The organism is Sporichthya brevicatena, from assembly GCF_039525035.1.
Classification (GTDB): Bacteria; Actinomycetota; Actinomycetes; order Sporichthyales; family Sporichthyaceae; genus Sporichthya; species Sporichthya brevicatena.
Genome location: NZ_BAAAHE010000010.1, coordinates 1 through 52,360, shown reverse-complemented (window position 1 = coordinate 52,360; position 52,360 = coordinate 1). Strand labels below are relative to the sequence as shown.

Sequence of the window (52,360 nt, the reverse complement as noted above, 5' to 3'; positions counted from 1 at the left end):
ACCGGCCGTTCTCACTTCTGCGATCTGTGCGCTGCGCCCGCCGGGCGCCGCAGATCAGTTGCCGTAGCCGCCGAAGTCGTAGTCCTCGAGGCGAACGGCGTCGCCGGAGCCGGTTCCGAAGGTGGCGTACTCCGGCTCCTCGTACCCGGCCATCGAGTACATCGCAGCCTTCGCCTCCTCGGTCGGCTCCACCCGGATGTTGCGGTAACGCGGCATGCCGGTACCGGCCGGGATGAGCTTGCCGATGATGACGTTCTCCTTGAGGCCCAGCAGCGGGTCGCTCTTGGCGTGGATCGCCGCGTCGGTGAGGACGCGGGTCGTCTCCTGGAACGACGCCGCCGACAGCCACGACTCGGTGGCGAGCGAGGCCTTGGTGATACCCATCAGCACCGGGCGACCGGAGGCGGGGGTGCCGCCCTCGGCGACGACGCGACGGTTCTCCTCCTCGAAGCGCGAACGCTCGACGAGCTCACCGGGAAGCAGTTCCGCGTCGCCGGACTCGATGACCGTCACGCGGCGCAGCATCTGCCGCACGATGATCTCGATGTGCTTGTCGTGGATCGACACGCCCTGCGAGCGGTAGACCTCCTGCACCTCCTCGACCAGGTGCTCCTGGACGGCCCGCTGGCCGAGGATGCGGAGCACCTCGTGCGGGTTGGCGGCGCCCATGACGAGCTTCTGGCCGACGTCGACGTGGTCGCCCTCCTCCACCAGGAGGCGGGACCGCTTCGAGACCGGGTACGCCCGCTCCTCGCTGCCGTCGTCGGGGACGACGACGACCTTGCGGGCCTTGTCGGAGTCCTCGATGCGGACGCGACCGGCGACCTCCGAGAGCGGAGCCAGACCCTTGGGCTGACGCGCCTCGAAGAGCTCGACGACACGCGGCAGACCGTGGGTGATGTCCTCACCCGCGACACCACCGGTGTGGAAGGTACGCATCGTCAGCTGGGTACCGGGCTCACCGATCGACTGGGCGGCGATGATGCCGACCGCCTCACCGATGTCGACGAGCTTGCCGGCAGCCAGCGACCGGCCGTAGCACATCGCGCAGGTGCCGACCTTGGACTGGCAGGTCAGGACTGAACGCACGCGCACGGTGTCGACCCCGGCCGCGATCAGGTCGTCGAGCAGGATGTTGGTGACGTCCGTGCCCGCCGGCACGGTGACGCCACCGTTGCCGGTGACCTCCTCGGCCAGGTTGCGCGAGACCACGTTCGTGTCGACGTGGTCGAGCTTGCGGAGCACACCGTCAGCACCCGGCGCCGCGATCTTGCAGAGCAGACCGCGCTCGGTGCCGCAGTCCTCCTCGCGGATGATGACGTCCTGCGAGACGTCGACCAGACGCCGCGTCAGGTAGCCGGAGTCCGCGGTCCGCAGAGCGGTGTCGGCCAGACCCTTACGGGCACCGTGCGTGGAGATGAAGAACTCCAGCACGGACAGGCCCTCGCGGAAGTTCGACTTGATCGGCCGCGGGATGATCTCGCCCTTCGGGTTGGCGACGAGACCACGCATACCGGCGATCTGCCGGACCTGCATCATGTTTCCGCGGGCGCCCGAGTCGATCATCATCGCGATCGGGTTGGTGCGGGAGAAGTTCTTCTCCATCGCGGACGCGACGACGTTGGTCGCCTGCGTCCAGACCTCGATGAGCTCCTGACGACGCTCGTCGTCGGTGATCAGACCCTTCTCGAACTGCTTCTGGATCTTCTCCGCGCGCGACTCGTAGTCCTCGAGGATCTGCTGCTTGTCCGGCGGGGTGATGACGTCGCCGATGGAGACGGTCACACCGGAGCGGGTCGCCCAGTGGAAGCCGGCTGCCTTGAGCGCGTCCAGCGTCGCCGCGACCTGAACCTTCGGGTACCGCTCGGCCAGGTCGTTGATGATGATCGACAGCTGCTTCTTGCCGACCTCGGCGTCGACGAACGGGTAGTCCGCCGGGAGAGCCTCGTTGAACAGGGCGCGGCCGAGCGAGGTCTCCAGGACCACCGGCTCGCCGGGCTGCCAGCCCTCGGGGGCCGTCCAGCCGCGCGGCGGGACGATGCCCTTGAGGCGCAGCTTGATCTTCGCCTGCAGCGCCAGCTCGCCGGTGTCGTAGGCCATGATCGCCTCGGCCACCGAGCCGAACACCCGGCCGTGACCGGGCAGCTCGCCACGGTCACCGGTCAGGAAGAACAGACCGATGATCATGTCCTGCGTCGGCATGGTGACCGGCTTGCCGTCGGACGGCTTGAGGATGTTGTTCGAGGACAGCATCAGGATGCGGGCCTCGGCCTGCGCCTCCGCGGACAGCGGCAGGTGCACGGCCATCTGGTCACCGTCGAAGTCGGCGTTGAAGGCCGAGCAGACGAGCGGGTGGATCTGGATGGCCTTGCCCTCGATCAGCTGCGGCTCGAAGGCCTGGATGCCGAGGCGGTGCAGCGTCGGCGCACGGTTCAGGAGAACCGGGTGCTCGGCGATGACCTCTTCGAGGACGTCCCACACCACGGGGCGGGCACGCTCGACCATGCGCTTGGCGCTCTTGATGTTCTGCGCGTGGTTGAGGTCGACGAGACGCTTCATGACGAACGGCTTGAACAGCTCGAGCGCCATGGCCTTCGGCAGACCGCACTGGTGCAGCTTGAGCTGCGGGCCGACGACGATGACCGAACGGCCGGAGTAGTCGACGCGCTTGCCGAGCAGGTTCTGCCGGAAGCGACCCTGCTTGCCCTTGAGCATGTCGGAGAGCGACTTCAGCGGACGGTTGCCCGGACCGGTGACCGGACGACCGCGGCGGCCGTTGTCGAACAGCGCGTCGACGGCCTCCTGAAGCATGCGCTTCTCGTTGTTGACGATGATCTCCGGCGCCCCGAGGTCGAGCAGACGCTTGAGGCGGTTGTTCCGGTTGATCACGCGGCGGTACAGGTCGTTCAGGTCCGAGGTGGCGAAGCGGCCACCGTCGAGCTGGACCATCGGACGCAGGTCCGGCGGGATGACCGGGATGCAGTCCAGGACCATGCCCATCGGCGAGTTCCGGGTCGACAGGAACGCCGAGACGACCTTGAGGCGCTTGAGCGCACGGGTCTTCTTCTGGCCCTTGCCGGTGCGGATGATCTCGCGGAGCTTCTCGGCCTCGGCCTCGAGGTCGAAGGACTCCAGACGCTTCTGGATCGCCGCCGCGCCCATGCCGCCGTCGAAGTACATCGCGAAGCGGTCCCGCATCTCGCGGTAGAGCATCTCGTCGCCCTCGAGGTCCTGGACCTTGAGGTTCTTGAAGCGGTTCCAGACGTCGTCCAGGCGGTCGATCTCGCGCTGGGCGCGGTCCCGGATCTGCTTGAGCTCGCGCTCCGCGCCTTCCTTGACCTTGCGCTTGGCGTCGGACTTGGCGCCCTGCTCCTCGAGCTCGGCCAGGTCGGCCTCGAGCTTGGCGGCGCGGGCCTCCAGGTCGGAGTCGCGGCGCTGCTCGATCTGACCCCGCTCGACCGAGATCTGCGCCTCGAGCGAGGTGAGGTCGCGGTGCCGCGCCTCCTCGTCGACCCACGTGATCATGTAGGCCGCGAAGTAGATGACCTTCTCCAGGTCCTTCGGCGCCAGGTCGAGCAGGTAGCCGAGCCGGCTCGGGACACCCTTGAAGTACCAGATGTGGGTGACCGGAGCGGCCAGCTCGATGTGGCCCATCCGCTCACGACGCACCTTGGCGCGGGTGACCTCGACGCCACAGCGCTCGCAGATGATGCCCTTGAAGCGGACGCGCTTGTACTTGCCGCAGTAGCACTCCCAGTCCCGGGTCGGACCGAAGATCTTCTCGCAGAAGAGCCCGTCCTTCTCCGGCTTGAGCGTGCGGTAGTTGATGGTCTCGGGCTTCTTGACCTCGCCGTGCGACCACTGGCGGATGTCGTCCGCGGTCGCCAGGCCGATGCGGAGCTCGTCGAAGAAGTTGACGTCGAGCACGTTGTCCCCAGTTCTCGAACTAAAGAGTGATCAGGTCGGCGGTGGGGGCGGGGGCACCGGAGCGGTGACCCCGCCGACCGCTAGACCTCCTCGACGCTGGACGGCTCACGCCGTGACAGGTCGATCCCGAGTTCCTCTGCCGCACGGAACACGTCCTCGTCGGTCTCCCGCATCTCGATGGACATGCCGTCGGAAGAGAGCACCTCGACGTTCAGGCACAGCGACTGCATTTCCTTGATGAGGACCTTGAAGGACTCCGGAATGCCGGGCTCCGGGATGTTCTCGCCCTTGACGATGGCCTCGTAGACCTTCACGCGGCCGAGGACGTCGTCGGACTTGATCGTCAGGAGCTCCTGCAGGGCGTAGGAGGCGCCGTAGGCCTCGAGGGCCCACACCTCCATCTCGCCGAACCGCTGGCCACCGAACTGCGCCTTACCACCCAGCGGCTGCTGCGTGATCATCGAGTACGGGCCGGTCGACCGGGCGTGGATCTTGTCGTCGACCAGGTGGAGCAGCTTCAGGATGTAGATGTAGCCGACCGAGATCGGGCTCTTGAACGGCTCGCCGGAGCGGCCGTCGAAGAGCTGCGCCTTGCCGTCCTCCCCGATCAGCCGCACGCCGTCGCGGGTCTTGAGCGTCGACCCGAGGAGACCGGTGATCTCCTCCTCGCGCGCGCCGTCGAAGACGGGGGTGGCCACGTTGGTGCCGGGCTCGCCCACGTCCGCACCGATGCCGCGCAGACGGTCCTTCCACTCCTCGTCGTCACCCTCGACCTGCCAGCCGGTCTTGGCCACCCACCCGAGGTGGGTCTCCAGGATCTGGCCGATGTTCATGCGCGAGGGCACACCGAGCGGGTTGAGCACGATGTCGACCGGGGTGCCGTCCGAGAGGAACGGCATGTCCTCGACGGGCAGGATCTTGGCGATGACGCCCTTGTTGCCGTGGCGGCCGGCGAGCTTGTCACCGTCGGTGATCTTGCGCTTCTGCGCGACGTAGACGCGGACCAGCTGGTTCACGCCCGGGGGCAGCTCGTCCCCCTCCTCGCGGTCGAAGACGCGGACGCCGATGACCTTGCCGGACTCACCGTGCGGCACCTTCAGCGAGGTGTCGCGGACCTCGCGCGCCTTCTCACCGAAGATCGCGCGGAGCAGGCGCTCCTCGGGGGTCAGCTCGGTCTCACCCTTGGGCGTGACCTTGCCGACGAGGATGTCGCCGGTCGTGACCTCGGCGCCGATGCGGATGATGCCGCGGTCGTCGAGGTCCGCGAGGACCTCCTCGGAGACGTTCGGGATGTCCCGGGTGATCTCCTCGGGGCCGAGCTTGGTGTCGCGGGCGTCGACCTCGTGCTCCTCGATGTGGATCGAGGAGAGGACGTCGTCCTGCACCAGACGCTGGGACAGGATGATCGCGTCCTCGTAGTTGTGGCCCTCCCACGGCATGAAGGCGACCAGCAGGTTCTTGCCGAGCGCCATCTCGCCGTTCTGGGTGCACGGACCGTCGGCGATGACCTCGCCGGCCACGATGCGGTCGCCCTCGTGAACGATCGGCTTCTGGTTGATGCAGGTGCCCTGGTTCGAGCGGCGGAACTTGGCCAGGCGGTAGGTCGTGTAGGTGCCCTCGTCCTCCATCACCTGGATGTAGTCCGCGGAGACCTCCTGCACGACGCCGGCCTTGGTGGCCACGACGACGTCGCCGGCGTCCTTGGCCGCGCGGTACTCCTGGCCGGTGCCGACGAGCGGCGCCTCGGCGCGGAGCAGCGGGACCGACTGACGCTGCATGTTCGAGCCCATCAGGGCGCGGTTCGCGTCGTCGTGCTCGAGGAACGGGATCATCGCCGTCGCGACCGACACCATCTGGCGCGGCGAGACGTCCATGTAGTCGACCTCGGCGGCCGGGATGAACTCGACCTCGCCACCCTTACGACGGACCAGGACGCGAGCCTCCGCGAACGTGTTGTCCGGGTTCAGCGGCGCGTTGGCCTGCGCGATGACGTGCAGGTCCTCCTCGTCGGCGGTCAGGTAGTCGATGTCGTCCGTGACCTGGCCGTTGACGACCTTGCGGTACGGCGTCTCGACGAAACCGAACGGGTTGATCCGCCCGTAGGTCGCGAGCGAGCCGATCAGACCGATGTTCGGGCCTTCCGGCGTCTCGATCGGGCACATGCGGCCGTAGTGCGACGGGTGGACGTCACGGACCTCGAAGCCCGCGCGCTCCCGGGACAGACCACCGGGACCCAGCGCCGACAGGCGGCGCTTGTGGGTCAGACCCGCGAGCGGGTTGGTCTGGTCCATGAACTGCGACAGCTGGCTGGTGCCGAAGAACTCCTTGATGGAGGCGACGACCGGCCGGATGTTGATCAGGGTCTGCGGCGTGATCGCCTCGACGTCCTGGGTGGTCATGCGCTCACGCACGACGCGCTCCATCCGGGCCAGGCCCGTACGGACCTGGTTCTGGATGAGCTCGCCGACGGTGCGCAGACGCCGGTTGCCGAAGTGGTCGATGTCGTCGACCTCGACGCGGGCGTTGCCGCGGGCGCTCGGCATCTCCGTCTCGCCGGCGTGCAGCGCAACCAGGTACTTGATGGTCGCGACGATGTCCTGCTCGGTGAGCACGCCGTTCGCCAGCGGCTGGTTCAGCGCCAGCTTCTTGTTGACCTTGTAGCGGCCGACCTTCGCGAGGTCGTAGCGCTTCGGGTTGAAGTAGAGGTTGTCCAGCAGGGTCTGGGCCGCCTCACGCGTCGGGGGCTCGCCCGGACGCAGCTTGCGGTAGATGTCGAGCAGCGCCTCGTCCTGGGTGGACGTGTGGTCCTTCTCCAGGGTGGCCATCATCGACTCGTACTGCCCGAACTCCTCGCGGATGCGGGCGTCGTCCCAGCCGAGGGCCTTGAGCAGCACGGTGACCGACTGCTTGCGCTTGCGGTCGATGCGCACGCCGACCGCGTCCCGCTTGTCGATCTCGAGCTCGAGCCAGGCACCCCGGGAGGGGATGACCTTGGCCGAGAAGATGTCCTTGTCGGACGTCTTGTCGATCGCCTTGTCGAAGTAGACGCCCGGGGAGCGGACGAGCTGCGAGACGACGACACGCTCGGTGCCGTTGATGATGAAGGTGCCCTTGTCCGTCATCAGGGGGAAGTCACCCATGAAGACGGTCTGGCTCTTGATCTCGCCGGTCTCGTTGTTCGTGAACTCGGCGGTGACGAAGAGCGGGGCGGAGTAGGTGAAGTCCCGCTCCTTGCACTCGTCGATCGAGTTCTTGGGCGGCTCGAACCGGTGGTCCCGGAACGTGAGCGACATGGAGCCGGAGAAGTCCTCGATCGGGGAGATCTCCTCGAAGATCTCCTCGAGGCCCGACTGGGTCGGGACGTCGTCGCGGCCGGCCGCGACAGCCGCGTCGACGCGCGCCTGCCAACGGTCGTTGCCCAGCAGCCAGTCGAACGAGTCGACCTGCAGGGCGAGGAGGTTCGGGACTTCCAGGGGCTCGCGAATCTTCGCGAAGCTGATGCGCCGAGGGGCGTTGGTGGCCGAGGGGGTGAGCGAGGCGGTGCGCGAGGCGGCCAAGAGTGGTCCTTCCGATGGCTCGCGGTCGGTTCAGCGCATGCACAACCACCTGTGTCAAGAACACAGGTGATCACGGCAGACAGCGCAAGGGGGCAGTTTAGCCTCAAGGCAAACCGCTGTCCAGAGCCGCAGGTCAAGCCTGCGGGCCCCTCGCGCGAGCGCGAGAACTCGCGAACGCACCGAAAGGATGAGGGCGCAGCGCGCCCCAGTCAAGAGATCAGGCCAACAGTGTGGACGCGTCGCGGCCGGGCAGTTGGACGGATTCGGACAATACCGGACGTGATCACCGGACGCGTCCTTGCAGGTCAGAGCGCTGCGGCGGGATCGGCCCCGACGTCGGACCCGCCGAAGGACCCCGCCGGCGGGACGATCCCGTTCTCCGCGCACCACTGCCCGGGTGGCCGCTGCCGGGACCGCGGAACGCCGTCGCTCGGCATCATCTGGAGCGGGATCGGGGGCAGCGGAGGGAGTTCGGTATCACGTTCGGCGGCCAGTTCGTCGGCGTCCTTCTCCTCCGACATGCCGATCGGACCCACCCGCTGAGCGTTCAGGAACTGCCGGACGACCGACTCCTCGGAGGACAGCAGCATCTCCCGCGGACCGAACATCGCCAGGTGGCGGTGGTAGAGCAGGCCGATGTTGTCCGGGACGGTCCGGGCGGTGTTGATGTCGTGGGTGACGATGAGGATCGTCGCGCCGATCCGCTGGTTCAGGTCGACGATGAGCTGGTTGAGGAACGCCGTGCGGACCGGGTCGAGGCCGGAGTCCGGCTCGTCGAACAGAATGATCTTCGGGTCCAGCACCAACGCCCGGGCCAGGCCGGCACGCTTGCGCATGCCGCCGGACAGCTCCCCCGGCAGCTTGTCCTCGGCCCCCACCAGTCCGACCAGGTCCATCTTCTCCCGCACGACGGCGCGGATCTCGGACTCGGACTTGCGGGTGTGCTCCCGCAGCGGGAACGCGACGTTGTCGTAGAGGTTCATCGAGCCGAACAGCGCGCCGTCCTGGAACAGCACCCCGAAGAGCTTGCGGACCTCGTAGAGGTCGCGCTCCTTGAGCCGGCAGATGTCCTGGCCCTCGATCACGATCGAGCCGGCGTCCGGCCGCAGCAGCCCGACCAGGGTCTTGAGCAGCACCGACTTACCGGTCCCGGACGGGCCGAGCAGGACGGAGATCTCCCCCGCCGGCAGCGTGAGCGTCACGTCACGCCAGATCACCTGCCGCCCGAAGCTCTTGGTGAGCCCCCGGATGTCGATCTCGACGCCCATGCCGGGGAGTGTAGGGCCCGGCGAGCGCCGGCCCGGGAACGCCGACGGGCGGCCGCCGAGATCGGCGACCGCCCGCGCGGTGGAACTGGTGGTGCGGGAGAACTACGTGCGGAAACTACTTCAGCGAGATGGTGGCGCCGGCGCCCTCGAGGGCAGCCTTGGCCTTCTCCGCGGTCTCCTTGTTGACCTTCTCCAGGACCTTGGAGGGGGTGCCGTCGACGAGGTCCTTGGCCTCCTTGAGACCGAGGTTCGTGAGCGCGCGCACCTCCTTGATGACCTGGATCTTCTTGTCGCCGGCGGACTCGAGGACGACGTCGAACTCGTCCTGCTCCTCCGCGGCAGCGTCGCCGCCGCCGCCACCGGCCGGCGCCGCGGCGGCCACGGCCACCGGAGCGGCGGCGGTGACGCCGAAGGTCTCCTCGAACTGCTTCACGAACTCGGAGAGCTCGATCAGCGTCATCTCCTTGAACGCGTCGAGCAGTTCGTCGGTGCTGAGCTTCGCCATGATCGGCGGTCCTTCCATTCGGTCGAACGTGGGTCTGAAGGGGGTTTAGCTCTCGGCGGATGCCTCGGGCTCGGGGGTCTCTGCGACGGGGTCTTCCGTCGCGACCGGGCTCTCGGCAACGGCCTCGGCCGACGCCTCGACAGCGGGTTCTTCGGTGGCCGGGGCGGCGGCGGCAGGGCCACCGGTCGCCTCGACCTGCGCACGCAGGGCCTCGACGGTCCGCGCGGTCTTCGACAGCGGCGCCTGGAACAGGGCCGCGGCCTGGGACAGCGAGGCGGTCATGGCCCCGGCGAGCTTGGCGAGCAGGACCTCGCGGGACTCCAGGTCCGCGAGCTTGGTGACGTCCGCGGCGGACAGCGGCTTGCCGTCCAGGACGCCGCCCTTGATCACGAGGAGCGGGTTCGCCTTGGCGAAGTCCCGCAGCCCCTTCGCGACCTCGACCGCGTCGCCGGAGACGAACGCGATCGCGGACGGACCGGCGAGGAGGGACTCGAACGCCTCGACCCCGGCCTCCTTGGCCGCGATCTTCGTCAAGGTGTTCTTGACGACGTGGTACTCGGCGTTGCCGGAGAGGCTGCGCCGCAGAGCCTTGAGCTGTGCCACGGTGAGACCGCGGTACTCGGTCAGCACCGCCGCGTTGGAGTTGCGGAACGCGTCCGTCAGCTCCGCCACCGCGGATGCCTTGTCGGGCCGGGCCATGGCCCTCCTTCCTTCGGGAGCGACCGCAGGTCCGTTCCGGGTCCGGACACACGAAACGCCCCGGCGCAGGCCGGGGCGCGGAAGTCCCACGGGCAGAAGGACGAACCCCCTTACCCATCCAGGTGGAATCACCTGGCGTCACCTGCGCGGGCCGCCCGGAGTACGGGGCCTTCGGTCACCGAAATGACAACCTGCGGTCTTTGGCTGCCGCCAGCGTACGGACCGAACGGGCCGCGGGTCAAAACGACCCCGCGGCCCCGGTCCTGCTCAGCGTGCGAGAAGCGTGTTGTGAGCGTGCGTCGAGCGTGCGACGAGCGGGTGATCAGTGCGTTCGTGGGTGTGTGATCAGCTGGCGCGGCCGCCGCCGGAGCTCATCTGTTCCATCTGCTCGCGGAGCCGCTCGGCGAACTGCTCGGACAGGTCCGAGGAGAAGTTCTCGCCCAGCGAGCGCTCCAGCTGCTCCGAGATCTGCTTGTCGAAGTCCTCCCCGAACTGCTTCGCGAGGTCCCCGCCGAAGGCGTCCTCCAGCTTGCCGCCGAGCGCGTCGGACAGCAGGGCCCCGACGTCGAACTTCTTCGCGTCCGCCGGGACGTCGACCTTCACGTCCGAGCCGAAGTCGGTGAACTTCATCGTCATCTTGAACTCGCCGGCCATCGGCAGCGTCACTGCGAGCTTGCGGGCGCGGTAGTCGCCGTCGACCCAGGCGTCCACGGTGACGGGCTCGGACAGGCCCATCGAGTCCTTGATGCTCTTCTCGAGCTGCTCCTCCAGCTGGCGGCTGAGCTCGTTCGAGTGCGTCGAGGACTTCTTCTCGGTCACCGTGCCGGTGCCCTCGGGGTTGATCTTCGCCCGGTAGTGCGTGGTCTTGACGCCGTCGATCGTCTCGGTGCCGACCTTGCTGACGTCCTGGGTGTCGAGCATCTTCTGCAGTTGCTCCACCGGGTTCGCCATCGTCGGGTCGATCCCGGCGATGTCGGCGCCCTCGGACTTCGCGTCGTCCAGCGGCAGGGAGAGCCAGCCGCCGTCCGTGCCGAGGCCCGGGATCAGACCACCCTTGGTGATCTTCAGGTACATCACGTCGTCGACCAGGCGGAACTCGGTGCCGGCCGGGACCGAGATGCCCATCATCTTCATCGAGTCGAAGACCATCCGCGCGGCGGGCCGGTCGCCGCCGCGGTACGCGCCGGAGCCCTTCACCGAGACCCCGGAACCGGTGACCTCGAAGGTGTAGGCGGCGCTGTCCTTGGCCGCGGCGTCCGCGACCTTCTGGATCGCGGCCACCGGCGTCATCGACTCGAGCTCGGCAGCGGCTCGGTCGGTGGCGCTGTCCGAGCCGTTGCAGCCGGCCAGGCCGGCGAAGGCGAGGACGGCCGCCGTGGACACGGCGGCGGCGCGGAAGCGGTGGGTACGGCGCGCACTCACGTTTCGGTCATCTCCCAGGTCGGACGCAGGCCCAGTCTGCCTGCCTCTCCTGAGACGACAAGGCCCGGTGCGGCGTTCCGCACCGGGCCAAATCGTGATCGTGCTTCGGAATCCAGGGAGCAAAGTCCCTGGTCAACCGCAGGTCAGACGGTCTCCTCGACCGTCTCCTCCGTGAGGTTGCGGACCTTGTTCGGGTCCACCGGGATGGCCGGACCCATCGTGGTGGAGAAGACGGCCTTGCGCAGGTAGCGGCCCTTGGCGGCGGACGGCTTGAGCCGGAGCACCTCGTCCAGGGCGGCGGCGTAGTTCTCGACCAGCGCAATGTCGGAGAACGAGGTCTTGCCGATGATGAAGTGCAGGTTCGCGTGCTTGTCGACGCGGAACTCGATCTTGCCGCCCTTGATGTCGTTGACGGCCTTGGCGACGTCCATCGTGACCGTGCCGGTCTTCGGGTTCGGCATCAGGCCACGCGGGCCGAGCACGCGACCGAGGCGGCCGACCTTGCCCATCAGGTCCGGGGTGGCGACGACGGCGTCGAAGTCCAGCCAGCCCTTGCTGATCTGCTCGATCATGTCGTCCGAGCCGACGTAGTCGGCGCCGGCGGCGGTGGCCTCGGCGGCCTTGTCACCGTTGGCGAGGACCAGGACGCGGGCGGTCTTGCCGGTGCCGTGCGGCAGGTTCACGGTGCCGCGGACCATCTGGTCGGCCTTGCGGGGGTCGACCCCGAGGCGGAACGCGACCTCGACGGTCGAGTCGAACTTGGTGGTGGAGGTCTCCTTCGCCAGCCGCGCGGCGTCCAGCGGGGCGTAGAGCTTGTCCTTGTCCACCTTCGGGGCGGCGTTGTTGTAGGCCTTGCTGCGCTTCATGACTTCTCCTGGGAAAAAGGCGTGGTACCGACGGGCTGCAGCGGCCCTCCCACGTGGATCGGTGTGCTGCGGTGGTGCTGGTCCGTACGGGCTGGCGCCCGGGTCCTGCTCAGGCCTCGACGGTGATGCCCATGGAACGGGCGGTGCCGGCGATGATCTTCTCCGCGGCGTCGAGGTCGTTCGCGTTCAGGTCGGGCATCTTCGCCTCGGCGATGCTGCGGACCTGGTCACGGGTGAGCTTGGCGACCTTGGTCTTGTGCGGCTCGCCGGAGCCCTTCTCGATCCCGGCGGCCTTGAGGATCAGGCGCGCAGCCGGCGGGGTCTTGGTGATGAAGGTGAACGAACGGTCCTCGTAGACCGAGATCTCGACGGGAACGATGTCGCCCCGCTGGTTCTCCGTGGCCGCGTTGTAGGCCTTGCAGAACTCCATGATGTTCACGCCGTGCTGACCCAGCGCAGGGCCGACCGGCGGCGCCGGCGTCGCAGCTCCGGCCTTGATCTGGAGCTTGATGATCGCCGAGAGCTTCTTCTTGGGAGGCATCTGTTCTTCTTCTTCGCTTCCGAGTTCCGCCCGGGCCTGTACCCGGAGGTCGTTGGGGGCGTGGGGGGCGAAGCCCCCCACTGTCAGTTCTTCTGGATCTGGCTGAAGGACAGTTCGACCGGGGTCTCCCGGCCGAAGATCTCCACCAGACCCTTGACCTTCTGGGCCTCGGCGTTGATCTCGTGAATCGTGGCCTGCAGGGTGGCGAACGGACCGTCGATGACGGTGACCGAGTCGCCGATGTCGAAGTCGAGCACCTGGATCTTGGCGGCGGCGGCGCCCTTCGTGCCCGTGGCCTTCGCCGGCTCCGGGGCCAGGATCTTCATGACCTCGTCGAGGGTGAGCGGCGACGGCTCGTGCGTGTGGCCCACGAAGCCGGTGACGCCCGGGGTGTGCCGGACGGCGGACCAGGACTCGTCGGTGAGGTCCATCCGGACCAGCACGTACCCGGGGAACTTGTTCCGCCGGACGTTCTTGCGCTGGCCGTTCTTGATCTCGACGACCTCTTCCTGCGGCACCTCGATCTGGAAGATGTAGTCCTCCATGTTGAGGCTGGCCGTGCGGTTCTCGAGGTTCGCCTTCACGCGGTTCTCGTAGCCGGCGTAGGAGTGCACGACGTACCAGTCACCGGGGGCGGCGTAGAGCGCGCGGCGGAACTCCTCGACCGGGTCGAGGTCCTCCTCGTCCTCCTTGGGACCCTCGGCGGGCGCCTCGGCGCTCTCGAAGGTCACCTCGGGGGCCGCGGTGTCGCCGCCGGTGTCGCCGTCGGTGTCGGTGTCGGCCGTCTCGGGAGCGGCCGACTCCTCGACCGCCTCAGCTCCCTCGACGTCGGCCGAGACGTCGGCGGCGTCCTCCGCGACGGAGGCGTCGTCGAAGCTGTGGGGCGAGTCGGACACAGGAGAGCCTTTCGAGATGTCAGCGGTGGAGCAGGTCGGGCAGGGGGCCTACCCGAAGATCTTGAGCACTGCCTTGCTGAAGCCCAGGTCCAGCACGGAGACGTACGCGATCATGATCGTGACGAACACCATGACCACCGCGGTGTAGGTGATCAGCTCCTTGCGCGTCGGCCAGATGACCTTGCGCAGCTCCGCGACGACCTGGCGGTAGTAGAGGCCGGTGCGGGCCGGCAGGCGCTTGAGCCCCCCACGGCCACCGTCGGATGCCGGGCGCTCAGGCGTTGCCTCAGCGGTCTCCGTCACTCGTCCTCACCTGGATCCTCAACCCGGCCCCCGCGGTGCGGAGGTTTTCCGACGCCCCGTGCGGGGCGCCGGTTCGTTGCGCAGGGCCGGAGGGACTCGAACCCCCAACCGCCGGTTTTGGAGACCGGAACTCTACCAATTGAGCTACGACCCTAAGCGGTGCGCGAGCCGTACGCGGGCGTGCCAAGGCAACGGTGCGCTCACCGAGGGGCGAGTCTAAGGGGCATCCCCGACCGGCGTCGAACCGAGGCCGGTCCCACGCTCGATCCGTGGCCGATCCCATGTCCCTCCCGGAGTCATGGAACGCCGCCGAGGTGGAACGATGAGCTCATGACCGCGACCCCTTCCTTCCCCCGGATCAGCGCGCGCATCGCCGGGATCACCGAGTCCGCGACCCTCGCCGTGGACGCCAAGGCCAAGGCTCTGCAGGCGGCCGGGCGGCCCGTCATCGGCTTCGGGGCGGGCGAGCCGGACTTCCCGACGCCGGACTACATCGTCGAGGCGGCGGTGGCGGCGTGCCGCGAGCCCCGCAACCACCGGTACTCCCCCGCCGGCGGCCTGCCCGAGCTCAAGGAGGCGATCGCGGCGAAGACGCTGCGCGACTCCGGCTACTCGGTCTCGGCGTCGCAGGTCCTGGTGACGAACGGCGGCAAGCAGGCGGTCTACGCCGCGTTCGCGACCCTGCTGGACCCGGGCGACGAGGTGCTGCTCCCGGCGCCGTTCTGGACCACGTACCCGGAGGCCATCCGCCTCGCGGGCGGGCTGCCGGTCGAGATCGTGGCCGACGAGACCCAGAACTACCTGGTGACCGTCGATCAGCTCGAGGCCGCGCGCACGTCCCGCTCGAAGGTGCTGCTGTTCTGCTCGCCGTCGAACCCGACCGGTGCCGTCTACAGCCCCGAGCAGGTCCGCGAGATCGGCCGCTGGGCCCTCGAGCACGGCATGTGGGTCGTCACCGACGAGATCTACGAGCACCTGATCTACGGCGACGCGACGTTCTCCTCGATCCCGGTCGAGGTGCCCGAGCTCGCCGACCGCTGCGTCGTGCTGAACGGCGTCGCGAAGACGTACGCGATGACCGGCTGGCGCGTGGGCTGGCTGATCGGGCCCGCCGACGTGGTCAAGGGCGCGACGAACCTGCAGTCGCACGCGACGTCCAACGTGGCGAACGTCTCGCAGCGGGCCGCGCTCGCGGCGGTCAGCGGGGACCTGTCCGCGGTCGCGCAGATGCGCGAGGCCTTCGACCGGCGCCGCCAGACGATGGTGCGGATGCTCTCGGAGATCCCCGGGGTCACCTGCCCCGAGCCGCTGGGCGCGTTCTACGCGTACCCGTCGGTGGCCGGGATCCTCGGCAAGGAGATCCGCGGCCAGCGGCCCTCGACGACCACGGAGCTCGCCGAGCTGATCCTCACCGAGGCCGAGGTGGCCGTCGTGCCGGGCGAGGCCTTCGGGACGCCGGGCTACCTGCGCCTGTCGTACGCGCTCGGCGACGACGACCTCGTCGAGGGCGTCTCCCGGATCGCCAAGCTCCTGGGTGAGGCGAGCGCCTGACCCCTCCCCCGGTGGGGCGGCGGGACCTGCGGACGCTGCCCAAGGCGCACCTGCACCTGCACTTCACCGGGTCGATGCGGCACGCGACGCTGCTCGACCTGGCCGAGCACCACGGCCTCCGGCTGCCGGACCAGCTCCGGCGCCGGGAGCCGTTGGAGCTCGAGGCCACCGACCAGCGCGGCTGGTTCCGCTTCCAGCGGCTCTACGACGCCGCGCGGGCGGCCGTGCAGACCGAGGAGGACATCCGGCGCCTGGTGCTGGAGGCGGCCCAGGACGACGCCGCCGAGGGCTCCGGCTGGCTGGAGCTCCAGGTCGACCCGTCGACCTACGCCCGACACCTGGGCGGCCTGACCCCGACCGTCGAGCTGATCCTCGACGCCGCCCGGGACGCCGCGGCCGCGACCGGGGTGGGCATCGGGCTGATCCTCGCCGCCAACCGCACCCGGCACCCGTTCGACGCCCGGACGCTGGCCCGGCTCGCCGCCCGCTACGCCGACGCCGGCGTGGTCGGGTTCGGACTGTCCAACGACGAGCGACGCGGCCGGGCGGCGGACTTCGACCGCGCCTTCGAGATCGCCCGCGGCGCCGGCCTGGCCGCGCTCCCCCACGGCGGGGAGCTCGGCGGCCCGTCCGAGGTCCGGGACTGCCTGCGCACCCTGCGCGCCCACCGCATCGGGCACGGCGTCCGTGCGATCGAGGACCCGGCGCTGCTCGAGGAGCTCGCCGCCGCCCGGATCACCCTCGAGGTGTGCCCGGCGTCCAACGTCGCGCTCGGCGTCGCCGACGACGCGGCCGCGGTGCCGGTCCGCACGCTGATGACCGCCGACGTCCCCGTCGCCCTCGGCGCCGACGACCCGCTGCTGTTCGGGTCCCGGCTGGTCGACCAGTACGTCATCGCCCGGGACGTCCACGGCTGCACCGACGCCGAGCTCGCCGACCTCGCCCGGCACTCCGTCGAGGGCTCCCTCGCCCCCGAGGAGACCAAGTACCGCCTCCGCGGCCGCATCGCCGCCTGGCTGGCCGAGCCCCCGCCCCCCGCGCACTAGAGATGACATCTCCACTGCAGGTCGGCCTGCGCACTGAAGATGTCATCTCCAGTGCAGGTCGGCCTGCGCACTGAAGATGACATCTCCACCGCAGGTCGGCCTGCGCACTGAAGATGACATCTCCACTGCAGGTCGGCTTGTGCACTGAAGATGTCATCTCCAGTGCAGGGGGGGGGTCAGAGGGTGTGGCCGACCAGGACGGGCTCGTGGTGGAGCTCGATGCCGAAGCGGTCGAGGACGCCGGCGCGGATCGCGCGGGCGAGGGTCAGCAGGTCCGTCGCGGAGGCGCCGCCGCGGTTGGTCAGCGCCAGCGTGTGCTTGGTCGAGAGGGTCGCGCGGCCACCGGTGAGCTCGGCGCCGAAGCCCTTGGAGAAGCCCGCGTGCTCGATCAACCAGGCCGCGGAGGTCTTCACCAGACCGTCGCCGGCCGGGTAGCGCGGAGCGTCGTCGGGCAGGGCCGCCCCGGCCACCGCGGCAGTCAGGATCGGGTTGGTGAAGAACGACCCGGCGCTCCACGTGTCGTGGTCGTCGGGATCGAGCACCATGCCCTTGGAGCGGCGCAGGCCCAGGACCGCCTCGCGCACCGCGGCGACCGGCGCGGTGCCGCCGACCTCGACGCCGAGGGTGCGGGCGAGCTCGGCGTAGCGCACCGGCGCACCCGTGCCGCCCGTGGTGAGCCGGAACTCCACCGCGGTGACGACGAAGCGGGACGTCCGCTTGAACAAGCTGTCCCGGTAGGCGAAGTTGCAGTCCGCAGGGGCGAAGCGGCGCTCGGTGCCGGTCTCGCGGTCGAAGGTCCGCACGGCGGTCAGCACGTCCGCGACCTCCTGCCCGTACGCGCCGACGTTCTGGATCGGGGTGGCCCCGACGCTGCCCGGGATGCCGGACAGGGCCTCGATCCCGGCCCAGCCCTCCTCGACCGTGTACTCGACGAGAGCGTCCCAGTTCGCACCGGCCTCGACGATGACGTCGACGCTGTCGTCGGAGCCGTCGTCCGCTCCCCCACTGACCGCCAGGCCGTCCCCGACCATCCGGGCGACGGTCCCGGCGAAACCGTCGTCGGAGACCAGCAGGTTCGATCCGCCGCCCAGCACCATCACCGGCTCGTCGCCGACCTCGGCGAACAGGGCGGCGAGCTCGTCCACGCCGGCCACGTCGACCAGCCGGGTGATCGGACCACCGACGCGGAAGGTGGTCAGCTCGGCGAAGCTGGTCACGGCAGCCGGACGGTGGCGATCGCCTTCGCCAGCACGGTCGCGCCGTCGTAGGTGGCCTTGATCGTGACCTTGACCAGGTTGTCGTCGAGCTTCTCGGTCACCGCGGCGCTCACCTCCACGGTGGCGCCCTGCTCGTCGTCCGGGACTGGCACGGGGCGGGTGAACCGCACGCCGTACTCGGTGAGCGCGCCGGGGTCGCCGGTCCAGTCGGTCACGACGCGGACGACCGTGCCCATCGTGAGCATCCCGTGGGCGATGACGTTCGGCAGGCCGACCTCGGTGGCGATCCGCTCGTTCCAGTGGATCGGGTTGAGGTCACCGGAGGCGCCGGCGTAGCGGACCAGGTCGGCGCGGCCGAACGTGAAGCGCTGCGCCGGCAGCTCGGTGCCCTTCTCGACGCCCGCCCAGGTGGGAGCGCTCATGCCGACTCCCCCCGGCAGACCAGCGTCGAGGTCGAGGTCACGACGTGCTCGCCCTCCTCGGTCGCCGAGACGCAGTCGACGGTGAGGACGTCGTTGCCGGCCAGGTGCTTCACGGCCTTGATCTCGACGGTCGTGACGAGCCGGTCGCCCGGGCGCAGCGGCCGGGCGTAGCGGAAGTTCTGGTCGCCGTGGACGACGTTCTGCAGCTCGATGCCGAGGTCGGCGAGCACGGCGAAGGCGCCGTCGAGCGCGAAGACGATCGGGAACGTCGGGGGGGCGATGACGTCCGGGTAGCCCAGGGCCTTCGCGGCCTCCGGGTCGCGGAACACCGGGGACGGGTCACCGATCGCGTCGGCGAACTCGCGGATCTTCTCCCGAGCCACCTCGTAGGGGCGGCTGGGCGGATAGGTACGACCGACGAGAGCGGGATCGACGGGCATGACGGCGAGCGGCGCGCCGAAGGGCTAGCGGGTCTCGCGGTGCAGCGTGTGCCGGCGCTCGCGCGGGCAGTACTTCTTCATCTCGAGCCGGTCGGGGTCGTTCCGCCGGTTCTTCTTGGTGATGTAGTTGCGCTCCTTGCACTCCGTGCAGGCCAAAGTGATCTTCGGCCGGATGTCCTGCGACTTGCTCGCCACGGTCGTGCCTCTCTACGTCTGCTCGCGCGATCTGTTGCGCAACTACTTGCGTCCGGTGTTCCAACGAGCTTCGATCGCCTCGGCAATCGAAGCAAGCTTCGATTGCACTCGGCTCACTCGCACGTAGCGGTGACCGGACTTGAACCGGTGACACAGCGATTATGAGCCGCTTGCTCTACCAACTGAGCTACACCGCCGCTGCTGCCGGTCGAAAGACCAGCTCAGAGCCCCTTTACGGAATCGAACCGTAGACCTTCTCCTTACCATGGAGACGCTCTGCCGACTGAGCTAAAGGGGCAAGGCTCGTAGAGGTTACACGCTCCGAGGGCGTGCTCCCCAATCGGTCCCACCGTCGGCCGCGGGACCACTGGTCCGAGCGGGTGGCAGTGCCCCACGACACCGCCGGGCAGTGCTCACGATTCGCCCAAACCGCCGACGCGCACCGGCCCGATCCTGCTGAGGTGAGCGGGTGGCGACGGGGGCGGTGGCGACGGCGCGGCGGACGCGGGTGCACCTCGACGAGGCCGGTCCGCTGCCGATGCGCGGAGTGCTCGCGGCGGTGGCGGACTCCGCGGCCGCGCTCGGGCTCGGCGGGTTCGCGCGCACCGACACTTACGGGCTGACGGTCGAGATCGAGGGCCCGGCCGAGCAGGTCGCGCACTTCCTGTCCCGGATCGCCGGCGGCCCGCTCGGCGTCTGCTGGTCGCCCGGCGGCGAGCTCGCCCCGCTCGGCGCGACGGAGTTCGCGGTGCTCGCCGTCTCGGCCCAGCGCACCGCGGCAACCGCCCACCGCGGGTCCGACGTCGCCCTGTGCCCGACCTGCGTCGACGCGCTGTTCGACAAGACGTCACCGCGTTTCCTCGACCCCACCGTCGGCTGCCCGGCGTGCCGGCGCGACGAGTCCGGCGCGGTCTCCGCAGCGACCCGCAGCGAGTTGCGCCTCACCGACCCCGCCGGCGTCCCGATCGCGGGCGTCCCGCTGCGCAGCGCGATGGCACTGCTGCTGGTCGGCGGGCGGATCCTTGCGACCCAGGACGCCTCCCGGACCCGCCTCTACGCCGACGCCACCCGCCCCGCGGCGGTGGCGGCGCTCACCGGGGTGGCCGCGGCCACGACGGGCAGCGTCGTCGCGTTGTGCCCGGACCTGGAGTGGGCCCGCCGCCTCGCGGTCGTCGACGAGGACGAGGCCGCGGCCCTGACCTCGCGCCGCAATCCCGTCCTCCTGCTGGAACCGCATCCGGTCGGCCCGGCGCGCGACCTGACCCCGGCCGGGGGGCCACTGCCCGTGACCCTGCCGGGCTGCGGACTCACGCACCTCCTGACCCGGGCGGCGGCTCGCCCCCTGGCCTGTCTGGACCGGCCGGCGGGGGCCGACCCCGGCCCGGCCGTGGGCATTCTTCGTGCGGAACCGGTCATCTGAGTCCAGAGCCCCCGGTAGCACCGCGGAGGCATCGGTAGCACCGCGTAGTGACCAGTAACACTGCGTAGCGATCTGTAGCGGCCCGGGGCAAGTCGGGACATCGGCCATTCGGCCCCTCAAGTGGGTTCGACGGGGCGCCGAATCACCCCGCGATAGGTACGGGGGCCCCGCTCCCGTGGTCTCCCCGGGCCACCTCCCGGGGGGTTGTCCTCTCGCGTCGCCCGCCCGCGGCCCATCCCACCTGGAGCCTTGAAATGACGCACGCCCACGCGGAGTTGCCCGTCGACTCGAAGCCCGCCGGGAGCCTTCTCGGCGACCTGGCCCGCTTCGTCGGCCTGGTCACGCTCACGCTCGCCCTGGTCGTCGGAGCCCTCATCGGGCTCGGCGGCACGTCGCAGGCCGCCCCGAAGTCGAACGCCTCGGTCAACTCGGCCAGCGTCAAGGTCCTGCGCAGTTCCGTGATCCACCTGACCAACGTCGCCCGCAAGTCGCACGGCTGCCGCCCGCTGAAGCAGAACAGCAAGCTGCAGAAGGCCGCCCAGCGCCACGCGAACGACATGAGCAAGAAGCGCTACTTCGCCCACAACTCGGCCAACGGCACGGTGTGGTGGAAGCGAATCATGAAGGCTGGCTACAAGGACCCGGGTGGCGAGAACATCGCTCGCGGCTTCTCCTCCACCGCGGCCGTGGTCAAGGCCTGGCTGAACTCGCCGAGCCACCGCAAGAACATCATGAACTGCCAGTTCCGCACGATCGGTATCGGCTTCAACACCAACGGTGACTACTGGGTCCAGGACTTCGGGTACTAGACCGGTCCGGCACTACGAGCCACCAGCACGAACGCAGCGGAGCGCCGCCCTTCGGGGCGGCGCTCGCTGCTTTTTAACGTCCGCTGCTTTTTAACGTCCGCTGCGCGCTGCGCCCGTGTGGGTGACGGCACAGAGATCCGATGTCCGTTTTGAGGCGTTAAGCACAGCGCACATCGTCAAACGCCGCCTAAGTTTCGGACCTTCGCCCCGGAACACCCCGCCCGTCGCCCTTCACTTGACCTGCAGGAACGCGTCACGAACAGGTCCGGAGGGGACGGGGAGGTCCCCGCTCGGGCGCTGACGGTTCCCGGGGGACGCCGATCGCCACGCCGGGGACCTGAAACGTTCGTGCGCTTTCCGGCGATTGATCCATATGGGTTACCCGGCGCGCCGGGGGGCTCCCAGCCGAGGACAGGCGCGCGCCGCGGGACGGGCGCCGCCACCCACACCGACTGGTAACGGAGGACACGCAGGTCATGGGCACGACGAGCGGGCACCGGCGGATCCTCGGGATCACGCCGTTCGCCGCGCCCGACGCTGCCCTGGCGGTCGCGATCGCCCGCTCCGGCGCCACCGGCGTCCTGGACCTGGGCGCGGACCGCGAGACCGCGTTGAGTGCCCTCGCCGAGGCCACCTCCTGGTGGCGCGGCCCGCTCGGGGTCCGCGTCGGCGCCGCGTGCGCCCTGACCCCCGCCGACCTGCCGGCCGCCGTGAACCTGGTCGTGCTCGCGGCCGACGCGCCGTGGAGCCCGGCCGCCGTCGGCGCCGACCGCTCGGTGCTGGTCGAGGTCGGCTCCGTGGCGGCCGCACGCGACGCCGTCGCCGCCGGCGCGACCCGGCTGCTGGCCCGCGGCTCCGAGTCCGGGGTCAGCGGCGAGGCCAGCGCGTTCGTCCTGCTCCAGCTCCTGCTCTCCGCCGACCTGCGCACCGCGTCCGGCGCGGCGCCCGAGATCTGGCTGGCCGGCGGCATCGGCCCGCACACCGCGGCCGCCGCGATCGCCGGCGGCGCCACCGGCGTCGTCCTCGACTCCCAGCTCGCGCTGGCTCGCGAGTGCGAGCTCCCGCGTGAGGTCGAGGCGGCCGTCCGGGCGATGGACGGCACCGAGACCGCCGTCGTCGGTGGGCACCGCATCTACACCCGCCCCGACCTGACCCGCCCCGACGCCGAGGGGCTCGCGAGCCGGCTCGGCGCGACGCTGACCGCCCTGCCCGTCGGTCAGGACGGTGCGCTCGCCCGCCCATTGGCCGAGCGGCACGTCACCGCCGGCGGGATCGTCGCCGCCGTCGCCGCCCAGATCGAGTCCTCCATCCCCGCCGCCGTCGCCACCACGCAGCGCGCGGACTGGGCCCCCCGGGTCGTGCAGGGCCCGATGACGCGCGTGTCCGACCAGGCCGCCTTCGCCAAGGCCGTCGCCGAGCAGGGCGGGCTCCCCTTCCTCGCCCTCGCGCTGATGACCGGCGAGGACGCGCGGGCCCTGCTGGTCGAGACCGCCGAGCTGCTCGGCGACCTCCCCTGGGGTGTCGGCATCCTCGGCTTCGTCCCCGACAAGGTCCGGGCCGCCCAGCTCGAGGCCGTGCACGAGGTCGGCCCGAAGTACGCGCTGATCGCCGGGGGCCGCCCGGCGCAGGCCGCCCCGCTGGAGGCGGCCGGGATCACGACGTTCCTGCACGTCCCCTCCCCCGCGCTGCTCGACCGCTTCCTCGCCGAGGGCGCCCGCCGCTTCGTGTTCGAGGGCTCGGAGTGCGGCGGTCACGTCGGCCCGCGCGCGAGCTTCCCGCTCTGGGACGAGCAGATCCGCCACCTGCTCGCCTACGGCGAGCAGCACCACTGCACGGGCGAGCTGGACGTCCTGTTCGCCGGCGGCATCCACGACGCCCGGTCCGCGGCGATGGTGGCCGCGGCCGCCGCGCCGATCACCGCCGCGGGAGGCCGCGCCGGCGTCCTGATGGGCACCGCGTACCTGTTCACCGCCGAGGCGGTCAGCGCGGGCGCGATCGGCCCGGCGTTCCAGCGGGCCGCGATCGCGTGCGACTCGACCGTCCTGCTCGAGACCGCCCCCGGGCACGCCACCCGCTGCGCGCCGACGGCGTTCGTCGACACCTTCGCCTCGGTGCGCGACCAGATGCTCGCCGCCGGCACGCCGCGCGAGCAGGTCTGGGCCGAGCTCGAGAAGCTCAACGTCGGCCGGCTCCGGATCGCGAGCAAGGGCATCCGGCGCGAGGGCAGCGCCCTGATCCCCGTCGACGAGAACACCCAGGCCCGCGACGGCATGGTGATGATCGGCGACGTGGCGCGGCTGCGCTCGTCGGTGACGACGGTGGCCGACCTGCACGCGTCGGTGACCCGCGGCGCGGCCAAGTTCCTCGCCGCCCGGGCCGCCGAGCTCGACCTCACCCCGCAGGGCGAGAGCGACGCCGGGCTCGACATCGCGATCGTCGGCATGGCGGGCGTCTTCCCGCAGGCCGCCGAACTCGCCGAGTTCTGGGCGCACGTGCTCGCGAACCACGACGCGATCACCGAGGTGCCCACCGAGCGCTGGGACCCGAAGACCTACTACGAGGGCGACGGCGGCACGGGTTCCACCTCCAAGTGGGGCGGTTTCCTGCCCGACATCCCGTTCGACGCGCTGAAGTACGGCATCCCGCCGCAGGCCCTGGCCTCGATCGAGCCCGTGCAGCTGCTGGCCCTCGAGGTCGCCGCCCGCGCGCTGCGCGACGCCGGGTACGCCACCGCGGGCGCCGCGGGCCGCGAGTTCGACCGCGAGCGGACCGGCGTCATCTTCGGCGCCGAGCCCGGCACCGACCTCTCGGCCGCCTACACCTTCCGCGCGCTCTACCCGCAGTTCCACGGCGAGCTGCCGGCCGAGCTCGACGCGCTGCTGCCCAAGCTGACCGAGGACTCGTTCCCGGGCGCGCTCGCCAACGTCATCTCCGGCCGCATCGCCAACCGCCTGGACCTCGGCGGCGCCAACTACACCGTCGACGCCGCCTGCGGCTCGGCGCTGGCCGCGCTCGAGGTCGCGTGCATGCACCTGCGCGGCGGCGGCGCGGACATGGTGCTCGCCGGCGGCGCGGACATCCACAACGGCATCCAGGACTACCTGCAGTTCGCCTCGGTCGGCGCGCTCTCCCCGACCGGTCACTGCAAGCCCTTCGACGCGAGCGCCGACGGCATCGCGCTCGGCGAGGGCGTGGCCGCGATCGTGCTCAAGCGCCGCGTGGACGCGGAGCGCGACGGCGACCGGATCTACGCGGTGATCTCCGGCATCGGCTCCTCGTCCGACGGCAAGTCTCTCGGCCTCACCGCCCCGCGGCCCGAGGGCCAGCGCCGTGCGCTGGAGCGGGCCTACGCGCAGGCGGGCGTCTCCCCGGCCGACGTCGGCCTCGTCGAGGCCCACGGCACCGGCACCGTGGTCGGCGACCGCACCGAGCTCACCGTTCTCTCCGAGGTCTTCGCGGAGGCCGGCGCGGCACCGGCGTCGTGCGCGCTCGGGTCGGTGAAGTCCCAGATCGGGCACACCAAGTGCACCGCCGGCCTGGCCGGCGTCATCAAGGCCTCGCTCGCGCTGCACACCGGCGTCCTCCCGCCGACCGGGCAGCTGACCACCCCGAACCCGGCCTGGGCCGCGGGCGAGAACCCCTTCGTCTTCGACACCCAGGCGCGCCCCTGGCCGGCCGACCGGCCCCGCGTCGCCGGCGTCAGCGCCTTCGGCTTCGGCGGCACGAACTTCCACACCGTCCTGACCGGGTACACGAACGCGCCGGCGCCGCGGTCCGGCCTGGACCAGTGGCCGGCCGAGCTGTTCCTCGCCCGCGGCGCGACCCGCGCCGAGGCCGGCGCGGCACTCGACGAGCTCGTCGCCCTGTGCGCGGCCAACGACGGTGCCGGTCGCCCGTGGCGGCTGCGTGACCTGGCCCGGACCTTCGACGAGCTCTCCACCGGCACGGTGCAGGTCGCGTTCGTCGCGACCGACCTCGACGACCTCGCGGCGAAGATCCCCGCCGCGAAGGCGTTCACCCCCGGCCCGGCGGTCTTCGTCGCCGACGGCCGAATTCAGGACGAGCCCGCCGGCGAGGTGGCCTTCCTCTTCCCGGGGCAGGGCAGCCAGCGTCCCGGCATGCTCGCGGACCTGTTCACGGCGTTCCCGCGGCTGCAGGACCTGCTCGAGATCGGCGCCCGCTGGGTGCCGACGATGTTCCCGCCCGCCGCGTTCGACGACGCGACCCGTGATACTCAGCGTGCGGCGCTCACCGACACCCGGGTCGCGCAGCCGGCGCTCGGCATCGCGGACCTCGCGATGTTCCGGACGTTGCGCGCCCTCGGCCTGACGCCGGATCACCTCGCCGGCCACTCCTACGGCGAACTCGTCGCCCTCTGCGCGGCCGGCGCGATCAGCCCGGCCGACCTGCTGGAGATCTCCGCCGCGCGGGGCGAGGCCATCCTCGCCGCGGCCGGTGGCGACCCCGGCACGATGGCCGCGGTCTCCGCCGGCGAGGCGGCCATCCGCGCCACGCTCAACGGGCAGATGAGCTCCGGTGGCGTCGTCGTCGCGAACCTGAACTCCCCCGACCAGACCGTGATCTCCGGCCCGACCGCCGCGATCGAGTCCGCGGTGGCCGCACTCAAGGACGGCGGCATCACTGCGCAGCGCATCCCGGTCGCGTGCGCGTTCCACTCCCCGCTCGTCGCCGACGCGTCGCGCACGCTCGAGGCTGAGCTGATGCGTCGTCAGATCGGGTCGCCGCACCTGCCGGTGTGGGCCAACGCGACCGCCGCCCCGTACCCGCTCGGGTCGTCCGCGGTGCGCGAGCTGCTCGCGGAGCAGGTCGCCTCGCCGGTCCGCTTCACCGAGCAGATCGAGGCGATGTACGCCGCCGGCGCCCGCGTCTTCGTCGAGTGCGGCCCGGGCCGCGTGCTGACCGGCCTGGTCGGCGCGATCCTCGGCGACCGCCCGCACGTCGCGATCGCGACCGACGCCCCCGGCAAGCACGGCGTGACCGCCCTGCTCACCGCGCTGGGCCGCCTGTCCGCCGCCGGTGTCACCGTCGACACCACGGCCTTGTACGCCGGACGCGATACCGCCGTCGTGTCCGCCCAGGACGTCCCGCGCCGGCCCGGTTGGGTCGTCAACGGGCACCTGGTCCGCACCGCCGAAGGGAAGCCCGTGGCCAACGGCCTCCAGCCGGCTCAGCGCGTCGAGATCTCGGCCGCCGCTCCGGTGACGCCCGCCCAGGGGATGCCCGCGCCCGCCGCGCCGGTCTCGCCCGCTGCTGTTGCTCCCGCCCCGGCCGACGGCCGCGAGGCCGTCGTGCTCGAGTTCCTCCGCGCCGGCCGCGAGATGATCGCGGCCCAGCGTGACGTCGTGCTCGGTTTCCTCGGCTCGGCCCCCGCCCCCGTGGCGCCGGCCGTTCCGGGGGCCCAGCCGGCTCCGGTCGCGCAGCCGGTGGCTGCGACTGCTCCCGTCGGGGAGACCGTCGCCCCCGCGCCGATCGTCGAGCCGGCTCCGGTCGTCGTCCCGGCCCCGGCACCCGCCGCGCCGGTCGTCGCGCCGGTCGCCACGCCGGTCGCCGCGCCGCCCGCCGAACTCACCGCGGACCGCGTCCTCACCGTCCTGACCGAGCTGATCGCCGAGCGCACCGGCTACCCCGCCGAGATGCTCGGCGCCGACCTCGACCTCGAGGCCGACCTGTCGATCGCCTCCCTCAAGCGCACCGAGATCCTCGGCCTGCTCGCCGACCGCCTCCCCGAGGCCGGCCTCGACGAGGACGCCCAGGCCAAGCTCTCCCGGATCCGCACCATGGCCGGGATGGTCGCCGCGATCGTCGAGACCGCTCCGGCGGCTCCGACGGATCCGGCGGCTCCGGCGGTCACGCCCGTCGCGGCCGCTCCGGCCGCGGGCCTTCCGGCCGAGCGGGTGCAGAGCGTCCTCACCGACCTGATCGCCGAGCGGACCGGCTACCCGACCGAGATGCTCGACGTCGACCTCGACCTCGAGGCCGACCTGTCGATCGCCTCCCTCAAGCGCACCGAGATCCTCGGCCTCCTCGCCGACCGCCTCCCCGAGGCCGGGCTCGACGAGGACGCCCAGGCCAAGCTCTCCCGCCTGCGCACCATGCGCGCGATGGTCGACGCGATCGTCGGCGACGCGGCCCCCGCCCCGGTGGTGGCGACCGAGCCGGTCGTGACCGTCGACGCGCCCGCCGACGCCCTGACCGACCGGGAGCCGGTCCGCCGGTACCTGCTGGAGCTGGTGCCCACGACCCCGGTCACGGCGGACGGCAACCTGAACGGCCGTCACGTCACGATGGTCGGTGGTGGGCTCGGCATCGGCATCGAGCTGGCCGACGCGCTGACCGCGCGGGGCGCGACCGTCCGCACCGTCTCCACGGACCCGGACACCGAGCTCGGCGACGTCGACATCCTCGTCCACCTCGGTGCCGCCGGCCCGAGCGAGCCGCCGTCACTGCCCGACGCGTTCGCGGTCCTGCGCCGCGCCGTGCTCGGTGGGGCCCGGCAGCTGCTCGTCGTCACCGGCACCGGCGGCCGCATGGGCCACCGCACCGCGGGCGACGCCCCGCCGCGCTCGGACGCGCCGGCCGGCATGGGTCTGGCCGGCCTGGTCCGCACGATCGCCCGCGAGTACCCGCACGTCTCGTGCCGCGCGCTCGACATCGACCCGAAGGAGACGGCGGAACTCCTCACCTCCCGCCTGGTCGCCGAGCTGGTGCACCCGGCCGGGCCCGAGGTCGTCGGGTACGCCGAGGGCGTCCGCTCGACGCTGACGCTGACGGCGGCCCCGCTGGAGGTCGACGCCCTGCCGTCCGCCACCCAGCTCGGACTCACGCCCGGCTCGGTCGTCCTGCTGACCGGCGGCGCGCGCGGCATCACCGCGCGGACCGCGGCCGGTCTGGCCGGGGTCGCCGGGTGCCACATCGTGCTCTGGGGCCGCAGCCCGCTGCCGGCCGCCGAGGAGGACCCCGCGACCGCGGGCGCGACCGACGAGGCCGCCTTGCGGCGGGCGCTGATCGCGTCCGGCGTCACCGTCCCGGCGCAGGTCGAGCGCGAGGTCGCCCGTCTGATGGCCGAGCGTGAGATCCGCGCGACGATGACGGCCCTGCAGTCGGTCGCCGCGTCCGTCACCTACGCCGCGGTCGACGTCCGCGACGCCGCCGCGGTCTCGGACGGCATCGCCGAGGTGATGGCGCGTCACGGCCGCATCGACGGTGTCGTGCACGGGGCCGGCGTCCTCGACGACCGCTTGATCGCCGACAAGTCCACCGACGGGTTCGCCCGCGTCTGGGAGACCAAGGTCGACGGCGCCCGTGCGCTGGCGTCCGCCCTCCCGGCCGACCTGAAGTTCCTGGTGCTCTTCGGCAGCGTCTCGGGTGTCTTCGGCAACCGCGGCCAGTGCGACTACGCCGCGGCGAACGACGCGCTCGACTGCCTGGCCCGCGCGTGGGAGACCCGCTTCACCGGACGGGTCGTCAGCGTCGACTGGGGCCCTTGGCTCCCCACCGGCACCGCCGGCGACGGCATGGTGTCCGCCGAGCTGCTGCGCAGCTACGCCCGGCAGGGTGTCGGCGCGATCCACCCGGAGGACGGCGTGACCGCGCTGCTCCGTGAGCTCGCGCACGGCGCGGGCCCCCAGGTGGTGTACGTGTGTGCCGAGCCGGCCGCTTTCGACGTAGCGTTCAGTGGTGGGCTCGGGGGCTAGCACGACGATGCGTCAGTCGACGACTGACAGCACAGGGGGGACCGCGGTAGCCATCGTCGGGATGGCGGCCGTGCTACCCGGTGCGCCCGACCTCGCCACCTATCGCGAGAACCTGCGCGCCGGGGTGGACGCCATCACCGACGTCCCCGCCTCGCGGTGGGATCCCGAGTTCTACGATCCCGGCGCGGCCAAGACGCGCCCCGGCGACCGGATGTACTGCCGGCGGGGCGGCTTCGTCGGCGAGGTGACGATCGACCCGATGCGCTTCGGCATCATGCCGATGGCCGTCGGGGACATCGAGGCCGAGCAACTGGTCGCGCTGGCCACCGCCGCCGCCGCGATCGACGACGCCGGCGGGCCCGACGCCCTCGGCGACCGGCGCAAGGTCGGCATCGTGCTGGGGCGCGGCGGCTACTTCAACGCGGGCATGGCGCGGTTCGTCGACCGCGTCCGCACCGCGAACCAGCTCGTCGCCACCCTCCGCGAGCTGATGCCAGGCATCTCGGACGAGCAGCTGGAGTCGGTGCGGGCCTCGTTCTCCGCCCGCGCCGGCGAGCTCCGCGAGGAGTCCGGCATCGACCTGATGGTGCCGAACCTCGTCGCCTCCCGGACCGCGAACCGCCTCGACCTCGCGGGGCCGGCGTACACGGTGGACGCCGCCTGCGCGTCGTCGCTGATCGCCGTCGACCACGCGGTGCGCGACCTCGCCTCGGGCCGGTGCGACGTCGTCCTCGCCGGCGGCGTGCACCACTGCCACGACATCACGTTCTGGTCGGGCTTCAACCTGCTCGGCGCGCTCTCGCCGAGCGAGCGGATCCGGCCGTTCCACCGGGGCGCGGACGGGATCCTCATCGGTGAGGGCACCGCCGTCGTCGTGCTGAAGCGGCTCGCCGACGTCCGCGACGACGAGCGGGTCTACGCCGTCATCCGCGGGACCGGGGTCGCCGGCGACGGTCGCGCGGCCAGCCTGATGGCCCCTCAGTCCGCCGGTCAGGTCGCGGCGATGAACGCCGCGTGGGCCGCGGCGGGCGTCGACCCGCGCACGCCGGGGTCCGTCGGTCTCATCGAGGCGCACGGGACGGCCACGGTCGCCGGTGACGCGACCGAACTCGCCTCGCTCACCGAGGTCTTCGGACCGTCCGCCGGCGGCCCCGACATCGGCATCGGCTCGGTGAAGTCGATGATCGGGCACGCCATGCCCGCCGCCGGCGCCGCCGGCCTGATCAAGGCCGCGCTCGCCGTCTCCGGCGGCTTCCTGCCTCCGACGCTGCACTGCGACGACCCGCACCCGGCGCTCGAGGGGACCCGCTTCGCCCCCGTCACCGCGTTGCAGGAGTGGGAGGCCGACGGCCCCCGCCGCGCCGGCGTCAACGCCTTCGGCTTCGGCGGCATCAACGCCCACGTCGTCCTCGAGGAACTCCGCAGCAGCGACTCCCCCGCCTACCTCGCGTCGTCCGGCGGGACGTCCGACGTGGCGGACGCGACGGCGGAGAAGGTGCTGCTGTTCACCGGCGCGGACGCGACGGCGATCGCCGCCCAGCTCGACGCCGCCGACGACGTCCTGCTGGCGCGCGACGACACCTGGGCGCCGCCGGTCGGTGGGCCCGCCCGGCTCGCGATCGTCAACCCGGACGCGAAGCGGCTGGCGCTGGCCCGCAAGGTCGTGGCGCAGGGGCGACCCTGGCGCGGCCGCAACGACGTGTGGTTCTCGACGTCCCCACTGCTCGGCCCCGGCGGAGGCCGCGTCGCGTTCCTGTTCCCCGGCCTGGAGGAGGTCTTCTCCCCGCGCGTGGACGACGTCGCCGCCCACTTCGGCCTGCCGCCGGTCCGCAGCGCGGCGGACGCCGGGCTCGGTCGGCGCGGGCTGGAGCTCGCCGGCGTCGGGCGGCTGCTGGACCGCGCGCTGCGGGCGATGGACATCCGCCCGGACGTCGTCGCCGGCCACAGCATCGGTGAGTGGAGCGCGCTGATCGCCGCGGGCGGCGCCCCGTTCGAGGAGTTCGCCGACTCGACCCGCGCGTTCGACTCCGGCCCCGGCGTGCCGGACCTGGTGTTCGCGGTGCTCGGGTGCGGGGCGTCGGTCGCCGTCGAGGCCATCGCGGGCCTGGAGCGCGTCGTGCTCTCCCACGACAACTGCCCGCACCAGTCGATCATCTGCGGCGAGCAGGCCCAGGTGGACGTCGCGCTCGACCGCCTGCGCGAGCGGGGGGTCGCCGGGTCGCTGCTGCCGTTCAAGTCCGGCTTCCACACCCCCTACCTGGAGCCGTACCTCGGGCCGACCCGCGACTTCATCGCCGGGCTGACGCTGCGTCAGGTCTCCGTGCCGCTGTGGTCGGCGACGACCGTCGCCCCGTACCCGGCCGAGGAGGCCGAGGTCCGGTCGATGCTGCTGCGCAACCTCGTCGAGCCCGTCCTGTTCGGCCCGCTGATCCAGCGGCTGTACGCCGAGGGCGTCCGCGCGTTCGTCCAGGTCGGGACCGGCAGCCTCCCGGGCTTCGTCGAGGACACCCTCGACAACCCCGCCACCCCGCACCTGGTGATCAGCGCGAACATCCCGAAGCGGTCGGGCCTCGAGCAGCTCCGCCGCGTCGCCGCCGCGCTGTGGGCCGAGGGCGCCGCCCCCCGCTTCTCCCGCCTCGCCGCCGAGCAGCCGGCCGAGGATCCCGCCCCCACCCCGGCCGCCCCGCGCCGCCCCGGCCTCGCCGTCCCGCTCGCGCTCGGGGCCCCCTTGCTCCGCCTGGGCGACGACCGCCCGACCCTCACACCCCCGACGCCCCCCGGCGCCGCCCCCGGTGGAGATGTCATCTCCAGCGGAATCGGCCCCGTCGGTGGAGATGTCATCTCCAGGAGTGGGGCGGTCGCGGACGAGTTCCGGGCCTTCGTCGCGGAGGTGAACTCCGCCGCGGCGGACGTCCTCGCCGCCGCGTCCCCCGAAAGCGCAGCCCAGCACCGTCGCCCTTCTCCCGAAAGCGCAGCACAGCACCCCGGAACGCAAAATCCGGGTGCTGGAGTGCACTTTCGGGGAGAGGGCGGCCGGGGAGACCGCGGGCCGCGGAGCGCGGTGACGGAGCGGCGGATGTCGCTGGGGAGCGACCCGTACCTCACGGACCACGCGCTGCTGCAGGCTCCGGCGGAGGCGCCGGCGGGGGCGCGGTACCCGATCGTGCCGATGACGGGGACGATCGCGCTGATCGTCGAGGCCGCGGCGGCGCTGGTCCCGGAGCGAGTGGTCACCGGCGTGCGGGGGGTGCGCGCCCTGCGGCCACTGGCGGTCGAGCCCGAGGTCGCGCTGCGCATCACCGCGACCGAGCAGCCGCGGGAGAACGGCGGGGCGGACCTGACGGTCGTCTCCGTCGTCGTGGACGGCTCGGTCGGGGACGGCCCCGTCGAGACCTACGCCCGAGCGACGGTGCTGCTCGCCGACGACTACCCCGCGGCTCCGGCGCTGCGGGACGCCCCGCTGACCAGGGAGCGCGCGCCCGCGACCGACGGCCGCGGGCTGTACTCCGAGCGGTGGATGTTCCACGGCCCGGAGTTCCAGGGCGTCCGGGAGCTCACGGCGATCGCCGACGACGGCGTCCGGGGCGTCGTGGCCGAGCTGCCCGCGCCGGGCTCGCTGCTCGACGCCGCGGGCCAGCTGCTCGGGTACTGGGTCGCGATCCACCCCGAGAACTCGCTCGTGCTGCCCGCGACGATCGGCTCGGTCAGCTTCTTCGGCCCGCCCCCGGCGGTCGGTGCCACGTACGCGACGGTCGTTCGCGTTCGGTCGGCGACGGACGTCGAGGTCGTCGCCGATCTGGAGCTGCGCGACGGCGCCGGCAACCTGTGGTGCCACGTCACCGGCTGGACGGACCGACGCCTGGAGGGCGACCCGGTGACCGTCGAGGCGTTCCGCCGCCCGGCGACGTCGACGCTCGCGCAGGAACAGCCCGGCGGCTGGTTCCTGCTCGTCGAGCCGTGGACCGACCCGGTCGCCCGGGACCTGGCTCGCCGTCAGTACCTCGCGCCCGCCGAGGAGAACGAGCTCGCCGGCCGGACCCCGCGCGCGGCGCGGCACTGGCTGCTCGGCCGCATCGCCGCGAAGGACGCCGTACGCGCCCACCGCTGGGCCGCCGGGCACGGCCCGATCTACCCGGCCGAGGTCGGGATCGGGAACGACAGCCTCGGCGCGCCCTACGCGACCGGCCCCGGTGAGGGCGTGAGTCTCTCGCTCGCGCACTCGGGTCCGTTCGCCGCCGCCCTCGCCGGCTCCGGCCCCGGCGGGGTGGGGATCGACCTCGAGCTCGTGGCCGACGCCCCGGCCGAGGCCGCCCTGCTCACCGAGTCCGAACGGGAGCTGCTGGAGACCGTCGCCCCGGCCGGGGGCGACCCGGCCGTCCGGGCCGCGTGGGTCACCCGGTTCTGGACCGCCAAGGAGGCGGTGGCGAAAGCGGCGGGAACGGGCCTCGGTGGGCGCCCTGCCCGGTTCGTGGTGACCCGTGTCGAAAACGACCGGTTGCTGGTCGTTGTGGACGGGAACGGACGGTGGGTGAGCACCCGTTCCGGCGAACTTCCGGTCCCGTACGCCGTCGGCTGGACGAGAGAATCCGACATCCTGGGAACGAACCTGGGATCATGAACTGCCCGCACTTCGAGGAGACCGCCATGACTGTCGACGCACGCACCACCGCCGAGGCGGAGGTTCTCGATGTCGTGCGCCGGCTCATCACCGAGACCATCGGCGAGGAGTACCTGCTCGACCTCGAGATCGGGATGGACACCTCGTTCGAGGACGACCTCGAGATGGAGTCGATCGAGTTCGTGAAGTTCGGCGCGAAGCTCACCGAGCACTACGGCGGCGACGTCGACTTCGCGGGCTTCCTCGCCGACAAGGACCTGGACGAGATCATCGAGATGCGCGTGGGCACCGTCGTCGAGTACGTGCTCAGCGTTCGCAACTGACGAGCCGAGACACCTCCATGCCCGAAGTGATCGCGAACGGGGTGCGGTTCCACGTCCAGCACCTCAACCGCCCGACCGGTGAGCGCACGGCGCCGCCGGTCGTGTTCCTGCACGGCCTCGGCATGGACAACATGGCCAGCTTCTACTACACGGTCGCGGGGGCGGTCGCGAAGACCGGCGCCGAGTGCGTGCTCTACGACCTGCGCGGCCACGGCGACACGGAGCGGCCGCGCACCGGCTACACGATGGAGGACTCCATCGCGGACCTGACCGGGGTGCTGGACGCCCTGGAGATCTCCACCCCGGTGCACCTGGTCGGCAACAGCTACGGCGGAACCATCGCGCTCGACTTCGCCGTCGACCACCCCGAGCGGGTCGCGAGCCTGGTTCTGATTGAGGCTCACTTCAACGTGGACGGCTGGGCCGAGCAGATCGCCGCCGAGCGCCAGCGCGTCGAGGCCGTCGTCGCGGAGATGGGCGAGGAGAACCTCCAGGCCTGGATCCGCCGGTTCGGGCGCAAGGTCGTCAAGATGATGGACGCCCTCACCGACCTCGCGAACCACACGAGCTTCTACCCGGACCTGACCAAGGCGCGTCCGATCGAGCGCGACCGGCTCCGGTCCCTGCGCATGCCGATCCGGGCGATCTACGGCGAGAAGTCCGACGTCCCGGACTACCGGCGCCAGCTCGAGGACCTGCTGCCGCACGCCACCCTCACGGTCGTCGAGGGCGTGGGGCACTCCGTGCTGATGGACGCGACGCCGCAGGTGCGGGAGATCGTCACGGAGTGGCTCGCGGCCCAGGCATCCGGGCCCTGCCTGCGCTGACGACGCACTGACCCGCCGGGAACACACCCGGCGGCTCCGCCATCTGGACAATTGCATAGGACTCCTATATTTAACAGAGGTGACTCCTCCCGTTCCCTCCGATCGGAGCCCTCTCGTGAACAGCGCCCTCTCCGGCTACACCTACGACGACCCGGCCCTCGCGGCGTCCGGCGTCACTCGTGGCGACCTCGCCGCCCTGCACGCCTCCGTACTGTGGTCCGACGCCGACGCCGCCGCTCTCCGCCGGGCGGCCGACATTCTGGTCCCGCAGACCGAGGCGATCCTCGATGTCTGGTACGGGTTCGTCGGCGCCAATCCGCATCTCGTGGCGACGTTCGCGGGAGCGGACGGAGCCCCCGATGCCGCCTATCTCGCCGACGTCCGCGGCCGGTTCGGCCAGTGGATCGCCGACCTCTGCACGCGCGACCACGACGCCCGGTGGCTGGCCTACCAGGACGAGATCGCCGTCCGACACCACACCACCAAGAAGAACCGCACCGACGGCGTGGACTCGACGTCGGCCTACGTACCCCTGCGTCACCTGATCGCGCTCATCGTGCCGATCACGGTCACCATCCGCGACTTCCTGACCAACGGCGAGTCCGACCCGGCGGCCGTCGACACGATGTACCACGCGTGGATGAAGGCGGTGACCCTCTCGGTCGCGCTCTGGGCACGGCCGTACAGTCCCACGACATGGTGATTCGGCGGTGACCCCGGACCGGGCCGGCGACCTGCCGGGAAAGATCACCGCGGCGCTCGACCGGATCGCGCACGCGCGCCGAACGCAGCGACAGGCGATCGCCACCGATCACGGTCTGACGCCACTTCAGGTCGAACTGCTCGTGACGTTGGCCGGCGGCGCCCCGCCGCCGCCCTACGTCGGACTGCTGGCGACCGAGGTCGGTGTCAGCCAACCGACCGCGACGGATTCCGTACGCGCGCTGGAGCGGAAGGGCCTGCTCCAACGGCAACCCGACCCGCAGGACTCCCGCCGATCTTTCCTGGCGGTCACGCCGACGGGCCGGGCACTCGCGGCCGAGGTCGCGCGCCGCGACGGCGAGTTCGGTCTCGCCGTCGCGGCGCTGCCGATCTCTGCCCAGGAGGCGACGCTGGAAGCCCTGCTCTCGGTGATCGGCCGCCTCGTCGACTCCGGCGCGATCACCGTGGCGCGGACCTGCACCACCTGCCGCTTCCATCGCACGGACGGGGTGGTGCACCACTGCGACCTGCTCGGAACGCCGCTGGCCGTGCGCGAGTTGCGGGTGAACTGTGCCGAGCACGAGCCCGCCTGACACCACCGTCGATCGGGTGGCATTCCGGGCAAAACCCTCGCAACGAAATGCACTCACCGGTCGCTCGGTCCAACCCGAACCCAGCGCCCATTCTCCCCTGGCATGATCGACGACTGTGGCTCGCTTCCTCCTCGTCGTCCCCCCGCTGACCGGGCACATCCTGCCCTTGGTCGCGGTGTCCGCGGAGCTGTCCGCACGCGGGCACGACGTCGCCTGGGCGGGCAACTCCTCCTACCTGGCCTCGGTGCTGCCGCCGGACGCGACGGTGTTCGCCGTCGACGACGAGTTCCCCGGTGAGCCGCTGTCCTCACGTCTCGAACGGTGGCGCGGCCTGCGCGCGGCGACGGCGTTCCGGTTCTTCTGGGAGGACTTCCTCGTCCCGCTCGCGCAGTCGATGGTGCGCGGGGTCCGCGCGGCCGCCGACGAGTTCGCCCCGGACGTGATGCTCGTGGACCAGCAGGCGCTCGCCGGCGCGATCGTCGCGCGCGAGCGCAACCTGCCGTGGGCGACGTCGGCGTCGACGACCGCAGAGCTCACCGGCCAGTACGAGACGATGCCGAAGCTCACCGAGTGGGCCGACGAACGGATGGCCGACCTGCAGGCGGAGTTCGGGCTCACGCCCCCGGTCGACCTGCGCTTCTCCCCCGAGCTCATCCTCTGCTACTCCACCGAGGGGCTGCTGCGCCCGCCGAACCCGCTGGGCGCGCACATCGCGATGGTCGGGCCCGCGTTCGGCGGCCGCGGCCCGGGCCCGGAGTTCGACTTCTCGTGGTTCGACCCCGCGCGCAAGCACCTCCTGATCTCGCTGGGCACGGTGAACCGCGACTCCGGCGACCGCTTCTTCGCGGTGGCGATGGAGGCGCTGGGGACGCTCGTCGACGAGGTGCAGGCCGTCGTCGTCGCGCCGCCGGCCGGGCTGAACCCCCCGCCGAACGTGCTCGTCGCCGAGCGGGTGCCGCAACTGGACCTGCTCCCCCACCTGGACGCCGTGGTCTGCCACGCCGGCCACAACACGACCTGCGAGGCGCTCGCCCACCGCCTGCCGCTGGTGGTCGCACCGATTCGCGACGACCAGCCGGCCGTCGCGTCGCAGGTGACCGAGTGCGGCGCGGGGATCCGCGTGAAGTTCGGCCGCGTCTCCGCCGCCGAGCTGCGCGACGCGATCGTCGCCGTGCTCACCGACCCGTCCTACCGGACCGCCGCCGCGGCGATCGCGGAGGAGTTCGAGGCCGCCGGGGGCGCTCCGGCTGCGGCCGACCGACTGGAGAAGCTGACATGACGTCCACCGCCGAGAACTCCGTCGACGACCGCGCCTGGTACGCCGCGCAGCTCGCGGGCGGGACCGCGCGCTTCTTCGGCCCGCGCCGCCACGACTGCCCGTGGTGCGGGTCGACCCGGCTGACCGTCGAGGTGCGCTCGAAGGAGCTGTACCAGCGCAAGCCCGGCCGCTTCACGCTCGAGAAGTGCAAGACGTGCAACTTCGTCTTCCAGAACCCGCGCCTGACCGGCGAGGGCCTGAACTTCTACTACCGCGACTTCTACGACGGCCGCGGCGCCGCGCAGGCCGACGAGATGTCGTCCTACGGGGCGCCGGCGAACCACGCCCGGGCGCAGCTCGTGCAGCGGCACGCGGGCCCGGACGGGCCGCGTTCGTGGCTGGACGTCGGCACCGGCTGGGGCTACTTCGCCAAGCACGCGGCGGAGATCCTGCCGCACACCGTCTTCGACGGGCTCGACCAGGGCAGCGGCGTCGACCGCGCGCTGGAGCGCGGCTGGCTGGCCCACGCCTACCGGGAGAACGCGTTCCCCGAGCTCGCCGACGAGCTCCGCGGCCGCTACGACGTCATCTCCATGCACCACTACCTGGAGCACACCCTCGACCCGCGGGCCGAGCTCGCCGCCGCGGCCCGCGCACTGGAGCCCGGCGGGCTCCTCGAGATCGAGATGCCCGACGCCGAGTGCGTGCTGCGGCACGTGTTCCGCTCGTGGTGGGTCCCGTACTTCCAGCCGCAGCACCTGAACTTCCCGCCGGTCGGCAACCTGTTGCAGGCCCTCGTCGAGCACGGCTTCCGCCCGCTCGAGGTCCAGCAGGCCGAGGCCCACCAGCCGGTCGAGGTGCTGATGGCGCTGGTGTTCGCGATGACGAAGATCGGGCCGGACCCGGACCACCCGTGGCGCGCGACCGAGGCCTCGGACCTCCAGCGCAAGGTCAACCAGGTCGCCTGGACGAAGGTCTTCCCGAAGCTGATCAACCCGGCGCTGAAGGTCGACATCCTGGTCAACAAGGCACTGATCTCGCGGTTGTCGCACGGCAATGCGTACCGGATCGTCGCGGTGCGCGAAGGGGGTAAGTGACGATGCCTCAGGTGAGCGAGGCGGAGCGCGCGCGGTACCAGGAGGAGATCCAGCGGGGCTGGAGCCGTTTCTTCGAGCCGCGTCGGTACGACTGCCCGTGGTGCGGGTCGACCGACCTGACGCAGCGGCTGCGGACGACCGACATCATGCAGCGCAAGCCCGGTGTGTTCTACCTGGACCGCTGCAAGACCTGCAACCACATCTTCCAGAACCCGCGCCTGAACATCGAGGGCCTGGAGTTCTACTACCGCGACTTCTACGACGGCTTCGGCCGCGAGTTCATCGACGGCGTCTTCGCCTCGCAGGGCTGGCTGTACGAGCCGCGCGCGAAGATCGTCGAGGGCTTCTTCGGGCCGGAGGGGCCGAAGAACTGGCTCGACGTCGGCACCGGCTACGGCCACTTCGCCAACGACGCCCGCAAGATCTGGCCGAACACCACGTTCGACGGCCTCGACATGGGCTCCTCGCTGTTCACCGGCAAGGAGCGCGGCTGGCTCGACACGATCTACCCGGGTGAGATCGACGACCACGTCGAGGCGATCCGGCACCGTTACGACGTGATCTCCATGCACCACTACCTGGAGCACGTCCGCGACCCGCGGCACGACCTCGACGTCGTCGCCGACGTCCTGCGTGAGGGCGCGTACGTCTCGATCGAGGTGCCCGACGCGCAGTCCTGGCTGGGCAAGGCCTTCGGCCGCTGGTGGGCGCCCTGGTACCAGCCGCAGCACCAGCACATGCTGCCGTTGCCGAACCTGCTCGCGGCCCTGAAGGAGCGCGGCCTGAACCCGGTGCGCGTGCAGCACCGTGAGGCGCACATCGCCGGCGAGCTGTCCTGCGCGGTGATCTTCTTCCTCACGCACGTCTCGCCGAACCCGGACTCGCCCTGGCTGCCCGAGCGCACCCCGGCGCAGCGCAAGCTGCACGAGGCGATCTGGAAGGTCGCCCCGAAGGTGCTGCAGCAGACCTTCAAGGCCGACTTCAAGTACCTCGGCCCGGCCGTCATGCGCTTCGGCGGCTCCAACGCGTTCCGGGTGCTGGCCCGTAAGGAGGGCTGACCCTCCTCATGTGCGACACCTGCGCACCGCCCGCCCCGCCGACCAGCCAGGCCGACTACGAGGCGATGTTCGACGCGGCCCGGCCGTACTACCAGGCCGAGATCGCCAAGGGCATCGACCGCTTCTGGTACCCGCGCCGACACGACTGCCCGTGGTGCGCGTCGAAGGACCTCAAGCGGATGTTCGCCGCCCGCGACACCACGCAGGGCAAGCCGGGCCGCTTCGAGCTCAACCGGTGCCGCACGTGCGGGCACGTCTTCCAGAACCCGATGCTCAACCCGGACGGGCTGAACTTCTACTACAAGGACTTCTACGACGGCATCGGCCGCGCGACGATGGAAGCCGTCTTCGACCCGCGGACCGAGATCTATCAGTCGCGGGCCAAGATGCTCTCCCCGTTCTTCGGCCCGGGCGAGGGGCCGCGCAACTGGCTCGACATCGGGGCCGGCTACGGCCACTTCTGCCGTGACGCCGCCACCGTCTTCCCGGGGACGACGTTCCACGGCCTCGACCAGGGTCAGGGCGTCCTCGACGCGGTCGAGAAGGGGTGGATCTCGCACGCCCACCACTCGTGGTTCCCGGACCTCGAGGCAGAACTGACGGGGCGTTACGACGTCATCTCGATGTTCCACTACCTCGAGCACGTCATGGACATCCGGACCGAGCTCGACCTCACCCACCGGGTGATGCCCGACGGCGGGTACCTGTTGATCGAGGTCCCCAACCCGGAGTCGATCCTGCGCGTCCTCGGCCGCTGGTGGATCCAGTGGTTCCAGCCCCAGCACCTGCACATGCCTCCGCTGGGCAACCTGCTCGCGGCCCTGACCGAGCGGAACCTCAAGCCGGTCGCGGTCCAGCTCGCCGAGGCGCACATCCCGGTCGATCTGATCTGCGCCGCCGGCGCCCCCTTCATGGCCTACGCGCCCCACCCGGGTGCTCCCTGGCTCACCCAGCCCCGCACGAAGTGGCGCGAGAAGCGCCACGAGCTCGTGTGGACCAAGGTGTCCCCGCCGTTCCTGAAGTTCGCCTACCGCGCGGACAACTGGCTGGACCCGATCATCCGGAGGACCGGCCAGGCGAACCTCTACCGCGTCCTGTGCCGCAAGGAGGGCCCGAACCCCCTCGCGCGCGGGGTGTGACCCAGACGGTGGCCCAGTTGGTCCGTTTTGTTCTAGATTCCGACCGAACGGACCACGGCGAACATCCGAGAGGACGAACCGACGACGCCGCTTCTGCGTCAAAATTGGTGATCATGAGCAACCACGAGACTCCTGCGCGCACCGCGCCCCTGCCCGTGTGGGCGGCGGCCGCGGTTCTCGTCGGCCTCGTGCTGCTGGCGCTGGTCCCGGCGATCGGCCCGGCCGGCACCGTCATGGCCGCCGGTGTGCTCGGCTCGTTCACCTTCGTCGTCCTCACCGTCGCCCGTCGGCGGCCGGTCGAGAACAACTGACGCCCGGCGACGGCCACGCGGACGATCAGGCGATCGCGCGGCCCTTCCAGGTGACCGCGTCGCGCTTGCGGCGCCGGACCGAGTCGACGTAGAGCCCCACCGACAGGGCCGAGGACGCCGGGTGGAACAGGGCGTCCGGGACGAGCCGGTCGCGGGACGAGATGCCCGAGATGACCCGGCCGGTCACGCCGGCGGCGTAGCCGAGCATCCCGAGCTTCGATCCGCGCAGGGCCGCGAGCAGCGGCAGCACGTCGGAGGCGAGCACCTTCGCACAGGTGCTGACCAGCACCCGGTTGTTCGGGAACAGCACCCACAACCAGCGGGTGTAGCCGTCGCGGAGCTCGGCGAAGTTCTCGTACATCCGGCACGACGCGATCCCCGACCCGCGGACCGCGACGCCGCGCGAACCCGTGGCCTTCAGCGTGGCCGCGAGCCAGACGTCGTCGATCATCGCGTCCTGAATCGCCTCGTGGCCGCCGGAGCGCTTGTACGCCGCGGCGTCGACCACGATGAACTGGCCGTTGGCGAGCAGCGAGCCGGGCTCGTGCGAGTCCTCCGCGTGGCGCATGTCGACCACGGACAGGCGGACCCAGCCGTTGACCGGCTGCATCAGCCGTTCCCCGAAGCTGCCGACGATCTGACGCGGGAAGGGCGAGAGGTAGTCGAGGTGCTTCTCGCGGAGCAACGTCACCGCGGAGGCCATCGCGTGGGGCTCGAACTCGACATCGGCGTCGACGAAGACGAGCACCGAGCCGGTCGCGGCCTCGGCCAGCTGCGCGCAGGCGTGGGGCTTTCCGCGCCAGCCCTCCGGCAGCGGCTTGCCGGTCAGGATCCGCACGCGCGGGTCCTGACCGCCCGCCTGCCGAATGACGTCGGCGGTGCCGTCGGTCGAGTTGTCGTCGAGCACGAGGATCTCGAGGTCCGCGCAGCCGGTCTGCGCGACCAGCGAGCGGATCGGCGGCCCGATGCGGTGGGCCTCGTTCCGCGCCGGCATCAGGACCGAGACGCGTTCGGTCACCGTCGGCGGGGTCGACGACGGGACGTGCTCGAGCCGGGAGTTGCGCGCGATCCGGTACGCGGTGCGCACCGCGCGCGCCGTCCCCGCCGCGAGGACCGCGGTCCCGACCACCTTGCCCAGCGTCACAGCTCGCGCCCCCTCGAGAAGATGCATCGGCAGGCTACCGGGCCCGGTGCCGCCCTATCCTGATCTTCATGACCGCTGAGGCCGACGCTCCGGAGATGACCCCCGAGCTGGCCGCGCAGATCGCCGCGATCCGGGCCAAGTACGCGGCCGACGTCGCGAACGGTCTGGACCACTTCTTCGAGCCGCCGCGCACCACGTGCCCGTGGTGCTTCTCCTCGAAGCTGCGCACGCACCTGACCTCCGGTGACCAGATCCAGCACAAGCCCGGACGATTCACCCTGATGGCCTGCCGCTCCTGCGGTCACATCTTCCAGAACCCGCGGCTGAGCCTCGAAGGCCTCGAGTACTACTACCGGGACTTCTACGACGGCATCGGCGGCGCCCAGGTCGAGGCCGGGTTCGAGCTCGGCAAGGACGGCAACCTCGCCCGGGCCCAGCACCTCAAGCAGTTCTTCCCCGCCGATCCGCCGCGCCGGTGGGTCGACGTCGGCACCGGCTACGGCCATTTCTGCCGGGACGCGCGCGAGCTGTGGCCGGACACCCGTTTCGAGGGCCTCGACATGGGCGTCAGCGTCGAGGAGGGCAAGGAGCGAGGCTGGCTCGACGAGGCCCACCGCGGCTTCCTGCCCGAGCTCGCGCCCGGCCTGGCCGGCCAGTTCGACGTGGTGAGCATGCATCACTACCTCGAACACACCCGGGATCCGCGCCTGGAGCTCGACAGCGCCGCGATGCTGCTGCGCAAGGGCGGCATCCTCATGATCGAGGTGCCGAACCCGGAGAGCATCTTCGGCCGGGTCGTCGGGCGCTGGTGGTTCCCGTGGCTGCAGCCGCAGCACCTGAACTTCGTCCCCCGCGGGAACCTCATGCAGGCCTTGCGGCACCGCGGCCTGACGCCGGTGCTGGAGGTTCGCGGGGAGTCGCACATCCCCGTCGACTTCACGTTCCTCGTCGCGCTGCCGATGCTCTGGTTCGCCCCGTATCCCGGCATGCCCTGGATGAGCGAGGACATCGACCCGGCCCAGCAGAAGCGCTTCGAACGTGTACTCAAGATCGGCCCCAAGGCGCACGCGGCCGTCCAGCCGTTGGAGAAGCTGCGCACCAAGCTCGCCCACGTGACCGACCGCGGCAACACCTACCGGGTACTGGCCCGCAAGGTCTAGCCTGCGCCCCATGGGCGACCACAAGTTCTGGTGCGGCGTCTGCGAGGCCAGCTGCGGCCTGGAAGCGACCGTCGAGCACGGCAAGCTCCTGGAGATCCGTCCCGACCCGACGCACCCGAACTCCACGGGGTTCGCCTGTGTGAAGGGCATCCGGTGGGGTGACGTCCTCACCGACCCGGACCGGGTGGTCGAACCGCTGCAGCGGCAGAGCGACGGCAGCTTCGTCCCGGTCAGCTGGGAGACGGCACTCGACGACATCGGCCGCCGGCTCCGGGAGGTGATCCGACGTCACGACCGGACCTCGGTCGGCGTCGCCATCGGCAACCCGAGCGGCTGGAACTACGGCGCGTTCCTGGTCGCGTTCGGCATGGCCGCCGCGCTGCGGACGAAGCACTTCTACACAGCCGGTTCGGTCGACATCAACAACTACTGGGTGGTCGGCCACACGCTCTACGGCCACAACCTGATGACGCCGTTCCCGGACTTCGACCGCCAGGAGTTCACCCTGATCCTCGGGGCGAACCCGGTGGTCTCCCACGGTTCGATGATGACGGTGGGTCGGGTGCGCGAGCGCCTGCTCGGCGTGACCAAGCGCGGCGGCCGCGTCGTCGTCGTCGACCCGCGCCGGACCGAGACGGCCAAGCTCTTCGAGCACGTGCCGATCCGGCCCGACACCGACGCCTGGTTGCTCGCGGGGATGCTGCGGGTGATCCTCGACGAGGACCGCGTCGACTCCGGCTATCTGGCCTCGCTCGTGAACGGCGTGGACTTCCTCCGGACGCTCGTCGCGGACATCGACCTCGACCGCGCCGCGGCGGAGACCGGCATCGTGCGGGAGACGATCGAGACCCTCGCGCGCGACTTCGCCGCCGCCGGCCGGGCCTGCGTCTACGGCCGCTGCGGGACGTCGACGGGCGGGTTCTCGACGCTGACGAAGTACCTCATCGACGTCCTCAACATCGTCACCGGCAACCTGGACCGGCCCGGCGGAACGACGTTCTCGCGGCCGATGCTCGACGCCGAGCTGTTCACACGGCTGTTCAAGATCGACGGCTACGACCGCTGGCGGACGCGGGTGGACAACTTCCCCGAGGTCCTGGGCACCTCCCCGCTCGCGACGATGCCGCGGGAGATCACGACCCCGGGCCCGGGCCAGCTGCGCGCGCTGGTCACCGTCGCGACGAACCTGGCGACGACGTCGCCGAACTCGCCGGAGATGGAGCGCGCGCTCGCCGACCTGGACCTGTTCGTCTCGCTCGACCCGTACCTGACGGAGACGAACCGGCACGCGCACTACGTCCTGCCGCCGAAGCTGCTGCTCGAGCGGGAGGGCTTCCCGCTGTTCGGTCAGCTGCACTACGGCGTCCCGAACGCGCAGTGGACCGACGAGCTCGTGACGCCGCCGCCCGGGGCGCGCGACGACTGGTGGATCCTCGACCAGATCTGCAAGCGGATCGGCCTGCTCCCCTCACCGGCGCCGGGTGCGCAGCTGATGGGCAAGCTCGGCCTGCGCCTGCCCCCGTGGGTCGGCGTCGACGTGTTCATGCGTCTCGGCCCCGACGGCGACCTGTTCGGCCTGCGCCGGCGCGGCATCAGCCGCAAGAAGCTCCTGCGGCACAACGGCGCAATTCAGCTCGCGGACTCCGCACCCACCGGCATGCTGCCCAAGCGACTGCGGACCAGGTCGAAGCGCATCGAACTCGCGCACGACGTGTACGCGCGCGAGATGCAACGGCTGATCGCGCGAACGGCGATCGTCGACGAGGAGCACCCTTTGCTCCTGTTCACGATCCGGGAGAACCGGTCGCAGAACTCGTGGCTGCACAACGTCCCGGCGCTGCTCGGGGACCGGGTCTGCGTACTGCGCATCCACCCGGACGACGCGGCCGCGCGCGGGATCTCGACGGGCGCAGAGGTCGCGATCAGCTCCCGGTGGGGCCGGATCACCGCGACGGCCGCCGTGACCGACGAGGTCATGCCCGGCACCGTCGGGCTGCCGCCGCACTTCGGCCACCACGGCGGCTGGCGCACCGCGAACGGCGCGGGCGGCGGTCGCTACAACGACCTGGTGCCGAACGATCCGGAGCTGATGGACGTCGCCTCGGGCAACGCCCGGTTCAACGGCATCGCCGTGCAGGCGACGCCGGTGACTCTGGTGACGGAGCCTCAGCCTCAGGCTTCGGCGGAGGTCGGAGTCCAGGTCGCCGGGTCCGCGGGACGCTGATCGCCGGAGGCCATGTCCTTGACCTCGTGCGGCTTCCCGTCCTCGAACGGCGGGAACCAGATGTACGGGATCTGCTTGCGGGAGCCGTAGGTCAGCTGCTTCTTCAGCTTGTCCGCGGCGTGGTAGGTCTCGACCTTGATCCCGCGCGACCGCAGCGTCGCCGCGGTCGCGATCGCCTCGCCGCGCCGGTCGTCCGACGGGACGACGACCAGCACCTGGGCCGGCGAGAGCGGACCGCCGGTGATCGTGCCGTCGCCGACGAGCTTGGCAAAGATGCGCGTCAGGCCGATCGACATGCCGATGCCCGGCAGGTCGCGGCGGATGAACGAGCCCGCCAGGTTGTCGTAACGGCCGCCCGAGCAGATGCTGCCGAAGCCGGGGGCGTCGGTCAGCGTGCCCTCGTAGACCGTGCCCGTGTAGTAGTCCAGTCCGCGTGCGATCGAGAGGTCGGCGACGACGGAGCCGGCGGGCAGGTCCGCCAGTTCCCGCATCACGAAGGACAGCTCGGCCAGACCCTCGTCCAGCAGCGCGCCACCCGAGCCGAGCCGCGCGATCTCGTCGACGACCTCGGCGCCGCCACGCACCTGCGCGAGGTCCAGCACCGCCTTCACCTGAGTGTCCGTCAGGCTGAGCTCGTCGACGAGCAGCTTGGCGACCCCGTCGGGACCGATCTTGGCGAGCTTGTCGGCGATCCGGATGACGCCGATCGGGTCGCCGATGCCGATGCCCTCGTAGAAGCCCTGCAGCACCTTGCGGTTGTTGATGCCGAGGGTGAAACCGCCGATCGAAAGGTCGGTCAGGACCTCGTGGATGATCCGCGGCAGTTCGGCGTCGAACGAGAGCGGCACGGAGTCGACGTTGATGACGTCGATGTCGCACTGGGTGAACTCGCGGAAGCGGCCCTCCTGCGGGCGCTCACCGCGCCAGACACGCTGGATCTGGTAGCGCTTGAACGGGAAGACCAGGTCGTTGAAGTGCTGGGCCACGTATCGGGCCAGCGGGACCGTCAGGTCGAAGTGCAGCCCGAGCCGGGCATCGTTCGCGTCCCCGCCCTGGAGCCGGTTCAGGGTGTAGACCTCCTGCGAGGTCTCCCCCTTGGCCATCAGGACCTCGAGGGCCTCCACGGACGGCGTCTCGACCGAGCAGAACCCGTAGCGCTCGTAGGTCGCGCGGATCCGGTCGAGCCACTGCTGCTCGACGAGGCGGATCTGGGGCAGCCACTCAGGGAAGCCGGAGATCGCGGCGGGCTTGACGATGCGGTCGGAGGACATGGCCTCCGATCCTAGGTCGCGGCCTCGCTACAGCTTCCGGTACATCACGTGCAGGCCCACCGGGCCGTGCTTCGGGTGGTCGAACGCGTCCGGGATCGTCGCGAGGATCTGAAAGCCGAGCCCGAGCCACAGGGTGACGGCGGTGACGTTCGTCTCCACCACCGCGTTGAACTGCATGGCCCGGAATCCGGCCTCCTTCGCCGCGACGAGGACGTGCTCCCCGAGTGCCCGGCCCACCCCGCGCCCGGCGAAGCCGGGGTCGACGAGGAAGCTCGCGTTGGCGACGGAGGAGGCGGGCCCGTCGAAATTGCGGGTCAGCTTCGCCGAGCCGACGACGCGGCCCTGCGCGACCGCGACGAAGACCCGGGCGTCCGGGCGCATCCACCAGGCGCGAGCGGTCTCCTCGTCGATGTCGCGATCGACGGTGTACGTCTCCCCCGCCGCCACGATCAGCCAGAGGAACGGCCAGATCTGGGGCCAGTCAGCCTCGGCGGCGGGGCGGATCAGCACCGGGGGATCGAGGATCAAGCCGGCACCCTCGCCGTCCCCTTGCCACCGGGGTGGGTGGTCACCGGAGGACGTCGCGCGGTGGTGAACCAGGCACGGGACCGATGGATCAGCGAGCCGTCCGGCTCGCGGTGCTCGGAGAGCATCGCGTAGACGTCGGCCCGGGCGGCCGGCAGGTGCTCGGGGCGGACCTGGTCGATCATGATCCGCCCGCCGTGCGAGCCGACCCACGCCCAGTACCCGTCGAGGTCGGCGAACACGATGTCGTGCTGCATCTCGGTGATCTCGATGTCGACGAACCCGGAGTCGGCGAGCATCGCGGTGATCGTCTCGTGCGTGGTGAAGGGCTTGTCGGGGTTGTCCTCCCACGGCGGCCCGATGCGGTGCCGGTAGAGGATGCCCATCGTCTCGTCGAACTTCGGGTCGGAAGGGCCGAACGAGCTCATCGCGAAGCGGCCACCCGGACGCAGCAGCGCGGCCACCCGGGGCAGGGCCTTGCGGGGCTCGGGCACGAAGAACATGACCATGCCGGCGGTGATCAGGTCGAAGTTCGCCGCCGGGAAGGCGGGGTCGGAGGCGTCGCCGAGCTCGACGTGCACGTGAGCGAGCCCGCGCCGGGCGGCCTCCGCGGCGCAGAGCTGCACCATGCGCGGCGAGAGGTCCGTGCCGGTCACCGAGCCCCGGCTGCCCACCGCCTCGGCGGCCGGGAACAGGCAGTGCCCGCGGCCGCACCCGAGGTCGAGGACGTGCTCCCCCGGCTGCGGGGCGGCCCGGCGGACCAGCTCGGCCCCGAGCGGGGCGAAGAACTCGACGCCGACCTGCTCGTAGCTGTCCGCCGAGTTGTCGAACGCCGCGGCGATGATCGCCTTGGTCTCGGCGTGCTCCGGGTCGGACAGCTGCGCTGCGTGACCACCACCGGCGTCCGTCACTGCTCTCCTCCTGGCCGACGTCCCCGCATTCCGCGGGCCCGGGGGTCCGACGCTATCGCCGATTGCGGTCCGGATCGGCCTGATCGCAGACAGTCGGAATTCAGGGTCAAGATCCGGTTTTTGTTACTTCTGGTCATGATCGAATTACTGAGTGCGAGTTTTTTTCACTGGCTTTGTCGCTTTTGACCGGTCTCATGTCGGGCGGTAACCGTTTACGTATTCACAGTCGCGGAGAACGCGGCAGTCTTAGACGCGCAGTAACCGATTGGTCGCAGAGATGGTTTCACCCGAAACCGATCAAGATCAAATTCGGCCAAAGCAGTCGCTCCGGCGACTACGTAAGAAACACACGGAGTGACGCACGGTGGTGCCGGCCGGTAACCCCGGCCAGAACGACCTGCGGATCTCCACCCACCCTCACAAAAGGAGAAAGTCATGCTCGGTGGTCTTCTTGGTGGCCTGCTCGGCTCGGTCGGCGCTCTGCTCGGCACGCTGAAGGTTCGCATCGGCCTGGGCTGAAGCGCGCCCTGAGCCCCTCGCCCCTTTCGCGGGGCGGGCTCTGCAAGTGAAGGATCCCGTGCGGGCGTTTGGAGGTCGCCCGCACGGGATCCCTCACATTATCTCCCCTTCTCCAGCAAACCGGGCCAAAAGCTTGGGGTTGCTGTCTTCGTGGTGCCCATGAGCGGGCCCTGCTCCGGGCCCCCTGCTGACGTCCCGTCTGTTCCGACCGTTCTTGAGGTGACGCGGTGGCCGAGACCGAGCGATTGATCCGGACCGGAGTCCGTTCCGTCCGTGGATCTCTGCTCGTGCTGGTCCTCGCCTCGGTCGCTGTCGCCGGCGCCTCCCTCGTCCTCCCCCACGCGATCGGCAAGGCCCTCGACTCCGCACTCGCCGACGCGCCCGCGGACGGACCGCTCGGCCTGACCTGGACCCAGATCGCCGTCGGTCTGCTGCTCGGGGTCGGCGTCGCCGAGTCGATGCTCGCGCTCTCCGGCGGGGCCGTGACCGCCGGGGCCACCGCGCGCATCCGGCACCGACTCCTCGGCCACGCCACCGCCGCCGGTCCCCGACTGACGCGCGCCATCCCGGCCGGGGACCTGGTCAGCCGCACCAGCGCACACGCCGAGCAGACCGGCGCCGCGCCCGTCCGGCTCGTCGGCGCGTTCGCGGCCGGCATCCCGGCCGTCGGCGCGATGGTGATGCTCTTCCGCATCGACGTCTGGTGCGGCACCGCGTTCCTCGTCGGTCTGCTGGCGCTGAGCGTCCTGCTCGGCGCGCTCGTCAGGACCGTCACCGACGTGACCGAGCAGTACTCCGCCGCGCAGGGCGAGGTCGCCGGGCGCCTGACCGAGGCCCTGGCCGGCGCGCGCACCGTCGCGGCCGCCGGCACCGTCGACACCGAACGTGCCCGGGTGCTCGAACCGGTCGAGGACCTGCGGCGTCACGGCGCGAGCCTGTGGTCCGCCCACGCGAGCGCGGTCGGCCAGAGCGCCGCCCTGCTGCCGATGCTGGAGGTCGTCGTCCTCGCCGTCGCCGGGTGGCAGCTCTCGGCCGGGCGCATCAGCGTCGGCGACATGGTGGCGGCCGGCGCCTACGTCGGGCTCGGCGTCGAGGTCGTCAACGCCCTCGCCAAGCTGATCGCGTACGGCCAGTCCCGGGGCGCGGCGCGCCGCTGCGTCGACGCACTCGAGGTGCCCGCCACCGAGTACGGCACCGTCGAGGAACTGACCGGCCCGGGCGCGCTGACCCTGGTCGACGTCTGGGTCGGCTCCGGCGAGAACGCGGCACTGCGCGGCGTCACGCTGCACATCCCCGCCGGGGCGTCGGTGGCGGTCGTCGGCCGCTCGGGCTCGGGCAAGTCGACGCTCGCCGCGCTGTTCGGTCGACTGGTCGAGCCGGACTCCGGGCTCGTGTGCATCGACGGCCAGTTGCTGCGCGACCTCAGTCCGGCCGCGCTGCACACCGCGGTCACGTACGCGTTCCCGCGGCCGGCGCTGCTCGGCGGCACCGTCGGCGGGACGATCGCCTTCGGGCACCACCGCCCCGGGCCGGACGCCGTGACCGCGGCGGCCGAGGCCGCCGCCGCCGACGGTTTCATCCGCCGCCTGCCCCTCGGGTACGCGACTCCCCTGCCGCAGGCCCCGATGTCCGGCGGCGAGGCGCAGCGCCTCGGCCTGGCTCGCGCCTTCGCGCACCCCGGCCGCGTCCTCGTCCTCGACGACGCGACGTCGAGCCTGGACACCGTGACGGAGCTTCAGGTGACGGAGGCTCTGCAGCGCAGTGGTACCGGGCAGACGCAGGTGATCGTCGCGCACCGCGCGTCCACCGCGGCACGTGCGGACTACGTCGTGTGGCTGGACGCCGGTCGCGTCCGCGGCTACGCGCCGCACAGCACCCTGTGGGCCGACCCCGAGTACCGCGCGAACTTCGGCACCGGGGAGACCGACCCGTTCGCGATCGAGACGCTCTACCGGACCGCGCCGACCCCCGACCCGCTGGACGACTCCGCCACCCGTGTCCCCTGGGGGACGTCGTGAGCACCCCGGTCCCGACGCAGACCGCCAAGCCGGCCCGCACCCCGAGCTCGGCGGTGCGGCACGCCCTCGTCGGCGCGTGCCGCGCGAATCCCCGCGCCGCGGTGATGACCGTCCTCTGGACCGCGCTCGCCTCGGTGCCCGCGTTCCTGCACGGCAAGGTCGTCGCCCGCGCGCTCGACGACGGGTTCCTCGCCGGCGACCGCCGCACCGGTCTCACCTGGCTCGCCCTGCTGGCCGCGACCGCGCTGGTCGCCGCCGTCGGCGCGGGCAAGGCCGTGAAGTCGGTCTCCGGGCTCGTCGAGCCGTTCCGCGACCACCTCGTCGAGTTCGTCGTCGCCGAGACCCTGCAGTCCGCGACGGCCCCCGACGGTCGCCCCGACGCGGGGGCGGTCGCCCGCCTCTCGCAGCAGATCGAGACCGTGCGCGGGACGCTCGGCATGGGCATCCTCGGCATCCTCGCGTTCGTCGCGGGCATCAGCAGCTCCCTGGCCGGGCAGAGCACGCTCTCGACCGACGTGCTGATCTTCGTCGTCCCGCCGGTCGTGCTGTCGCTGGCGATCTTCGGTTGCTCCCTGCCGACGGTGGTGCGCCGCGAGCGCGCGCTGATCCTCTCCGGCGAGCAGGTCGCGGCGAGCGTCACCGGCACCATGGAGGGCCTGCGCGACATCCAGGCGGCGGGCGCCGCGGAGCACATCCGGACCGGCGTCGGCGACCGCATCGACGAGAACGCGCGGCTCGGGCGGGCCGTCGCCGCGGTCACCGCGTGGCGGCTGCTCGTCGTCGGACTCGGGGCGCGCGTGCCGATCGTCCTCATCGTCCTCGGCATCCCGTGGCTGCTGGACCGCGGCACCAGCCCGGGCGAGATCGCCGGCTCGGTGACCTACGCCGCCGCCGCGATCGCGCCGGCCATGACGGCGCTGACCGCCTGCGTCAGCGACTCGATCATCCCGCTGTGGGTGACGCTCGGGCGCATCCTCGGCGCGGGACCGACCCGCCCGGCGCCACACCCGGTGGCGCCGGGCGGCACCACCTGGCGGCCCCACCCCGCGCTGGTGGAGGTCCGGTTGCGCAAGGTCGGGTTCGCCTACGGCCCGACCGCCGAACCCGTGCTGCGCAACCTCTCGCTGACCGTCGTCCCCGGCGAGCACCTTGCCGTCGTCGGGCCGAGCGGTATCGGCAAGTCGACGCTGGTGAACCTGATCTGCGGCATGCTCCGGCCCGGGTCGGGGACGGTGACCGTCGCCGGCACCGACATCGGGGCGCTCGACCCGCAGACCCGGGCGCGCGTCCGCGTGCTGATCCCGCAGGAGGCGTTCGTCTTCAGCGGGACGCTCGGCGAGAACATCCGCTACCTCCGGCCGGACGCGACACCGGAGATGGTCGAGTGGGCCTGCTACGCCGTCGGTCTGACCGCGCTGCGGGACCGCCTCGGCGGCCTCGACGCCCGCGTCGACCCGGCGACCCTGTCCGCGGGTGAGCGCCAGCTGATCGCCCTCACCCGGGCCTACCTCTCGGCCGCGCCGCTAGCCGTCCTCGACGAGGCGACCTGCCATCTCGACCCGTCCGCGGAGATGATGGCCGAGCAGGCCTTCGCCGCCCGCGGGGGCACGCTCATCGTCGTCGCCCACCGGATGAGCTCGGCCCTGCGCGCCGATCGCATCCTCGTCCTCGACGGCGCCACCGCCGCGCTCGGCACCCACGACGAGCTGCTCGCGAGCTCCGCCCTCTACCGCGACCTCGTCGGCCACTGGCAGGGCTCCCCGGCCTGACTCCCGCCCGACCCGTCCTCGCTGTCAAGAAAGGGGGCTCCACTGACGCTTCCGTGGGTCGTTGATCGCCCCTGAACGAGCACACGCCGCTCCC

37 protein-coding genes and 3 tRNA genes are annotated in these 52,360 nt (G+C 71.3%); 19 read left to right on the top strand and 21 right to left on the bottom strand.

Annotated features, from left to right (window positions below; genetic code table 11):
- Positions 1–54: 54 nt before the first annotated feature.
- From ABD401_RS07060 to ABD401_RS07010, 11 genes are all read right to left on the bottom strand, one after another.
- Positions 55–3,927: a DNA-directed RNA polymerase subunit beta' gene (locus ABD401_RS07060; protein ID WP_344603040.1), complete on the bottom strand. Its 3,873-nt coding sequence runs from the start codon at positions 3,925–3,927 to the stop codon at positions 55–57.
- Positions 3,928–4,007: 80 nt separating this feature from the next.
- Positions 4,008–7,484 (bottom strand): DNA-directed RNA polymerase subunit beta, encoded by a 3,477-nt coding sequence (gene rpoB, locus ABD401_RS07055; RefSeq protein ID WP_344603038.1) that lies wholly within the window; start codon positions 7,482–7,484, stop codon positions 4,008–4,010.
- Between the two features lie 305 nt (positions 7,485–7,789).
- Positions 7,790–8,752: an ABC transporter ATP-binding protein gene (locus tag ABD401_RS07050; RefSeq protein WP_344603036.1), complete on the bottom strand. Its 963-nt coding sequence runs from the start codon at positions 8,750–8,752 to the stop codon at positions 7,790–7,792.
- Positions 8,753–8,867: 115 nt separating this feature from the next.
- Positions 8,868–9,257: a 50S ribosomal protein L7/L12 gene (gene rplL, locus ABD401_RS07045; protein WP_344603034.1), complete on the bottom strand. Its 390-nt coding sequence runs from the start codon at positions 9,255–9,257 to the stop codon at positions 8,868–8,870.
- A 45-nt stretch (positions 9,258–9,302) separates the two neighbouring features.
- A complete protein-coding gene (rplJ, locus tag ABD401_RS07040) occupies positions 9,303–9,956 on the bottom strand; it encodes a 50S ribosomal protein L10 (RefSeq protein WP_344603032.1) in 654 nt (217 codons plus the stop codon).
- A gap of 345 nt (positions 9,957–10,301) precedes the next feature.
- Positions 10,302–11,378 (bottom strand): SCO4651 family lipoprotein, encoded by a 1,077-nt coding sequence (locus tag ABD401_RS07035; RefSeq protein WP_344603030.1) that lies wholly within the window; start codon positions 11,376–11,378, stop codon positions 10,302–10,304.
- Positions 11,379–11,521: 143 nt separating this feature from the next.
- Positions 11,522–12,244 carry a 50S ribosomal protein L1 gene (gene rplA / locus ABD401_RS07030; protein WP_344603028.1) on the bottom strand — a complete coding sequence of 241 codons (723 nt, stop codon included), beginning with the start codon at positions 12,242–12,244 and terminating at the stop codon, positions 11,522–11,524.
- A gap of 109 nt (positions 12,245–12,353) precedes the next feature.
- Positions 12,354–12,785, bottom strand: a complete 432-nt coding sequence (rplK, locus tag ABD401_RS07025; protein WP_344603026.1) for a 50S ribosomal protein L11 — start codon at positions 12,783–12,785, stop codon at positions 12,354–12,356.
- 83 nt (positions 12,786–12,868) lie between these two features.
- Positions 12,869–13,699 (bottom strand): transcription termination/antitermination protein NusG, encoded by an 831-nt coding sequence (nusG, locus tag ABD401_RS07020; RefSeq protein WP_425566081.1) that lies wholly within the window; start codon positions 13,697–13,699, stop codon positions 12,869–12,871.
- A 30-nt stretch (positions 13,700–13,729) separates the two neighbouring features.
- Positions 13,730–13,984, bottom strand: a complete 255-nt coding sequence (secE, locus tag ABD401_RS07015; RefSeq protein ID WP_019875514.1) for a preprotein translocase subunit SecE — start codon at positions 13,982–13,984, stop codon at positions 13,730–13,732.
- 81 nt (positions 13,985–14,065) lie between these two features.
- Positions 14,066–14,138, bottom strand: a tRNA-Trp gene (locus ABD401_RS07010).
- A gap of 176 nt (positions 14,139–14,314) precedes the next feature.
- Between ABD401_RS07010 and ABD401_RS07005 the strand changes: the two genes are divergently transcribed.
- Entirely contained in the window at positions 14,315–15,535 is a 1,221-nt protein-coding gene (locus ABD401_RS07005; RefSeq protein ID WP_344603021.1) for a pyridoxal phosphate-dependent aminotransferase, read from the top strand.
- Between the two features lie 11 nt (positions 15,536–15,546).
- Positions 15,547–16,581, top strand: a complete 1,035-nt coding sequence (locus tag ABD401_RS07000) for an adenosine deaminase (protein WP_344603019.1) — start codon at positions 15,547–15,549, stop codon at positions 16,579–16,581.
- Between the two features lie 176 nt (positions 16,582–16,757).
- Here the strand turns inward: ABD401_RS07000 and ABD401_RS06995 are convergent, their stop codons facing one another.
- The 6 genes from ABD401_RS06995 to ABD401_RS06970 all read right to left on the bottom strand — a co-directional run bounded on the left by ABD401_RS06995 (position 16,758) and on the right by ABD401_RS06970 (position 19,153).
- Positions 16,758–17,798 carry a UDP-N-acetylmuramate dehydrogenase gene (locus tag ABD401_RS06995; protein WP_344603017.1) on the bottom strand — a complete coding sequence of 347 codons (1,041 nt, stop codon included), beginning with the start codon at positions 17,796–17,798 and terminating at the stop codon, positions 16,758–16,760.
- A complete protein-coding gene (locus ABD401_RS06990; protein ID WP_344603015.1) occupies positions 17,795–18,220 on the bottom strand; it encodes a MaoC family dehydratase in 426 nt (141 codons plus the stop codon). Before ABD401_RS06990 ends, ABD401_RS06995 begins: the two co-directional genes overlap by 4 nt.
- Positions 18,217–18,660, bottom strand: a complete 444-nt coding sequence (locus tag ABD401_RS06985; RefSeq protein ID WP_344603013.1) for a MaoC family dehydratase N-terminal domain-containing protein — start codon at positions 18,658–18,660, stop codon at positions 18,217–18,219. Before ABD401_RS06985 ends, ABD401_RS06990 begins: the two co-directional genes overlap by 4 nt.
- 24 nt (positions 18,661–18,684) lie before the next feature.
- Positions 18,685–18,855 carry a 50S ribosomal protein L33 gene (rpmG, locus tag ABD401_RS06980; protein WP_019875508.1) on the bottom strand — a complete coding sequence of 57 codons (171 nt, stop codon included), beginning with the start codon at positions 18,853–18,855 and terminating at the stop codon, positions 18,685–18,687.
- A 124-nt stretch (positions 18,856–18,979) separates the two neighbouring features.
- A tRNA-Met gene (locus ABD401_RS06975) sits at positions 18,980–19,052 on the bottom strand.
- A gap of 28 nt (positions 19,053–19,080) precedes the next feature.
- Positions 19,081–19,153 (bottom strand) — tRNA-Thr (locus ABD401_RS06970).
- A 171-nt stretch (positions 19,154–19,324) separates the two neighbouring features.
- On the opposite strand from ABD401_RS06970, the gene ABD401_RS06965 reads away from it, so the two are divergent.
- The 13 genes from ABD401_RS06965 (at position 19,325) to ABD401_RS06905 (ending at position 40,725) form a co-directional block, all read left to right on the top strand.
- Positions 19,325–20,275 carry a carbamoyltransferase HypF gene (locus tag ABD401_RS06965; RefSeq protein ID WP_344603010.1) on the top strand — a complete coding sequence of 317 codons (951 nt, stop codon included), beginning with the start codon at positions 19,325–19,327 and terminating at the stop codon, positions 20,273–20,275.
- Positions 20,276–20,529: 254 nt separating this feature from the next.
- Positions 20,530–21,084 carry a CAP domain-containing protein gene (locus tag ABD401_RS06960; protein WP_344603009.1) on the top strand — a complete coding sequence of 185 codons (555 nt, stop codon included), beginning with the start codon at positions 20,530–20,532 and terminating at the stop codon, positions 21,082–21,084.
- A 476-nt stretch (positions 21,085–21,560) separates the two neighbouring features.
- On the top strand, positions 21,561–28,799 hold the full coding sequence (locus tag ABD401_RS06955; RefSeq protein ID WP_344603008.1) for an SDR family NAD(P)-dependent oxidoreductase: 7,239 nt from the start codon (positions 21,561–21,563) through the stop codon (positions 28,797–28,799).
- 7 nt (positions 28,800–28,806) lie between these two features.
- Positions 28,807–33,417 carry a beta-ketoacyl synthase N-terminal-like domain-containing protein gene (locus tag ABD401_RS06950; RefSeq protein WP_344603200.1) on the top strand — a complete coding sequence of 1,537 codons (4,611 nt, stop codon included), beginning with the start codon at positions 28,807–28,809 and terminating at the stop codon, positions 33,415–33,417.
- A 26-nt stretch (positions 33,418–33,443) separates the two neighbouring features.
- Complete coding sequence (locus tag ABD401_RS06945; protein ID WP_344603006.1) at positions 33,444–33,740, top strand: phosphopantetheine-binding protein; 297 nt, start codon at positions 33,444–33,446, stop codon at positions 33,738–33,740.
- A 17-nt stretch (positions 33,741–33,757) separates the two neighbouring features.
- A complete protein-coding gene (locus tag ABD401_RS06940; RefSeq protein ID WP_344603004.1) occupies positions 33,758–34,567 on the top strand; it encodes an alpha/beta fold hydrolase in 810 nt (269 codons plus the stop codon).
- 115 nt (positions 34,568–34,682) lie between these two features.
- On the top strand, positions 34,683–35,270 hold the full coding sequence (locus tag ABD401_RS06935; RefSeq protein ID WP_344603002.1) for a protoglobin domain-containing protein: 588 nt from the start codon (positions 34,683–34,685) through the stop codon (positions 35,268–35,270).
- 7 nt (positions 35,271–35,277) lie between these two features.
- The gene (locus tag ABD401_RS06930) at positions 35,278–35,862 is read left to right on the top strand and encodes a MarR family winged helix-turn-helix transcriptional regulator (RefSeq protein ID WP_344603000.1); all 585 of its coding nucleotides are present in this window, start codon (positions 35,278–35,280) and stop codon (positions 35,860–35,862) included.
- Positions 35,863–35,977: 115 nt separating this feature from the next.
- Complete coding sequence (locus ABD401_RS06925) at positions 35,978–37,141, top strand: glycosyltransferase (RefSeq protein WP_344602998.1); 1,164 nt, start codon at positions 35,978–35,980, stop codon at positions 37,139–37,141.
- Entirely contained in the window at positions 37,138–38,217 is a 1,080-nt protein-coding gene (locus tag ABD401_RS06920; RefSeq protein ID WP_344602996.1) for a class I SAM-dependent methyltransferase, read from the top strand. Before ABD401_RS06925 ends, ABD401_RS06920 begins: the two co-directional genes overlap by 4 nt.
- A gap of 11 nt (positions 38,218–38,228) precedes the next feature.
- On the top strand, positions 38,229–39,275 hold the full coding sequence (locus ABD401_RS06915) for a class I SAM-dependent methyltransferase (RefSeq protein ID WP_344602994.1): 1,047 nt from the start codon (positions 38,229–38,231) through the stop codon (positions 39,273–39,275).
- Between the two features lie 8 nt (positions 39,276–39,283).
- Complete coding sequence (locus ABD401_RS06910) at positions 39,284–40,414, top strand: class I SAM-dependent methyltransferase (RefSeq protein ID WP_344602993.1); 1,131 nt, start codon at positions 39,284–39,286, stop codon at positions 40,412–40,414.
- Positions 40,415–40,527: 113 nt separating this feature from the next.
- On the top strand, positions 40,528–40,725 hold the full coding sequence (locus tag ABD401_RS06905) for a hypothetical protein (RefSeq protein WP_344602992.1): 198 nt from the start codon (positions 40,528–40,530) through the stop codon (positions 40,723–40,725).
- A 25-nt stretch (positions 40,726–40,750) separates the two neighbouring features.
- Here the strand turns inward: ABD401_RS06905 and ABD401_RS06900 are convergent, their stop codons facing one another.
- Complete coding sequence (locus ABD401_RS06900) at positions 40,751–41,869, bottom strand: glycosyltransferase family 2 protein (RefSeq protein WP_344602990.1); 1,119 nt, start codon at positions 41,867–41,869, stop codon at positions 40,751–40,753.
- Positions 41,870–41,937: 68 nt separating this feature from the next.
- Between ABD401_RS06900 and ABD401_RS06895 the strand changes: the two genes are divergently transcribed.
- Positions 41,938–43,029 (top strand): class I SAM-dependent methyltransferase, encoded by a 1,092-nt coding sequence (locus tag ABD401_RS06895; RefSeq protein WP_344602988.1) that lies wholly within the window; start codon positions 41,938–41,940, stop codon positions 43,027–43,029.
- A 10-nt stretch (positions 43,030–43,039) separates the two neighbouring features.
- Positions 43,040–45,253, top strand: a complete 2,214-nt coding sequence (locus ABD401_RS06890) for a molybdopterin-dependent oxidoreductase (RefSeq protein ID WP_344602986.1) — start codon at positions 43,040–43,042, stop codon at positions 45,251–45,253.
- Here the strand turns inward: ABD401_RS06890 and hisS are convergent.
- The 3 genes from hisS to ABD401_RS06875 are packed head-to-tail and all read right to left on the bottom strand — an operon-like array spanning position 45,202 to position 47,960.
- Positions 45,202–46,524, bottom strand: a complete 1,323-nt coding sequence (gene hisS, locus ABD401_RS06885) for a histidine--tRNA ligase (RefSeq protein WP_344602984.1) — start codon at positions 46,522–46,524, stop codon at positions 45,202–45,204. The genes ABD401_RS06890 and hisS overlap by 52 nt on opposite strands.
- Before the next feature lie 27 nt (positions 46,525–46,551).
- Positions 46,552–47,034, bottom strand: coding sequence for a GNAT family N-acetyltransferase (locus ABD401_RS06880; RefSeq protein WP_344603198.1), 483 nt, complete (start codon positions 47,032–47,034; stop codon positions 46,552–46,554).
- Between the two features lie 14 nt (positions 47,035–47,048).
- On the bottom strand, positions 47,049–47,960 hold the full coding sequence (locus tag ABD401_RS06875; RefSeq protein WP_344602982.1) for a class I SAM-dependent methyltransferase: 912 nt from the start codon (positions 47,958–47,960) through the stop codon (positions 47,049–47,051).
- Positions 47,961–48,706: 746 nt separating this feature from the next.
- Between ABD401_RS06875 and ABD401_RS06870 the strand changes: the two genes are divergently transcribed.
- Positions 48,707–50,497: an ABC transporter ATP-binding protein gene (locus ABD401_RS06870; protein WP_344602980.1), complete on the top strand. Its 1,791-nt coding sequence runs from the start codon at positions 48,707–48,709 to the stop codon at positions 50,495–50,497.
- On the top strand, positions 50,494–52,266 hold the full coding sequence (locus ABD401_RS06865; RefSeq protein WP_344602978.1) for an ATP-binding cassette domain-containing protein: 1,773 nt from the start codon (positions 50,494–50,496) through the stop codon (positions 52,264–52,266). Before ABD401_RS06870 ends, ABD401_RS06865 begins: the two co-directional genes overlap by 4 nt.
- Positions 52,267–52,360: the final 94 nt, after the last annotated feature.

What these genes read in the sequence shown, in the direction of transcription:
- rplA (WP_344603028.1), bottom strand. Translation starts at nt 12,244, where the DNA reads ATGAAGCGCAGCAAGGCCTACAACAACGCCGCCCCGAAGGTGGACAAG.
- rplK (WP_344603026.1), bottom strand. Translation starts at nt 12,785, where the DNA reads ATGCCTCCCAAGAAGAAGCTCTCGGCGATCATCAAGCTCCAGATCAAG.
- ABD401_RS06890 (WP_344602986.1), top strand. Translation starts at nt 43,040, where the DNA reads ATGGGCGACCACAAGTTCTGGTGCGGCGTCTGCGAGGCCAGCTGCGGC.
- ABD401_RS06955 (WP_344603008.1), top strand. Translation starts at nt 21,561, where the DNA reads ATGGGCACGACGAGCGGGCACCGGCGGATCCTCGGGATCACGCCGTTC.
- ABD401_RS07005 (WP_344603021.1), top strand. Translation starts at nt 14,315, where the DNA reads ATGACCGCGACCCCTTCCTTCCCCCGGATCAGCGCGCGCATCGCCGGG.
- ABD401_RS07050 (WP_344603036.1), bottom strand. Translation starts at nt 8,752, where the DNA reads ATGGGCGTCGAGATCGACATCCGGGGGCTCACCAAGAGCTTCGGGCGG.
- ABD401_RS06960 (WP_344603009.1), top strand. Translation starts at nt 20,530, where the DNA reads ATGACGCACGCCCACGCGGAGTTGCCCGTCGACTCGAAGCCCGCCGGG.
- ABD401_RS06905 (WP_344602992.1), top strand. Translation starts at nt 40,528, where the DNA reads ATGAGCAACCACGAGACTCCTGCGCGCACCGCGCCCCTGCCCGTGTGG.
- ABD401_RS06950 (WP_344603200.1), top strand. Translation starts at nt 28,807, where the DNA reads ATGCGTCAGTCGACGACTGACAGCACAGGGGGGACCGCGGTAGCCATC.
- ABD401_RS06985 (WP_344603013.1), bottom strand. Translation starts at nt 18,660, where the DNA reads ATGCCCGTCGATCCCGCTCTCGTCGGTCGTACCTATCCGCCCAGCCGC.
- hisS (WP_344602984.1), bottom strand. Translation starts at nt 46,524, where the DNA reads ATGTCCTCCGACCGCATCGTCAAGCCCGCCGCGATCTCCGGCTTCCCT.
- ABD401_RS06920 (WP_344602996.1), top strand. Translation starts at nt 37,138, where the DNA reads ATGACGTCCACCGCCGAGAACTCCGTCGACGACCGCGCCTGGTACGCC.
- ABD401_RS06945 (WP_344603006.1), top strand. Translation starts at nt 33,444, where the DNA reads ATGACTGTCGACGCACGCACCACCGCCGAGGCGGAGGTTCTCGATGTC.
- ABD401_RS06910 (WP_344602993.1), top strand. Translation starts at nt 39,284, where the DNA reads ATGTGCGACACCTGCGCACCGCCCGCCCCGCCGACCAGCCAGGCCGAC.
- ABD401_RS06895 (WP_344602988.1), top strand. Translation starts at nt 41,938, where the DNA reads ATGACCGCTGAGGCCGACGCTCCGGAGATGACCCCCGAGCTGGCCGCG.
- rplJ (WP_344603032.1), bottom strand. Translation starts at nt 9,956, where the DNA reads ATGGCCCGGCCCGACAAGGCATCCGCGGTGGCGGAGCTGACGGACGCG.
- ABD401_RS06940 (WP_344603004.1), top strand. Translation starts at nt 33,758, where the DNA reads ATGCCCGAAGTGATCGCGAACGGGGTGCGGTTCCACGTCCAGCACCTC.
- rplL (WP_344603034.1), bottom strand. Translation starts at nt 9,257, where the DNA reads ATGGCGAAGCTCAGCACCGACGAACTGCTCGACGCGTTCAAGGAGATG.
- ABD401_RS06990 (WP_344603015.1), bottom strand. Translation starts at nt 18,220, where the DNA reads ATGAGCGCTCCCACCTGGGCGGGCGTCGAGAAGGGCACCGAGCTGCCG.